This is a genomic window from Mariniflexile aquimaris (assembly GCF_042676825.1).
GTDB classification, from domain to species: domain Bacteria; phylum Bacteroidota; class Bacteroidia; order Flavobacteriales; family Flavobacteriaceae; genus Mariniflexile; species Mariniflexile aquimaris.
Map to the genome: position 1 here is coordinate 1037403 of NZ_JBHTIB010000002.1, position 57671 is coordinate 1095073.

Below are 57671 nucleotides of genomic sequence, written 5' to 3' on the forward strand. Positions count from 1 at the left end.
ACAACGGCGCCAACTCCCGAGGTAAATCCAATAATGATACTAAGTATATATACAAACTGTCTGTGAGAAATATGTTTTGCTCTCCAGATAAGTAGTTGTTTTAAAATGGTTTGTTTTGGCATGATTAAAGCGATTAAAAAATCCTGCATGTAGCAGGATTTTTTTATTTATGGTTTTAAATTAAGTTTTAAGCTTAACTCTGTTAATTGCGCATCGTCTATGGTAGCCGGTGCATCTATCATGATGTCTCTTCCTGAATTGTTTTTTGGGAAGGCGATAAAATCGCGAATGGTTTCTTGTCCGCCTAAAATGGCCACCAATCTATCCAATCCAAAAGCCAACCCACCATGTGGTGGCGCGCCATATTGAAAGGCATCCATTAAAAATCCGAATTGCGCTTTCGCTTCTTCAGGTGTAAAACCTAAATAATCGAACATTAAGGATTGTGTTGCTTTATCGTGAATTCTTATAGAACCGCCGCCAATTTCGTTACCGTTTAAAACCAAATCGTAGGCGTTCGCTTTTACGTCGCCAGGATTTGTTTTTAGCAATTCAAGCTGACCTGGTTTTGGTGAAGTAAACGGATGGTGCATCGCATGGTAACGTTGCGTGTCTTCGTCCCATTCTAATAAGGGGAAATCTAAAACCCAAAGCGGTGCAAATTCTTTAGGATTTCTAAGTCCTAAGCGTTCTGCTAATTCCATACGTAAGGCACTTAATTGCGTACGCACTTTGTTTGTATTACCCGAAAGCACACAAATTAAATCGCCTGCTTTGGCACCAGTTGCTTCAGCCCATTTGGCTAAATCGGTTTCGTCGTAAAATTTATCGACGGACGATTTATACGTACCATCGTCGTTACAACGTACATACACCATTCCTAAAGCACCAATTTGTGGGCGTTTAACCCAATCAATTAATTGGTCTATTTCTTTACGAGTATAGGCGTTTCCTCCAGGAACAGCAATACCAACCACTAATTCGGCGCTATTAAAGACGCCAAAATCTTTGTGTTGTGCTACGGCGTTAAGTTCGCCAAATTCCATCCCAAAACGAATATCGGGTTTGTCGTTACCATATAATCGCATGGCATCGTCGTACAGCATTCTTGGGAATTTTTTAACTTCAACACCGTTAATTTCTTTTAATAAATGACGTGTTAAGCCTTCAAACGCATTTAAAATATCTTCTTGCTCAATAAAGGCCATTTCACAATCTATTTGTGTGAATTCTGGTTGTCTGTCGGCACGCAAATCTTCATCTCTAAAGCATTTCACAATTTGGAAATACTTATCCATGCCACCAACCATCAACAATTGCTTAAAGGTTTGTGGCGATTGTGGTAAGGCGTAAAACTGACCCGCATTCATACGAGAAGGCACTACGAAATCGCGCGCACCTTCTGGCGTCGATTTGATTAAGTACGGTGTTTCAACCTCAATAAAGCCTTCGTTAGAAAGATAATTTCTAACAGCTTGCGCTACTTTATGTCTAAAAATTAAACTGTTTTTTACGGGGTTGCGACGAATATCTAAGTAGCGATATTTCATACGTAACTCTTCACCGCCATCGGTTTTATCTTCAATGGTAAACGGTGGTAGTATGGCTTCGTTTAAAACAGTAAGTTCAGAAACTAAAATTTCAATATCGCCCGTAGGCATATTAGGATTTTTTGAAGCACGTTCAATAACGGTTCCTTTTACCTGAATAACGAATTCGCGTCCTAAATTTTGTGCCTGTTCCAGCATCGCTTTAGAGGTACGCTCTGCATCAAACACCAATTGCGTAATACCGTAACGGTCGCGTAAATCTACCCAAACAATAAAACCTTTATCTCTAGATTTTTGAACCCAACCGGCAAGTGTTACTTCTTTATTTATATGCGATGCGTTTAATTCACCACAATTATGACTTCTGTACATAGTTTAAAATTGAAGTGCAAATTTACATAACTTAAGTGATTATTAAATAAAAAACGCCTCAACATTTGTTGAGGCGTTTTTAAAATATTTAAATCATTTATAAATTAAATGGTTTCTTCGTTAATTAGTTCGGTTGAAGTTGTTTTGATTCGTATCCACATTTTTAATTGCATGCTTAAAAAGAATAAAACGGGCACCACAATAAGGGTTAGAAAGGTTGCAACGAATAAACCGTAAATAACGGTCCATGCTAATGGTCCCCAGAACACCACATTGTCTCCTCCAAAATAAATATGTGGATTAAATTCACTAAATAAGGTGAAGAAATTAATATTTAAACCTATAGCCAATGGTATTAATCCTAAAATGGTTGTAATGGCAGTAAGTAATACGGGGCGTAAACGGGCTTTTCCTGCCGTAACAATACTTTTATATAAGTCGTGTTTATTTAAATACTCTTCTTCATCTAAACCTAACTTGTATTTTTTTCTATCAATTAGTAATTGCGCATAATCTAACAATACCACGCCATTATTTACAACAATACCTGCCAGCGAAATAATACCCATCATGGTCATCATTATCACGAAGGCGCTTCCGGTTATAACAATACCACTAAACACACCAATTAAGCTTAAGAAAATGGCAAGCATAATAATAGTTGGCTTAGAAAATGAATTGAATTGGAAAATAAGAATTAAGAAAATTAAGAATAATCCCGTAAAAAACGCGCCCACTAAAAACGCCATTTGTTTGTTTTGTTCTTCAATCTGACCAGTATAATCTATTTTAATACTTTTAGGAAGTTCATTAAAATCTTTCATCGCATGACGTACTTGACCAACCACGGCACCCGCATCGGTATACCCTGGTGAAAGAGCAGAATACACCGTAACAACACGTTTTGTATCTCGGTGTTTTATAGAACTGAAACCAGAGTTGTTGTTTTGCTTAGCAACGGCCGAAACTGGTATTTCTTTAATTTGACCAGAAGCCATATCTCTAAAAGTGATTTTCTGATTAAATAGTGCACTGGCATTATACCTGTTTTCTTCATTGAAACGCACATAAATATCGAAATCATCGCCACCTTCTTTATAAATACCGGCTTTTGCACCAAAAATAGAGTTTCTTAATTGCTGCCCCACTTGAGATGCGCTAACACCCAATTCGCCCGCTTTCTCTCTATCTACCACTACCTGCATTGCTGGTTTATTTTTATTTACATCAATTTTTAACTCGTCGATGCCAGCAATACTTCTCGAATTAATAAAGTCCCGCATTTTTTCGGCGGTATTTATAAGTTCGGAATAATCATTTCCTTCTAATTCAATGTTAATAGGCGCACCTGCTGGCGGTCCGTTGGCATCTTTTTCAACCGAAATTAATACGCCAGGATAAATGCCTACTAAGGCTTCCTGAACTTTTTGACGTAATAATTCGCTGTCTTCACCTTCTCTAAATTTATACTCTCGCATAGAGGCGGTAATTTTTCCCTTATGAGGCATTTCGGCCGCCGATCCACCATCGGTTTGAGGATTTCCAGCACCTTCGCCCACCTGCGACACCGCACTTTCTACCATGAAATTGTAATCGCCTTTTTTATACATGTTTTCGTTTAAAACATGGTATACTTTCTTTTCAATTTCTTTGGTGATGGCGTTTGTTTTATTAATATCGGTACCTTCAGGATATTCAATATAAACTATAATTTGGTTTGGCTTATTATCTGGGAAAAATTCAACTTTTGTTCGTTGAGAACTTAGCGAAATCCCGAAACCAATAAACGAAATAACAAGTAACACGAAGGTGCCTATGCTAATAAAATAAGGGCGTTTTCCTCTTAATGCGGCTTTTAATGATTTCTCGTATAAATTTTCAAGGATTACTAAGGTGTTATTTTGAAAATAAATCGACCATTTTCTTATATATAATCGGTATAACCAAAGCATAATGGCGGTAAATATCATTACAGAACCTAAAGCACGATAATCGCCGCCAAATATTAAAATGAAAAGTCCAATTATAGTTAAAATTGACGTGATGTAGATTATTTGTTTTTGAGACATTTCTTTGTCTTCAACAGTCATAAACTGAGACACTAACACCGAGTTAAAAAAGATAGCTACAAATAACGAAGACCCTAATACCACCGATAAGGTAATTGGCAAGTAAATCATGAATTCTCCCATAACTCCTGGCCATAATCCTAAGGGAATAAACGCCGCAACCGTGGTTGCTGTTGAGATAATAATTGGGTAAGCAATTTCACTAATTCCTTTTTTAGCGGCCTTTTTTCTACTCATGCCTTCTTCGTCCATGAGTCGGTATACATTTTCAACCACCACGATACCATTATCTACCAGCATTCCCAGACCCATAATAAGTCCGAATAAAATCATGGTGTTCATGGTGTAGCCTAAGAGGTCTAAAATCATTAAGGACATGAACATAGACATCGGGATGGCAAACCCCACAAATAGCGCGTTTTTAAATCCTAAGAAGAATAATAAAACGGTAACAACCAGAAAAATACCAAATATAATGTTGTTTACTAAATCGTCTACCTGACCAATAGTTTTAGAAGATTGGTCGTTAGTGATGCTCACGTTTAAGTTGCTCGGGAATATGTTTGTTTTTGCTTCCTTAACTATGGCATTAATTTTATCAGCAGCTTCCACCATGTTTTTTCCGGCGCGTTTTTTTACGTCTAGCATCACAACAGGATCTCCAAACTCGCGGGCATAAGTAGTTTTATCTTTTTCTTTAAAAGAGATTTCTGCAATGTCTTTTAAATATATAGGATTATTATGCTCTACTTTAACAACAAAGTTTTTTAAATCGTCCGGCGAGTCTATTTCACCAAGAATTCTTATGGTTCGTCTTTGGCCACTTGTAATATAGTTTCCTGCAGACATGGTCATGTTGCCACTATTAATGGCGCCAATAACATCGTCGAAACTAACTTGCGATGCCATCATTTTATAGATATCTACGGCGACTTCAACTTCTTTTTCTTGAGCACCACGAATGTCTACTTTTTTAATTTCGATGAGTTTTTCAATTTCATCTTGAAGGTATTCGCCAAATTCTTTTAGCTTTTCAACCGGATAATCGCCAGAAATGTTAATGTTTAGAATAGGCATTTCTTCAGACATGCTCAGTTCAAAAACATTAGGCTCTACTTTGGCGCCATTAAATGTTGGCCAATCTTCGCCAGCAGTTTCAGAATCAATTTCGTCTTTAACTTTTTGTTTTGCTTGGTCTACCGTAATATGTTCGTCAAACTCAACAATAACCATCGAGTAATCTTCTTGCGACGTTGAGGTAATTTCAACCACATTACTCACTGTTTTTAGCTTGTCTTCTAACGGATCGGTAATAAGTTTTTCAATATCTTCGGCAGTATTTCCAAAAAATGGCGTGCTTACATATATTTTAGTTTCTTTTATTTCGGGGAAACTCTCTCTGGGCATATCAAAATAGGCTGTAATACCTAAAAAGAATATCATCGCCATCATCATATAGATGGTGGTTTTATTATGGATAGCCCAGGCCGATAACTTAAATTCTTTATCTACTTGTTTTGGTTGTTTCGTCATTGTTAAAAGTCGTTAGTCTATAGTCTATAGACGTTAGTTTTTAGAGTTTGTTTTGAGATATTTTTGAAGACTTGTTATCATTTTTGATAATTCTTCAAGTTTTTCTCTTAATTCTATTTCTTGTTCAATTTTTATGTAACCTTGTCTTTTTGCAATTGTTATACATACAACACATTCTTTTACAGAGCCAATAGCTATTTGTAAAAATCTATTAAATTGTGAGTTTGAATCGCCAGAACCTTCGGCAATATTTAATGCAACGGATAATGAGGCTCTAGTAAATTGCGAGGCTAAGGCATAGCGTTCTATATCTGGAAAATTTTTAATAGTCTTATATGATAAATCAACAAAATCTAATGCTTTTTGATAAACTTGTAATTCTTCAAATTTAAATTTTATGTCTTTCATTTGATGTTAGTATTTGCTGGTAATTTTTAGTGCTTTGACTTTTGCGACAACTAACTACCGACTTAAGTCTACTGACTAAAGACTATTAATTACTTTAACCAATTGGCCATCTTTTACACTTCTTGCACCTTCTTGAATAACTTCTGCACCGTTTTTAAGACCATTTATAACTTCTATAACATCACCTTGTGCCTTACCGGTTTTTATAATGATACGTTTTGCAACTCCTTCGTTATCGGTGTTTTTATTATCGATGATGTAAATGTATTGTTCTCCTTCGGCATTTTCAGAAATGATACTTTGCGGAATGAGTAAGGCGTTCTCGCTAGAATAGTCGTTAATTTTTAATTTGGCTGTTAAATTAGGTTTGATGCTTTTATCTTTGTTTGGTACTGCAACTTCAATTTTAAAAGTTCTGTTAGCAGGATTTATAAAATTACCAGCTTGTCTGATTTTTGCATCCATAGATTTTCCTAAAATAGGGAACTCAATTTTTACATCTTTATTAACGGTTACGTTTGTAATAAAGCTTTCAGGAACATCGGTTTCAATATACATGTCTTCTAAATTAACAATACGCATTAATTGCGATTGCCCTGGAGCCACAACACTACCTTGATCTGTAATTACATCGTCTATAACTCCCGTAAAAGGCGCGCGAACAGATGTTTTACTTAACTGACTTTTTAATTGATTAACCGCGCGTTGTTGTGCTTCGTAGCTAGACTTTGCTTGCAGGTATTGAATTTCGCTACCAATTTTTTGTTGCCATAAACGTTCTTGACGCTCGAAGGTAGTTTTGGCTAAATCTGCTTGAATTTGCATTTGCGCTACTTGTTGGCTTAAACCACCATCATCAATGGTTGCAAGAAGTTGTCCTTTGGTAACATTCTGACCTTCTTTTACATAAACGCGAGTTAAGGTGCCTCCCATTTCTGGATAGATTACTAAGTTTTGTTTGGTTTTAACATTCCCTTGAAGCTCTAAAAAATGATCGAATTTTTCAGATTCAATTAATAAAGAGGTTACCAATGGTAATTTTTTAACGGTATCTAATTCAGAGATTCTATCATTAATGAGTTTTAATTGTGCTGCAAATTCTAGCTGTTTGGCATCAATTTCTTCTCGTTTTTCTATGAGTGCTTCTAAATTATTTGAAGCTACTAAATCTTCAACCGATTTGCTTTTTTTATCGCCACCGCATGCGGTTAATAGCAATGTAGCCGTTAAAAGTGTGTATATATATTTCATTTTTTTTTATGAGTTTATGGGTTGATGTGTTTATGAGTTTAATTTAATTTATTGTTTTGTTTGATATTTATGTAAGCCATCAAGCATTGCTGTTAGTTCTGTTGTATGCTGTTTTTTTGAAAACTTCATCTTATTTTTTTTAAACAATAAATTAATCAACTTTATTCAGTATGGTTTCTAGTTCTGCTTTTTTGTTTATAACATCGAGCATGGCTTGTAAAAATTCTTGTTGCGCTGTATATAATTGTGTTTGTGCTTGTCTTAAATCGAAACTTGATGCAATCCCTTCAAAAAATTTGGTTTGATTTTTTTGTTCGATGCGTTCCGCTAAGTTTAGATTTTGTTTTTTATTATCGTAATCTTCAATTGCAAATTGATAATCGCTTTTCGCCGCCGCTGTTTGAAGTTGTAATTTTTGCTCGGTTTCAATTAAATCGTCTTTAGCCTTTTCTAGATTTATTTTGGCACGCTGTGTGGCGGCACTTCTTCCTAAAGAGCTAAAAATAGGAATGTTTAAATTAACACCTAGCAAGGACGAACCAAACCATTTTTGTTCGTTGGTGGTGAATTTAAATTCGTCACCAAAAGCCGAATAGCCGCCATTAATAAAGGAGTTTAAGGTTGGAAGCGCTTTACTTTTTTCTAGTTTAAGCAGTAGTTCTTTGGCGCGTTTATCGTTTTCTGCAATTTGATAATCTATGGAGTTGTTTAAGTCTAAATCGGAATCAATAAGTTCTAACGACATGTTTTTAAGACTTAAACTTTCAAGCGTGTCCGTTAAAACAGTAGAGTTATAAACATCTAGACCAAGTGTGATGTTTAACATTTGATAGGCTAATGTTTTTAAACGTTGCATGTTTTTTAAGGAACTATTTACGCCATGTAAAGTAATTTGTAATTGTTCTACACTTTCTTCTTCCTCTAAGCCGTTGTCGTAAATTTTTATTAAATCGTTAAGGTTTTTTTCGAGGATAGTCTTGTTTTTTTCAATAATAGCAACACTCTCTTCTGCTAATAGTACATTGCCATACGCATTGATAACGGCTTTTCTAACTTCTAGATCGGTTTTAGTTTTGGCATTTTTCGAAATTTCTAAAAATACTTTAGCCGATTGTAAGCCAACTAAATAGGAGCCATCAAAAATTTTCTGAGTTAAAGTAGCTGTGGCGGTAACACTTTGTTTGGTACTAAAAATAACTTCGGCAAACTCTCCAGAATTGCCACCAAAAAACTCGGCAGGAATTAAAGACACCTGTTGTTTTAACCAGTTTTGATAGCCAATTTCTGCAGATATTTGAGGTAACCCCGTTGAGGTCGTTTCCCATTTTTGTTGTTTTGCAGCTTCAATATCTAAGGCGGCATTTTTAGCGGTACGGTTGTTTTGTAACGCATAATCTATAGCTTCTTGCAGCGTAAAACCTTGTGTATTTTCTTGAGAAAATGCGGTTATCGATACAAGTACACTAAAAATTAAAATTAGGTTGTATTTCATTTTATGATTGATTTAATTTTATAAATTTTTTTAATTCTTGTAAACCTTTGTCGGTTACAATGGCTCTTAAATGGTATTCTAAAAAACTTTCCATAAGGTATTCCATGTCATAAATATCGTTTGGGAAAAAGTTGTCGTCTTTTATACCAGACATACCAACAAAATACATTCTAGAAATGTAATCGACATTAATGGTTGATCGGTATAATTCTGTTTCAATGCCTTTTTGTAAACTAATTTTTACCGATTCATGCATTTTTTCAAATTGTTTTAAATGCAATCGTTGGTAAATTTGTGGATAGTATTTTTTAAGTTGAAAGTTGGGCGATGTTTTTTCGTTTTTTAAATATTGACTCACAAATATTTTAATATCGTATAATTCTTGAATGGGGTTTAATGAGGTATTGCAAATACCATCAATGCCATCGCATACGGTTTCAAAAACTTCAAAGGTTACTGCTTCAACAAGTTTTGTTTTGTTTGCAAAATGTACATATATAGTTTTTTTAGATATACCAAGTTCATTAGCAATATCGTCCATGGTAACACTTTTAAAACCAAGTGTGAGGTACATTTCTGTTGATTTTTGTATAATTTTATCTCTCATAATTACAGACAAATGTACAACAGGAAACTTTAATAGTCCAAATTGATTACTTAATATAGAATCATGATTATATTAAATGTCAATGACATAGAGGTTTTAAATGTGTGTATAAAATAAAAGTCCCGAGTTTATCGGGACTTTTATTAAAGTTATAATGAATGTTTGGGGTTAAAACCATCTTCACTTAATTCTAAAGGCGTATAATCGGCAAACATTTCATGTTCATAATCCGTTTTATCTTCTTTAGAGAATTTAGCTATTATTTTTTCCATTATTTCATAAATCACAGGAACAATAATTAATGTAAGAAATAAGGAGCTAATTAAACCTCCAATAATTACCCAAGCTAATCCATTTTTCCATCCAGAGCCTGCTCCAGATGCTAATGCAATAGGGAACATACCAAATACCATGGCAATTGTGGTCATTAAAATAGGGCGTAACCTAGCATGATTTGCTTGAATTAAAGCGGTTCTAATGGTTTCGCCGGCTTTACGGCGTTGGTTCGTGTAATCTACAAGCATGATAGCATTTTTACAAACCAAACCAATAAGCATGATGATACCCAAAATTGTAAAGATATTTAATGAATTATTAGTTAATGCCAATGCTAACATGGCGCCAATAAACGAAAGTGGAATGGCAAATAATACTACGAACGGGTGTACAAAACTATCATAAAGGGCTACCATTACCAGATAAACCAAAATGATAGCAGCTAATAATGCAATTCCTAAAGTACCAAAACCTTCCGATTGGTTTTCTTGGTCACCTCCCCAAATGTAACTTACACCTGTAGGTTTTTCTAATTTATCTAGTTTCTCTTGCCATTGGTTAACAATGGTTCCTGAAGGAACACCCACGTTTTGACCTTGTACCGTTACCGAAGCCGTTTTATCTCTACGCTCTAACATACTTGGTCCAGACCCTTCTGTAATAGATGCAAATTGAGATAGTTTTATTTGTTCTCCAGCATTATTAATAAACACCAAGTTGCTTATATCTGAAATATTTTTTCTATCAAAAGCATTGTATTTTATATTGATATCGTATTCGTATTCTCCTGCTCTAAACTTACCATCGGTATTTCCACTATATGCAGTTTGCATAGTCATACCTACAGTTTGTAAATTTAACCCAAGTGCAGCCATTTTATCACGGTCTACTTGTACATTTATTTCAGGGTTTCCATCTTCTACGGTTAGTTTAATTTCGGTGGTGCCAGGAATTTTTCTTAATTCGGCTTCCGCTAATTTTGCAAATTTCATAGCACTTTCTACATCTGGTCCCGTTACAATTAAACCTAATGTAGCATTTTCTGCAGTCCCCATAATACTTACAGGTACCGTTTTTACTTTGGCGCCCACTAATATTTGTTCTAATTGACGTTTAATTTTTGCTGCATATACAGAAGCATCATCGGTTCGCTCTGCTTGATCAATCATTTTAACATTAATCTCAGATTTGTATGCTGTAGCTTGCGTGGCACCCATACCTTCTGAGGTTTGTCCTACTGTTGAAAATTGACTATATACGTATTTTTGTTTACTTAAATAGTCTTCTGCTTTTTGTGTCATGAAGTTGGCTTGTTCCAAAGAAGCATCTTTTGGCATTTCAATTTGAACCAAGAACTCACCACTGTCGGATCCTGCAAAAAATTCACCACCTATAAAACCACCTCCAACGAGTCCCATGGTAGAAGAAAGGAATAATACAACGACTACCACTATGGTTTTAATGTAATGGTCTAAACACCATTTTAGAATTTCGGTAACCCAATTTGTAAAACGGGTTAATAATTTTTCAAAGGCAAGAATAACTCTTCCAAAAAGGTTTTTACCTTCAATATGTTCTAGTTTACCAAAACGGGAAGACAACCAAGGTATGATAGTAAATGATGCTAAAAGCGATAATAAAGTTGAAATTACAACCGTCATACAAAACTGTGTAATAATGTTCGATACCAATCCGCTACTCATAGCAATTGGTAAAAATACCACTACAATTACTAAGGTAATAGAGGTTACGGTACCGCCAATTTCGGCAGTTCCATCATAAGAAGCACGAATACGGCTTTTGCCCATTTCCATGTGTCTATAAATATTTTCTAGTACCACAATGGCATCATCTACTAGAATACCAACTACTAACGATAGACCAAGTAAACTCATTAAGTTTAATGTGTAACCTAAATAATAAATACCAATAAATGTAGCAATTAATGAGGCAGGAATTGATACCATTACAATTAAGGAGTTTCTAATACTGTGCAAGAAGAATAGCATAACCACAGCAACCAGAATAACGGCAATTAATAAGTCATGCAATACTGAATCTGCAGCTTCTAATGTAAAAACGGTACTATCTTTTGCTGTTGTAAGTTGTAAATCGTTTACTTTATAATCGTTTTCTAATTTCTTAATAGTTTCAGCAACTAACTCGCTTACTGAAACCGCATTAGCATCCGATTGTTTTATAATTTGTAAAATAATGGCACTTTTTTGATCGACACGTGCAATTTTTTCGGCATTTTTTTGTGTGTCTTGTACATCGGCAACATCTTTTAATCGAATTTGAATACCGTTTTGCGAAGACACGACCAAATTTCTTAATTCTTCAACATTTTTGTATTTTCCTGCTAAACGAATTAATATCTTTTGTTCGCGCGTTTGAATGTTTCCTGTAGGGAAATCTAAATTTGATGCCAAAATAGTTTGTTGTACTTGCGGAATTGATAATCCGTACCCTTGTAATTTTGTAGCATCTAAGTTTACTTGAATTTCCCGTTCTTGTCCACCAATAATATTTACTTGTGCTACACCTTGCACACGAGATAAAACAGGCACAATTTTTTTATCAATTAAGTCGAAAAAAGCAGCTTCATCCATTTTACCATTCGCACCTAATGTAATTATAGGCATGTCGCTTAATGAAAATTTGTTTAATGACGGCGTTTTAGCATCATCGGGTAAATCACTTAAAACCGCATTTATTTTTCGCTGAGCATCGTTCATCGAAACATCTACATTGGCGTTAGAAGTGAGTGTTATAGATACTACTGAAAGACTTTCGTAAGATTTAGAGTCTATTTTTTTAATATTTTCTAAAGAAGCAACGGCATCTTCAACTTTCTTTGTAACTGTGTTTTCAATTTCACTTGGTGAAGCTCCAGGGTAAACTGTTGATACCGTGATAACATTCATTTCAAACTTTGGTATCAATTCGTAACCCAATTGGCTATAACTGAAGAGTCCTCCCAGTATTAGGATTGTAAATAATACAATTACTAATGAAGGGCGTTTTATTGATATTTCTGCTAATTTCATATGTTTTTATGTTGATTATTAGAGGTGTGTAATTACTTAATAACCTCTACAGATGTGCCGTCTTGAAGGTTGATTTGACCTGTTGTTACAACAGTATCTCCATCAGACAATCCACTTACTATTTCTACTAAATCGCCCAAAATTCTTCCAGCAGTAATCTTTTTTAATTTTGCAATTTTATTTTCAACAACAAAAACTTGATTGCTGTTTACGCTTCCTACGAATGCAGTTCTGGGAATAACCATTAAATTTTGTTTTTGTTGATTTGATTGAAAAGTAGCTGTGCCATACATGCCTGCTTTTAAATCGTTATCAGTATTATTTGATATTTCAATTTCAACAGGGAAATTTAAAGTAGCATCTGCTTTAGCAGCAATAAAGGTGATTTTTCCAGAAAATATTTTATCTGGATAAACACTAGAAGATACCGAAATGGTGTTGCCTACTTGTAGATTGGCAACTTGCGATTCATTCACTGTTACAATTAGTTTTAAGGTATTGGTGTTTACAATTTCAAATAAATTTGTTGCTGGCATAGAGGTTAACATTGAGCCTACTTCTATAAATTTTTTGTTAATAATGCCGCTAATAGGAGCTTTAATTCTTGTATCACCAACATTAATTTGAGCTTGTTTGTAATTAGCTTCTGCATTAGCCAACATTACCTTTGATTGGTCTAACTGTTGTTTGGTTACACCGCCAGTTTTGTAAGCATTTTCAAATCGACTGTAATCTGCTTTAGCATTTTGGTAAGCGGCATTGGCGGCTTGTGCATTGGCATTTATGGCATCACCTCGCATAATTGCTAAAGTTTGCCCTACACTTACTCGGTCGCCCTCTTTTACAAGGATACTCGTTACTCTTCCTGTTTTTTCAGCAGTTAAAGTAATTTCTTGTTTAGCCTGAAAGTTACCATTCGCTACAAAATCTAAAGAGATTTCTTCTGTTTTAACAGTTTCTACTTTTACAGTAACGCTTGCATTTTTTTTGGCAACGATAGCAATTTTTTCTTCATTTTCAGCCTTATTTTTAAGTAAAACAAATGCTATTAAAGCTAAAGACACTATAAGTATAATTCCGTATTTTATATAATTTTTCATGTTAGTTGATTAAAGTTTTTAATTCTCCTTTTGATTTTATTAATTGAATTTCTGCTAATTTGTAATCTAAAATGGCAGCTGTGTAATTATTTTGTGCTTCGGTTGAAGCATTTTCGGCATCTAGTAAATCGGTTAACGAAGCCAATCCTTGTAAATAATTATTATTGGTATTACTTAATATTTCCTCGGCTAATCGCATGTTTTCTTTTTGATTTTCGATGGTTATAAGGCTGTTTTTAATTTGAGTTGAGGCATTCTTATAATCTAAATCAAGCGCTAATTGCGTATCTTTTATATCTTCTTGGAGTGATTTTAGTTGAATATCGGCTTGTCTTACTTTGGCTTTTGTGCCAAACCCACTAAAAATAGGAATGCTTAAATTTAATCCTATTGATGAGTAATCAGACCAATATACATCATCCTCAGATTTTGCTCCCCAAGGAAGTTCTGGTCCTTGCCCAATGTAGCTATAACTTGCACTTAGTGATAGTGTTGGAAAATAACTAGCCATCACAGATTTTTTTTGTAGCACCAACAATTCTTCTTGTTTTTTAAGCATTAAATACTCATTTCGGTTTGTAATGTCTGGAGATGCTGTTAAGGCTGCAAGTGAAACTTCAAAATCGGTTTCTGGTATACTTATCTCGGTTTCTATGGGCATACCTATGTAAAATTTTAAAGCATTTTCTTGTAACTTCACAGCATTAATAAGCTGCTGTTTTTGTGTGCTAATGTTAGATAGGTTAACAGTCATTCTATCTAAATCAATTTTTTTAGCCAAACCATTATCATATTGTCCTTTTACAATATCACGTATTTTGGTTGTAGTAGCTAAATTGTTTTCTACCAAAGTTAATTTTTGGCGTAGCACATATACTTGATAATAATTTTTAGCTACACGTTCTATAACTTGTTCTTCTGTTAATTGGTTATTTATTTGATAAAATTCGCGTGTTGTTTTCGCTGCCTTTAAACCCATAAAAACCGATTGATCAAATAATTTTTGATTTAACGAAACTCCAGCGCCCGACGTCCATTTTTGTCCAAAAGCAGCCTCAATTATAGTGCCTGGAGCTCCAAAATAATCGCCATCAATTACGGTTGTTTGTAAAATTGGGTTGTAATATAAACTGCCACTTGCTGTTATTTGTGGTAATGCTGCCGATCGAACTTCTTGAATTTGGTATTCGCTGTTTTCAATGCTAAGTTTCGATTTTTTTGCGTCTGCCTTATTGTCTAACGCATAGGTTAAAGCGTCTTTTAATGTAAGGGTTCTTATTTCTTGCGCTTGTAAGGAGAGGGCTAGAAATAGTGTGGGGATTAGATATAGAATTTTCATTTATTGGTTTTGCTTATTATTTATTATTTGTTGTTCGAGTTCTTCAATTCCTTTTTTTGTAGCTATGGCTCTTATATGGTATTCTAAAAAATTTTCCATTAGGTATCTTATGTTGTATAAATCTGGAGGAAAAAATGCGTCTTCTTTTATACCTGTCATGCCATTAAAATACATTCTTGAAATAAAATCGATGTTAATGTCAGGTCTATATAATTCAGTTTCTATTCCCTTTTGAAGGCTTTTTTTAACCGAATCATGCATTTTTTTAAATTGTTTTATATGCAAGCGTTGATATATCTGTGGATAATATTTTTTAAGTTGATATTGAGGTGACGTTTTTTCATCTTTAAGATATTGTATAACAAATATTTTAATATCGTACAATTCTTGTATAGGGTTTTTTGAGGTGTTACAAATACCATCTATACCTTCGCATACTGTTTCAAAAAGCTCATAGGTAACCGCCTCAACGAGTTTTGTTTTATTAGAAAAATGTACATAAATGGTTTTTTTCGAAATACCCAAAGCATTCGCAATATCATCCATAGTAACACTTTTAAAACCGAGTGTTAAATACAATTCAGTTGCTTTTTGAATAATTTTTTCTCTCATTTAGTTCCTTGTTTTTGAGTAAAACTCTAAATTGGCAGCTAATTTTAGTTCTTGTCCAACACCAATACCACCAGATTCGTTAAAAGCCAAAGGGGTTAAACCAAAATCTTTTCTGTTAACCGTTCCAGATACTTCAAACAAGGCTTTTGAAATACCATTATTTGATTCCAGATGCATCAGTTCAGCGTCAAATTCAATAATTTTAGTTACATTATTTATGGTTAAATAGCCCTTTAAAAAATTTGTAGAAGAATTAATTTTTTCAAAAGAAATGGATTTAAAACAAATTGAAGGGTATTTTGTAGTATCGAAGAAGTCGATTAGCTTTAAATTAACATCAAATTGTTCTAGTTTGCCTTCATTAGAATGTACATCTATTAAAAATTCTATTGAAGCATCTTCCAGTTCGTCGTCTTTTACTTTAATAGTACCGTTAAATTTGTTAATTGAGTTTGCTAAATAAGCAACTATAGAATGTTTTGATCTTATTAAAACATCCGATTGTGTGGAATCTACCGTCCAATTTGTTGCCGTCATAATCAAATTTCTTTTTAAATTTTCGGCAAATATATACAGGAAACTTTAAAAACCAAAAAAGCTTCCAAAGTTTTATTGTTATTTTACAATAATTTAATATTCAAACTTTTTAATACCGGTAATTAGGTTATTTTTGTTTCATGCTTGCAATCGAAAAATACCAACAAGAATTTGTAGCCTATCTACAAGACTACGCAACGGTAAAAGAGCCAAAAGGGCTTTATCAACCCATTCAATACATTTTAAATCTGGGAGGGAAACGGTTACGACCGGTTTTAACCTTATTGACAGCCGAAATATTTAATGGCCATTATAAAGAGGCTTTAAACGCTGCCTTAAGTGTTGAGGTTTTTCATAATTTTTCGTTAGTTCATGACGATATTATGGATGATGCGCCACTGCGTAGAGGGCATCAAACCGTTCATGAAAAATGGAATGTGAATACGGGAATTCTTTCTGGAGATGCCATGCTTATTATGGCGTATCAATTGTTTGAGAATTACCATGCCGATACGTTTCAGGCCTTGGCAAAATTGTTCAGCAAAACAGCTTTAGAAGTGTGCGAAGGGCAGCAATACGATGTCGATTTCGAAACACGAAGCGATGTTGCCATTAACGAGTATTTAAAAATGATTGAATACAAAACGGCGGTTTTGGTTGGTGCAGCCATGAAAATGGGAGCTATTGTGGCAAATGCATCGGTAGAAGATCAAGATACCATTTATGAATTTGGAAAAAATTTAGGTATTGCGTTTCAGTTGCAAGACGATTATTTAGATGCTTTTGGAGACCCAAAAACGTTTGGAAAACAGGTGGGTGGCGATATTATTGAAAATAAAAAAACCTATTTATATATTAAAGCTTTAGAATTTTCGGAATCAGAAACTAAATTAAAATTGGCTAATTTGTTTAGTACTACTTTAGATTCTAATGAGGCTAAAATAGAAACAGTTAAAGCTATTTTTGTTGACAGTGGTGCTGCCGAAGCTTCTAAAAAGGCAATTCAAGATTACACGGATAAAGCATTTAATGTTTTAGAAACTTTAAATATATCGGCCGATAAAAAACTAGTTTTAAAAACATTTGGCACTAATTTAATGAACAGAACCGTTTGATGCAGTTACCTACTAGTTTTAATGATTTAATAGACGAGGCAAATCGCTTAGATTTATATAAAAAACTGATTCATCAATTAAACAAAGATTTATTGTTGGCAAACATTAATTTAGATTTTCATGAAGAGGTGTTGCCAAACAGTTTGAAGTTTTTACTACACGAAACGGTTTATAAATTAATACAAGAAAAATTCAACGATTATTTAAACTTACTGTATATTGTAGATGTTTCAGAAAAAGACGTGAAAGCCTTAAACGGCGATGATATCTTGAAGCTATCTGAAGAGGTTACTTTTCTGATTTTAAAGCGTGAATGGCAAAAGGTTTGGTTTAAAAATAAATACAAATAAATTAATTAGGATAAATTTGTCTTAATTAAAAATAAGTTTGTATATTTGCATTAAATAATAAGATAATATGTTTTCGAAAGCATGCGAGTACGGTATTAAAGCAGCAATTTTTATTGCCATAAACTCGTATGAAGGTAGGCGTGTTAGTCCGAAAGAAATAGCCGAAGAGATAAATTCGCCGCAAGCCTTTACTGCTAAAATATTGCAGGACTTGGTACGCAACAATATTGTGTTTTCTATTAAAGGCGCGCATGGAGGTTTTGAATTAGATAAAAGTCAAATTTCAAAAATTAAAATAGCGCAAATTGTAAAAGCTATTGATGGCGATAAAATTTATAATGGTTGCGGATTAGGTTTAGAAACTTGCGACGAAAACCATCCGTGTCCGGTACACGATAAATTTAAATCGGTTAGAGACGAATTAAAATACATGCTAGAAACTACGAGTCTTGAAGAATTGGCACTTAATATAAAGTCTGGCGCTTCATTTTTAAAAGTATAAAAAAAATTTGAATATAAATAGGATAAAATTATCCGAAATAATAAAAACTATGGAAGTATTACATAAAGATTCAGAAAAACAAATCGGGCAATTTGTTGCAGACGATTTTAGAACCGCAGCGGTATTTAGTAATTATGGTATCGATTTTTGCTGTAAAGGTGACAGAACCCTTGAAGAAGTTTGCGAAAAAAATGGGATTGATGCCCATGTGCTTATCGATGAGCTTCATGCGGTATTAAACTCCAAAACAAATCAGTCTATAGACTACAAATCATGGCCATTAGATTTGTTGGTAGATTATATCGAGAAAACGCATCACCGTTATGTTGCAGAAAAAATACCTGTATTGCTTCAGTTTTTAAATAAATTATGTTCTGTTCATGGTGAAAGACATCCGGAGTTAATTACCATTAACGAGTTGTTTAAGGCATCGGCAGGTGAACTTTCGGCTCACATGAAAAAGGAAGAACTTATTCTTTTTCCATTTGTAAAAAGATTAGTGAACGCAAAACTTGAAAATATCACCATCCAATCGCCACAATTTGGAACTGTTGAAAATCCAATCGCTATGATGATGCAAGAGCATGACAATGAAGGGGAGCGTTTTAGACAGATAGCCGAATTATCTAATAATTATACGCCTCCTGCAGATGGATGTAATACCTATCAAGTTACTTACGCCATGCTTCAAGAATTCGAGCAAGATTTACATTTACATATTCATTTAGAAAATAATATTTTATTTCCTGGCGCGGTAAAGTTAGAAAAGCAAAATGGTTAATAGCAAATAAACCCTAATTAGATTGATAGTGAATAAATTCCAGAAGATTACTTGCATATCTTCTGGAATTTTTAATTTAACAGATTAAATATTTAATAATGCCTAAAAAATTAGTTATTGTTTGCTTGCTTAACTTTTTTATTGCGGCCCTTTTAGGGTTGGCATTGCGTTATGCTATAATCTACCCTATTGGTTTTAATTATAGGTTTTTAACCCATGCACATTCGCATGTAGCCATGTTAGGCTGGGTGTATTTAATGTTGTACGTGCTTATTGTTAAGTATGTTGTGCCCGAAAAAAAGCCTGTTTTTAATAGGTTGTTTTGGCTCACCGAATTTGCTGTAATAGGTATGCTGTTTAGTTTTCCGTTTCAAGGTTATGCGGCCGTTTCTATTTCGTTTTCAACCTTGCATATTTTTTGCAGCTACTATTTTGTTTACCTGATTTGGAAATATCATAAAACAGACTCTAAAGTAACGGCGTATATGCTTAAAGCTTCTTTAGTGTTTATGCTGGTATCTACCGTAGGCGTGTGGTGTTTGGGTCCGGCAGTAAAAATGGCGGGACAAGCGTCGGCATTTTATCAAACAGCGATTCAGTTCTTTTTGCATTTTCAGTTTAACGGGTGGTTTTTAATTGCCGTTATTGGGGTGTTATTTCATCTATTAAAAATTCCAGATTCTAAACAGTTTCTGTTGTTTTTTAAGTTTTTAATCGCTTCTACGGTGTTAACTTTTGCATTACCTGTTAGTTGGTTTGCTCCGCATGTGTCATTGCTTTGGATAAATGGTTTCGGACTTGTATTGCAGTTTGTAAGTTTATATTATTTTATAGAAATTGTAAAACAACCCTTTAGGCATTTCGTAACAACCGAAGCTAAAATTACCCGATTCATGTTTCGGTTTGCTTTATGGTTTTATGTGATAAAGATTGGCTTGCAAGCGATTTCGTTAGTGCCCGAAGTCGCCAACTCCCTTTACGAACACCGGAATTTTATTATCGGATTTATTCATTTAACCATGCTCGGAACCGTTTCGGGGTTTTTATTTGCTTTTATTTTTCAAAGTAGCGTCGTTAAAAACCACGGTACTATGGCTTTTGGTGCGTATACCTTTGTTTTGGGTTTTATATTAACAGAGCTTATTTTATTAATTCAAGGCTGTCTGTTTTACTTTAATCACGGACTTTTTCCAAATTATCATCTCCTGTTATTTTTCAGTAGTATACTGCTGCCTTTAGGTATTGGGAGCATTATTTATTCAATTTTAAAAACTTTTAATCATGTCACAGAAACCAATTAAACGCCATATCGCGTTACAACCATTAAGTAGAGAACATCATCATGGGTTATTGTTATCTTGGAAAATAAGAACAGGCTTTAGCAAAAATATTGAAACAGAACGAATTAAAGCTTATGCCGATTGGTTTTTTAAAACCCATTTAATACCGCATTTTGACATGGAAGAAACCCATATTTTTACTATTTTGGAAGCTGAACATGAACTTGTAACACGGGCATTAGCAGATCACCAACAACTAAAACAATTATTTGCAGAAAAAGGAGATTTAAAAAACACCTTGAGTAAAATTGAAGAAGCCTTAGATAGTCACATAAGGTTTGAAGAACGTATCTTGTTTCCTGAAATTCAAAAAGTAGCGACGGAAGCGCAATTTAAGGAGATAGAAAAAATTCATCATCAAGATGACTTTATCGATAATCTTGATGATGAATTCTGGAAGTAATATTAACAAGAAGCAAAGTAAGCGTATGGCAAGCTTCCATTGTTCCTGTCAATGATATTTTTACAAAGCTATTTGCGAAGTACGATTACTAGAAATTAGTTGAAAAACTTTTAGGTTTTTCTTCTAACATCCAGCCAATTTCTTCATCGCCTAGGCATACATCTTTCCAATCTTCATCGGTGATGAGTTCCATAGAATTAGGAAATAATTTGGTATCTTCAATAGTTAACAATCGTTCGATACTATTGGTTAAACAAAGAATGTTATCTTTAATTTTATCAATGTTTCTTTCTGAATTATACGTGCTTAATAATTTAATTTGCTCGCGTAATTTATTGTGTAAAGCCCAAATCTTTTCGATAGGACCTTCCCAACCGCGTTTTTCTAAGTAAGGAAATAATTGGTTTTCAATGCGCACAAAACGTTTTTCAATGGCTTTTAATTGATTGAAGATTTTAAAATATTTTTGAAAATCTTCAGCAGGATTGGCGTCGTTTAATTCGAATAATAATTCTTGTATTAGAGCACTTTCCTGATAATAAACTTTTATAGGATGCCCTTCTGGTAATTTTTTGGCAACAGGTGAAAATGAGTTCATTCGTAAAAACTATGTTTAAAAAATTGTTTTTTATAAGTTGTATCAAATATTATTCTATCGCATGTTGCGACGGCACAAAATTAATTGTTGTATTTTGTTAGTTACATGACTTTTATCATAAACTAGCAACCTAAATACATTTATTATGGCAGGCGTTATATAATGAAAAACCCATCGTCAAATTTGATTATATAATTTGATGATGGGTTCGGAAAGTATGTGTTAGTCGCTGTTAGGTTAATCCCAATCTAACAAGCGTTTTTCGCCTTCAAGCTTTTGTATATCGGTGATATCCTGAGACATTTCAATAACGCCTTTGTATGTTTTGTTGTTATCGCGAATGGCAAAATACCGAATATGAATAATTCTTCCTTTAAAGTTGAACCAAAATTCGGCGACATCTTTGGTGCCAGCTCTAAATTCGTCCACAATGCGTAACACCATATCAACACTTTTTGGTGGGTGGCAAAATCGTACTTCCCGACCAATAATGCCTTTGCTTCTTGCGAAAACACGGTCGTCTCCACGGTTGTAAAAAATAACTTTATCGTTTTCATCCACATAGGTAATATCGATAGGAAGAAAACGCAGGAGTAGGTTTACCTGTTCTGGAGTCATGTAACCTTCGTCGTAATGAAAGGTGTTTTCAAGCGAAAATGATAATTCTCTGGCCGAAGTATCTTCACTAGGGTGGATGTAAGTTTCCTCTTTAGTTATTGCAGGATACGGTTTTGGCTTTTCTAATAGCATCCAGCCAATTTCTTCATCGCCAGTGTAAAAATCTTTCCATTCGGCATCGGTAATTAAGTCCATGGCATTTGGAAATAATCGCATGTCTTCAATAGTCAATAAGCGTTCAATGCCCTGAGTTAAATACGGAATATTATCTTGAATTTTAGCAATGTTTTTTTCGGCATTATAGCCGTTTAATAATTTTATTTGTTCCCGTAAATTATCATGAAACGACCACATACCTTGGCTAGGGCCTTCCCACCCGTGTTTTTCTAGGTAAGGGAATAATTGATTTTCCTTACGAACAAAGCGTTTTTCGATGGTTGTTAATTGGTTGAAAATATTGTAATATTTTTGAAAATCTTCTGCAGGATTAGCGCCGTTTAGTTCTAATAATAAATCTTGAATTAAAGCACTTTCCTCATAATATACTTTTACAGGATGCCCTTCTGGTAATGTTTCGACAATAGGAGAAAATGAGTTCATTTTTAAAGTGTTGTTTTGTGTTAAATATTAAATAGGATAAAATTGTCTTTTTTAATGAAAGCAAAAATATGAGTTGTATACAATTAAGAATATGACATTTATCATAAACTAAAAACCTTATTAAAATTTAGCAGGTGGCGGATAGTTAATGAAAAAACCCATCTCCAAAAGTGTTGTTAAAGCTTTTGATAATGGGTTTAAAATATGGAGGAAATTAGTATTCTGTTTACGGAAAGCTATAAGACAGATTTATATAAAAATTACGTCCTGGTCGTGAAATATTGTTCCAATTGGCATAAGTTGAATAATTGGTGTCGAGTACATTTTCAACACCATATTTTGCAATGAGTTTATGTGCTTTCAAATAAAATATGGTTCCAAGATTCAGGTTTAAAACGGCGTATTGAGGGGTTTCATATTCGCCATAAAAGCTTCCGTAGTTGCTTTGGTTTGCATTACCTTCCAATTGAATGGCCGCATTAAAACGGTTTTTTTTATAGTATTCTAACTATTTTAATTTTTAAAAATCCTTCTTTTTTGACTTAAATACAATTCTTAGCACAGGCAAGACTACCCACATAATTAACATTAAAAATGATATGATGAGTCCGGTATTTGTTCCAAAAAACTGTTTAAAAATAGCGCCCGTATAGCCTAATAAAGCCGAAATATCTAATTTTAAAAGAATGAGTGTTCTTGATAAATCGATTGGATTTAACATGGTTCCTATTAACGATACTTTGTCTAATGGATAATCTTCAAAAAGTATGAGCGACATTAAAAAAATACCATCGTAAATAATACCCAGAAACAACCACATTAAGATAGCATAACCAAATCCTTTAATTCTATTTTCGTTTGATAAGGCAATGTTAAATGCCAAAGCCGTAAAAATGAGGGTTAAAAATGTTCCGGTAATTAATAACAGCGAAAAATCCCAAATGGCATTGCTTTTAAATAAACCGTAAAAAACAAATGGTAAACCTAGACCTAAAATTAAACTCATAGATAAAGACATGGCAACACCTAAATACTGTCCTAAAAATATGGACGAGCGTTTTATGGGTTGTGCTAATAAAAGTTCTGTGAATTCTTTAGAATTGTAATAATACATTACCCCAAAAATGGTGCCTATTAGCGGGACTAGAATAATGATGACGTTCATTAAAGTAATAACAGCTTTCGATAAATCGTTGTTTAAAAAAAGCAATATGATTCCCAGCATTAAATAAAATGCGAAATACACGTAGCTCCAGCGGCTTCGCATTAAATCGTAAAAACTATATTTTAATATTTTAAGCATGATTTTCGGTTAAAATGGATGCAATAGCGTGTTCGAAATCGGGTTGATTGGTTTTTGTCTTGAGTTCTGAAACGCTGCCTTTAAAATAAATTTTTCCTTCTAAAAGAAACACAATTTCATCGGAGACTTCTTCAACAAAACTCATAATATGCGAGGTTATTAAAATGGTTTTTCCTTTGGCTTTTTCGGCTTGAATTAAATCTTTTAATCGAATAAGCGAAATAGGATCTAAGCCCGAAGTTGGTTCATCTAAAATAATTAACGGGCTGTTAAACATAAAAGCCAAAACCAAATTTACTTTTTGTTTGGTACCTCCAGAAAGCGTTCCTAATTTTTTGTCTAAAAAGGGCGTTAGTTTAAACAGGTCGATTAACCGTTCATCTTCTGTGGTTTTTCCGCGTAAGTCTTTAATCATTTTAATTAATTCCTTCACCTTTAAATTGCTCGGAAAATTAGCGATTTGCGGTAAGTAATCAATTTTAGACCGGTAGTTAGAATTGTTTTTTATATTCTGATTTTGAATGGTAATGCTGCCTTTGTTCGGAATCACCATGCCTAAAATGGATTTTATCAACGTGGTCTTTCCAGAGCCATTTGGCCCAAGTACAGCAAAAATACCGCCTTCTTTAATAGATAAATCTAATCCACTTAAAACTTGATTTTTTCCGAATGCTTTATGTAAATTTTGAATGCTTACCATGTTAATTTTTTTATTGAAGGATTGTTATCTAATAAATTATCGGGCGTAAAAACGGGTGATACTTTTTCAGAAAAATCGATGATATCCATAAACAAACTACGCAGTAAGATAATGGTTTCTGGCGTTCGGTTTACGATATACGAAAACAGTTTTACGGGTCTGTAAGGCACATCGCCGATGCCATCTTTGTTTAAATCGTAACCCGTGTAATTGCTCCAGTAATTTCTATCAAAAACATTATCGTTTACATTGCTATTGTATGAAATATCGAAGGAATTGTACAAAAAGTTATTTTTTAAAAAACTGTTTGTATAGCAAGCACCGCGCACTTTTATTGCCCAACCATTATTGATAAAGTTGTTGTTTTTATATACGATGCGATTCGAGCCTTCTATGTTAATTCCTATGGTATTTTCTTCAAACGTGTTTCCGATAATTTCGGCGTCATTTATTTCCTTTAAAAGCATGCCGTACGATGCTGTTCCCCAGTTTTCTCTAAAAGTGTTGTTGTACATTTTAATTTTTTTTGAAAACATTACAGCAACACCAGCGCCATTGCTTTCAAAGATATTGTCTTGATAAATGTCGTCGTTCGAAAACATAAAATGCAAACCATACCGAAGGTTTTGAGCACTCACGTTATTTTTTATCAAGCAGTCGTCAGAAAATTCTAAATAAATACCATCGCGCACATGCTGCACAAAATTGTGTTCTATTACAATATGGTTGCTATACCATAATTGAATACCATTACCGGAATTGTATTCTTCAATGGCATCGCCAACTATTTTGTTATGATAAATTTTACCATAACTGGATTTTTCAATATAGATACCAAAGAATAACTTTTCTAACACCAGGTTTTTAACAACAAAATGTTTGCTTTTTTTTATGCGAATAGCGGCATAATCTGCTGTGTAGCTCGTGCCAACATTGATGATAAAAAGTCCGTCGACGGTAACATGGTCTGAAATTACGGTAATAATTTCGCCCTTTTTTTCACCATCAATAATCGGATAATTTTCACCAATGATGGTTAAAGGTTTATCGACTATTATAGCATGTTCTTTATAGGTGCCTTTTTTTACAATAATGGTATCGTAAGCTTTGGCTTGAGCTATGGCTTTTTTTAAAGTTGAAATAGCACAAGTATTGCATACTTCAATTTTTTGAGCATAACTAGGGTAAGCCATTAAAATGACCAGTAAAAACGTTGCTATTTTAGTCATGAAACTAGTTATTTAAATGCGCTAGTAGTTGGTTCCAATTAAATAATCTGCCACCTTGTTCAGATTGAAACTTTTGAGCTTCGGCCTCGGTTTTAAATGCGGATAAAAACGCTCCCATTGGGCTCGGAATATTTTCACTTATTAAAAAAGTGGCTTTTGTTGCATCAATTAAAGCTTCGGGTTCGGTATAGTTATTTGATAGATATAGTTTAATGTCATTAACATCAAATTCATTCATAAAATGAATCATGCATTCTGTGGCATCAAATTTATATACTTTGCCTTTTTTGGTAACAATTTCGGCAGCATGAACTTTATCGACAATAGTCATTTTACAAAAATGACACCCATCGCTACCATAATTTATAGCTTGCGGCCCAACATTACAGCTAGTAAATATTAGTAGGAGCGCCACAATTGATAGTTGTTTTAATCTTTGCATACTTTTAGTGTTTAGTTTTAGATTTTGTTGAATTATTTCGCTGTTTTTAAGCTAACTTTTCTGCCTACCCAAAATGCTACAAGCGTTAAAGACATTCCTATAAACATGAGATATCCTCCAATATGCGGCAAGGACGTAACATCAAAGTTAAGTAATTTTTGGTGACCAAATAAGGGCGGTTTGTATGTCATTGGTGTGCCATCAGGATTGTATAATTTTAAAATGGCATGCGGATCTAAATTGCTGCCGTAGTCTGTAAGCCAATTATTGAAATCGTACATGCCCAATACACCCAAAACAGTCATAAGTACAAACCATCCTAAAAAGAATTTATAGCTTAGTTTACCAGCAAATCCAAGAATACCAATTAGGACGCCTAACAAAACCATTCCGATAATTACCTTAGGGAAAACCGCAAATTCCCACATGTCTTCGGCTTTCGGAATTGTTTTCATTCCTATATAATGATTTAAACCATCAATGTTTTGAAGATCGAATTCTTCAACGCCTTGTATGCCATTCAGATGAATATTCATCCCTAATGGTTCCGGATATTGCGGAGCACCAAGCATAATGTTCCATAATGGGTATTTAAAAAGACCTAATAATAAAAGCGATCCTATTACCATAATAATACCAGCTTTTTTCATAATATTTTATTTTGACTTAACCGTGCAGTTAATAGCATTTAAAAAAGAAAGGCGAGAGCGATAAACTCAACTCTCGCCTTCTTCGGGAAATAAACACTAAATAAAATCTCCCAAGTTTAATTATTTATTTTTTAGTCTCCTAAAGACCATGATAATGGAATGCTAGACGATGCAGGAGAAACCCTTACATACCCTTGCATTTCCTGATGTAGTGCAGAACAGAAATCTGTACAGTAGAATGGCCATACACCAACTTGTTTAGGCTCCCACACAAAAGTTTCTGTTTGTCCTGGCATAATAAGTAACTCAGAGGTGTTTGCGCCAATCATTGAAATTCCATGAGGTACATCATAATCTTGTTCTAAATTCGTAACATGGAAATAGACTTTATCGCCAACTTTGATACCTTCAATATTATCTGGTGAAAAGTGGCTACGTATCATAGTCATTTGAATATGAACTTCTTTTCCATTTCGTACTACTTTAGTGTCGGCATCGCTTTTCGCTGCATAAGGGTGTTTGTTATCGGCTAGCTTAAATATTTTTTTAGATTTAGGTTTAATTAAATCGGCAGGACAACCAGCAGCGTAGTGAGGTTCGCCAATAGTTGGGAAATCTAAAAGTAATTCCATCTTGTCGCCTGTAATATCATACAGTTGTGCGGATTGTGTAACCTCAGGACCTGTTGGTAAATAACGGTCTTTGGTAATTTTATTCATAGCCACAACATACTTGCCAAATGGTTTAGCTGAGTTTCCTCCAGGAATCATTAAATGGCCAACAGAGTAATAAGTTGGTTTTCTATCGATAACTTCCCAAGTACCTAATTTCCATTTTACAACTTCCGAAGAAATAAAGAAGGTTGTATAAGCATTTCCTTTTCCGTCAAATTCAGTATGTAATGGTCCTAGTCCTGGTTGCACTACAGAGCCCGCCAAAACATCTTCAAATTTTAAAATAGGAATGCCATAAGCTTCGCCATCAAATTTTTTGTCGGCAATAGCTTTTTGCATTTTTGTAAACGAATGCACGGTTAGGTTAGCAGAAAGTTTTCCGTTACCAACAATGTATTCTCCACTTGGATCTACATCACAACCATGAGGTGATTTTGGTGTTGGTAAAAAGTAAACAGCACCAGGAACATCTAACGGATTAACAGTTAAAACTTCTTTTATCATGGTAGAAGTCGCACTATGTGTTTCGTCGTTATAAACGTTATGCGCGTAATTTGTTGGCATTTTTGTACCACCACCTTTATTTACATATTCTTCAATTTTTTTCCAGTTAATGGCAGCAATAAAATCTTTGTCGTTTTGTGAAGCGTTAACTTCTAAAAGCGAATTAGCTTCTTCGGTATTATAGGTAGTAAAGAAGAACCATCCGTGAGATTTTCCACGACCAGGATGCGATAAATCGTAATTAAATCCAGGCATTAATAACTGGAATTTAACTGCCATTCTTCCGTCCTTAGGGTCAACAGAAATAAAAGATAAAGCGCCTTTAAAGTTGCCTTTATACTCTTTAATAGGCATATCTTTTTGAGGAACAGGAACAGAAAAACGTGTTCCAGCTACCACATATTCTGTGTTTTCTGTTACGAAAGACGAACTGTGGTTTCCAGCACTGTTCGGGATTTCGATAATCTCGGTGGTTTCAAATGTTGTTAAATCTATTTTGGCTATACGTGGTGTGTTGTTACCATTTATAAATACCCAACGACCATCTAATTCGCCAGCAGTTTGAGATATATCTGGATGGTGTGAATCATCCCATGGAATGAAACCGTAAGATGTATTTAGCATAGGTTTGGTTTCTTCGTTATATCCCCAAGCTTTTTCTGGATCTTGCGAGAACACAGGTATTACTTTAAAAAGTCTTCCAGATGGCAAACCATATACGGCTAACTGTCCGCTAAATCCTCCAGAAATGAAAGCGTAAAACTCATCGTGCTCGCCAGGAGCAACGTATACTTTTTCGGCGGCATTGGTACTTAATGCGCTTTTTGATTTCGAATCGCCATTATTGCAACTTGTAAAAGCAAGTGCAAGGGATAAAAACCCAATGGTTAATTTAAAAATGTTTTTCATATATGTTTAGTTTGTTGTTTTTAATTTTCAGGTAATATTACCTTATCTACTACGTGTACAATGCCGTTGCCTGCAGAAATACTGGCAATTATTTTCGCGCCTCCAATAAATACATCGTCGCCAACAACTTCCACTTTTACTTTTTGGTTATTGGCTTGCCCTAAGTTTTTGAATTTTTTAAGGAAATCTTTTGAGTAGTTGCCAGGCGTAACATGGTTTAATAAGATATTAGCCAAAGTCGCTTTATTCTCTGGTTTTAATAAATTTTCAACCGTTCCTGCTGGTAAAGCAGCAAAAGCATCGTTGGTGGGCGCAAAAACCATTAACGGACCAGCATTTACCAAGGCGTTTTCCAAATTGGCAGCTTGTACTGCAGCGACAAGAGTGGTATGGTCTTTAGAGCCAATGGCTATTTGTAATACGTTGGGTGTTGAAGCATCGTCTTCAATAAAAGCTTGCCCTTCTTTTTTATCGGATGTCGCTTCAACAGGGTTCGAAGAATCTGCTGGTTGCTGTTCTTTATTGTTTTTACAATTAAAGAACAATACAACCAGTAGCATAGATAGTAAATAGTTTAAGTTGGTTTTCATCTATTTATATTTAGTTGGTTGATGTTGTTGATTGTTAAAGGATTTGGTTAGGATCCTATTTTAATGTTCTAAAATATTCCAATACAGCTCTAGCTTCAGCTTCAGTAAGATTTTGATTCGCCATTGGAGCACCGTTAAATTCGGTTAATAACTCTTTGGCTAGTGGGTTTTTTTGAGTCATTTCTTCTGGATTTAAAATCATATTCATAATCCATTCAGGTGTTCTACGCTCTAAAATTCCCAATGGAGCAGGACCGATAAATTTTTTGTCTGGTCTGTGGCATGCGGTACACATTTTTTTATAAACTTCTTCACCCTGAGCTGCCATAGCTTGATCTATCTCAGGGGCTAATGTTAATGATTTTATTGGGCCAATGCCTTTGTCACTCAAATCTGTTTTTTTTGATGCAGGAACTGCTTCAGCTTGTGATGCAGCTTGTTCGGTAGGCGCTGCTTTTTCATAAGAAAAATTTTCTTTTTTCTTTTCTTCTTTACCACCACAACTAATAAGTAGTGAAATTAAAAGTACAGTTAAAATTTTAAGTGCTTGTTTCATAAGTGTGTAGTTAATTTATTTAAACAAAAATAGGATGTTAGAATACTTTATAATATGACAAAAATCATATTTAGGATAAATTTATCTTTTTTAAAATCGGAATATATGTACTATATTCGTGTATGCTTTCAAATTCCTCAAAATATGCAATAAAAGCCGTATTATTTCTGGCGCTACATTCTAGTAAAGATAAGAAAATTTTAGCGAAAGATATTTCTAAACCTATAAATGTTCCGCCCGCTTATATTGCTAAATTATTGCAACCATTAGTTAAAGAAAATATTGTATCGTCTATAAAAGGACCACGAGGTGGATTTTATTTAGAAGAAGACAATTTAAATAAGTCTATAATGAGTATTATTATGGTGATAGACGGTGAAGATAAATGGAATGCCTGTATGCTTAGTTTAGAAAGATGCAATGCCGAAAAACCTTGTCCGTTACATGCCGCATTGAGTGCTTCCAGAAATGATATTTTTTGGAACTTAAATAATAAAACGATAAAAGAGGCTATTTCCAGTTTGCAGACAGGTGATTCTTTCTTGCCTGTTTAATATTAAAAATAGAATCTTAAAAAAGGTGCCCAGGCATTGGCGTAAACGCTTTTGTCTTCATCGTATAATAAATCATATCGAATTCCAAAAGTTACATTGCCGCTTCTGTACCCAGCGCCTATAAAAAGCGCGGGAGACCAATATACGTCGTCTGCTAAGTTGTAAAAAGATTCATATTTTCTATTCACGTGAAGTTCTTCAAATTCGGCAGAAAGTTGAATGGCATCGGCAGGATTAAAGAGCGTTATAATACTTCCGCCTAAAATCGTCGATTTATAAAAGTCTTTTTGCGTGTTGTATGTGCCATTGAGTCCTACACCTAATGCTACCTGATTATTAATTTCATAAATCGCACTTGGGGCTAAGGTGCCACTAAAAAAACCATCTCCAAAACTTAGGCCAATACCACCACCAAACCGTACATGATCCCAAAAATCGCTGTTCGATTGTTGTGCGTTTAGCAGGTTGCTACATGGATAAAAAATGATAAAAAAAAGAGCGATCTTTTTAATGATTATAGAAAATGTGTGCATAAATTTAGAAATTGTTAAAAATTTAACATAAAATGTTAATATATTAATGAAATGATTATTAGTAACTTATAAATATAATAAAAGAATCATCTAATTTTGCTAAAAGTTGTACTTTTGCTCGAAATTTGACTTAACTAGAGACCATAAAAATCAATAATGGATAAATTTTCCTTTTTAAATGCGGCGCATACATCATATTTCGCCGATTTATATGATCAATATTTAAAAAATCCTGATTCGGTAGAACCAAGCTGGAGAGCCTTTTTTCAAGGTTACGATTTTGGTAGCGAAAATTACGGATTACAAGAAGATACTGTAGAACACGTTTCAACTCAAGTGCCTGAATCTCTTTTAAAGGAATTTCAGGTTGTAAAATTGATTGATGGCTACAGAATGCGTGGACATTTGTTTACCAAAACAAATCCGGTGCGCACGCGTAGAACTTACGAACCGACTTTAGATTTAGAAAATTTCGGTCTTTCCGCAAACGATTTAGATACTGTTTTTAATGCTGGAGAGATATTGGGTATTGGCGTTCAAACTTTGCGCCAAATTCTGATTCATTTAAATAAAATTTACTGTAGTTCTATTGGTATAGAATACATGTATTTGCGTAACCCAGAGGTTATCGGATGGTGGCAAAGTCAGTTAAATGTTAACGACAATCAACCAAATTTCGACCAAGAATCGAAAAAATATATTCTTTCAAAATTAAATCAAGCCGTTACTTTCGAGAACTTTTTGCAAACCAAATATGTGGGTCAGAAACGTTTTTCGTTAGAAGGAGGCGAATCTTTAATACCAGCTTTAAGTAATACCTTATTTATTTCTAGCGAAAAATACGGGGTTAAAGAGTGTGTGCTAGGTATGGCGCATCGTGGTCGTTTAAGCACCTTGGTTAATATTTTTAGAAAACCTGTTCACGAACTTTTTAGTGAGTTTGATGGTAAAGATTTTGAAGATTTAGATATTGATGGTGATGTAAAATACCATTTAGGTTTAACCTTGAATAAAACCTACCCTAATGGTAAAACCATAAAAATGAACTTAGTGCCTAATCCGTCGCATTTAGAAACGGTGGCTTCGGTTGCAGAAGGCATCACACGTGCTAAAATAGACACCGATTACGATGGTGACGATTCTAAAATTTTACCAATCATCGTACACGGCGATGCCGCTATTGCTGGTCAAGGTATAGTTTACGAGGTAGCACAAATGAGTTTGCTAAACGGGTATAAAACCGGTGGGACTTTACATATCGTGGTAAACAATCAAATAGGATTTACCACGAATTATTTAGATGCGCGTTCCAGTACTTATTGTACCGATGTTGCTAAAGTAACCTTGTCGCCCGTATTACACGTAAATGCAGACGATGCCGAAGCTGTGGTGCATGCCGTAGAATTAGCATTAGCATACAGAATGCGCTATAAAAAAGATGTTTATATTGATTTATTAGGCTATAGAAAATATGGACATAATGAAGGTGATGAACCTCGTTTTACGCAACCAAAATTATACAAGGCAATTGCAAATCACGACAATCCTTTTAAAATATATTCAGATAAATTAATTGCTGAAAAAACCATAACTCAAGAGTATTCTGATGCGATTGTTGAAGAATTTAAAGAGGTTTTAGAGCATGGTTATGAGCAATCTAAAAAAGAAGACTCTTCAAAAGTAAGAGAATTTATGTTAGAACGCTGGAGAGGATTCCATCGCAGAGGTCTTGATGCCATGTTAAAAAATGTGGATACCTCTTATTCAAAACGTAAATTAGAAGAAATAGCCAAAGTAATTTCAACTGTTCCAGATGGCGTAAAATTTGTGCGTAAGGCTGTAAAAATATTAGAAGGCAGAGCATCTATGGTTTTCGAAACCGATACATTAGATTGGGGTATGGCCGAAACTTTAGCATATGGATCTTTGTTAGAAGAAGGCTTTAATGTTCGTATTTCGGGGCAAGATGTAGAGCGTGGAACGTTTAGCCACCGTCATGCTATTTTACGTGATGAAATTTCTGAAGTGCGTATTAATTTACTAAATACAAATCCTTCCAATAAAGGTAAAATGGATATTTATAATTCCTTTTTATCGGAATATGGTGTTTTAGGTTTTGACTATGGTTATGCCATGGCAAACCCAAATACTTTAACAATTTGGGAAGCTCAATTTGGCGACTTTAGTAATGGTGCGCAAATAATATTTGATCAATATTTATCGGCGGCCGAAGACAAATGGAAATCTCAAAACGGGATTGTGGTATTGCTGCCTCACGGATATGAGGGTCAAGGATCTGAACACTCCTCGGCAAGAATGGAACGTTATTTACAATTATGTTCTGAAGACAATATGATTGTTGCCGATTGTACCACTCCAGCTAACTTTTTCCACTTATTGCGTCGTCAAATGAAACGCGATTTTAGAAAACCGTTAATTGTATTTACTCCAAAAAGTTTGTTGCGCCATCCAAAAGCGGTGTCAACTTTAAACGACCTGGCTACCGGACAATTTCAAGAAGTAATAGACGATACTATAAATCCAGAACACGTTAAAAAAGTAGTGTTTTGTACAGGTAAATTTTATTACGATTTACTTGCTCAGCGAGAAAAACTTGAGAATAATAGCGTAGCATTGGTAAGAATCGAGCAACTATTCCCGCTGCATGAAGAAAGAATAAAAGAAATCATCGCTAGATATCCTCATGCCGAAAAGTATATTTGGGCACAAGAAGAACCTAGGAATATGGGCGCATGGAGTTACATGCTACAACGATTTGAAAGTGTTAAATTAGAAGGCATAACAAGACCGTATAGTGCGGTACCAGCGCCAGGATCTAGTACGAGAGACAAGAAAAGACAGCAAAAAGTTGTCGATACTGTTTTTCAGGCGTAATAAATAGTTATAAAAAGGAAATAAGAAATTCTTCAAAAATTTAAATAATGATTTTAGAAATGAAAGTGCCTTCACCGGGCGAATCAATAAAAGAAGTAGAAATAGCAACATGGTTGGTTCAAGATGGAGATTATGTTGAGAAAGATCAGGCTATTGCCGAAGTAGATAGCGACAAGGCAACCTTAGAACTTCCTGCCGAGGCAAGCGGAATTATTACGCTTAAAGCGGAAGAAGGCGATGCCGTTGCTGTTGGTTCTGTAGTATGTTTGATTGATACAAGTGCAGAAAAACCTGCAGGAACTGAAGCTCCGAAGCAAGAAAAGAAAGCTGAAGCACCTAAAGCTGAGGCACCAAAGGCCGCTGCTGTAGAAACTAAAACCTATGCCACAGGTACAGCAAGTCCTGCCGCTAAAAAGATTTTAGCCGAAAAAGGTATGGACGCCTCTACCATTTCTGGAACGGGCAAAGATGGACGTGTAACTAAAGACGATGCTGTGAAAGCGGTGCCTTCTATGGGAACGCCAACAGGAGGAACACGCGGTTCTTCTAGAAGCAAAATGTCTATGTTAAGACGTAAAGTGGCAGAGCGTTTGGTTGAAGCCAAAAATACAACCGCGATGTTAACCACTTTTAACGAAGTAGATATGTCCCCGATTTTTGCACTTAGAGACGAATATAAAGAGACTTTTAAATCTAGACATAACGTAGGTTTAGGCTTTATGAGCTTCTTTACACTTGCTGTTGTGAGAGCATTAAAAATGTATCCAGCAGTTAACTCGATGATTGATGGAAACGAAATGGTGACTTACGAATTCTACGATATCAGTATCGCAGTTTCTGGTCCGAAAGGATTGATGGTGCCTGTAATAAGAAATGCTGAAAACTTGAGTTTTAGAGGTGTTGAAAATGAAGTGAAACGATTAGCTATTCGCGCCAGAGACGGACAAATTACGGTAGATGAAATGACGGGAGGTACCTTTACAATTACCAATGGTGGTGTTTTTGGTAGTATGTTGTCCACTCCAATTATCAATCCGCCACAAAGTGGTATTCTAGGAATGCACAATATTGTAGAACGTCCTGTTGCGGTTAATGGTAAAGTTGAAATTCGTCCTATTATGTACGTAGCACTATCATACGACCATAGAATTATTGATGGAAAAGAAAGTGTTGGGTTTTTAGTAGCTGTTAAAGAAGCTTTAGAAAATCCGGTAGAATTGCTAATGAATAACGATATTAAAAAAGCGTTAGAGCTTTAAATACTATAATTTTTACGAGAATAAAAAAAAGTGCCAATAAATTTGGCACTTTTTTTTGTAACTAACTCAAACAAAATATAATATTTATTGCAATCACGATGATAACTAATAAAACCATTCCGGCAACAAAGTATTTATCAAGATAATTAGATTCCTTTTCCATGCGGTTTTAATTATTTAATTGAACATGTACAACAAAAAACTCTGCGCTATAATAACGCAGAGTTTGTAAAAACTGCTCGTTTAAGAGTTGATTAATAGCACTGTAAAAGTAAGAAAATTATAGGGTGTAAAAAATACGCACTTCTACGTATTTTAATAATTTTTTACGAAGTTTATTAAAAAGCCGGAGGCTTTAAACATTACATTTAAAGCCTCCTTTAATTCTCCCTAAGAACTAATTAATAGCACTGTAAAGATACGTTACATGAGCGTTAAAAAAAATACGCAGTTCTACGTATTTTTAAAGATGCTGCTTATTTAAGCTAGCCCAAATTGAAAGTGATGTTGGTTTATTGTCTAAATTTAATTTAGAAACTATGTTGCTTCTATGTTTGTCTACGGTACGAACCGAAATGGAAAGTTCTTCGGCAATTTCTTGGCTTGTTTTGTTTTCAGAAATTAGCTTTACTATTTTTGATTCAGATTTTGTAAGAAGCTCTAAATCAGCAGGTTTGTTGTTAGAATTGTGATTTAAATAAGAGGCTATTTCTTCGCTAAAATAAGGTTTGTTATTTAAAGCGTTTTTTATGCAAATTTCAATTTCTTCAACCGCAAATTCCTTTAATATATAACCATAAACATTGCATGCTTTGGCTTGCTCGTATAACTCTTCTTCCTTATCAAACGTTATAAGAATAATTTTGGTAGGTAAATTGTTTTTTTTGCAAGCTTCAGCAATTTCTAAGCCTGTTTTATGAGGCATTCTAATGTCTAGAATGGCAATGTCTGGTTTTAATTTTACAATAAGATTATAAGCCGTATTCCCATCTTGCGCACTCCCCACAATTTGAAACCCTTTCGAGCTTAAAAAATCGGTTAATCCACGTAACATTAAAGGATGATCGTCTGCTATGACAATAGAAGTATGCATGTGTTCGAGGGAGATTTCTGCTATTAATTAAAGGATAAATATAGTAATTATTTCGACTTTAAGTACAGGTATTTCTTATCGTAATCAATAATTGCCTTCGATTTTTTTAAAATGTCGGCACCAATGATGCCATCAACAGGCTTTGAATTATGATTAATTAAGGCGGTATTTACATGAGTAAGATTAAACAACACTAAAACGACTTTATTGTTTTTCCACATGCCAATTTTTATTTTATTCTTTTTTGATGTTTTTGTATCCATGTCAATAGCCCCAGCGCCAGCGGCTTTAATTAATGAATCTTCAACGTTTAAATTAAAAGTTTCAATCGCATCAAATCCCACGCACGAATTTGAGGCACCCGTATCTAAAATAAAGCGGCCTTTAACACCGTTTAAAGTTGCTTTTATTTCAAAGTGATTCGTCTTTGTTAGGTACAGTTTTACTTTTATATAATCTTTTTTAAGAAGAAATTCTTCGAGTGTTTCCGTCATGATTTTTTAAATTTCAAGAATAAAAGTAATACAATAAGTAGCATTAATATGCCAAAAATTACATAAAATACGGTATAATCGGGGTTTGGTGTTTCAAATGTTCCATAATAAACAAAGGCACTCCAATAGTAAGGCGACTTTTTAATATTGCCAATAGCATCATCTTCTAAATACGCTAATTTGGAATGATGATTGGCTATAGCGGCAGATCCTTGTTCGCTATAATGTTCGTAAAACGATTGCATTATTTGCGAGGTCGATAAATCGTTAATCTGCCATAGCGAAAACAATATATTTTCCGCCCCAGCGTATTGAAATCCTCTCGCCATACTCATGGCGCCTTCGCCTTTGTATAATTTACCAACACCGGTTTCGCAGGCACTTAATACTACTAAATCGGGGTTTAAGTCTAAACTGTATAATTCGTTTAAAATTAAGGTGTCATCGTAAAATGATATGTTCGCGGGGTTTACAAAATCGCCACTACTGGCATGGGTAGACAAGTGTAAAACACCATATTTCGAGGCGTTTTTAAGAAAATTATTTTTTGAAGCATCCGCATTAAAGAGAATTTTTGATTTTGTTTCTCGTTGAATCGCTTCGGCTTCCTTAATGGAATGGGTGAGTTGCTGATTGGTATTTTTAAACGCAGGAAAAAAACCAAGTAAAGACTTATTTTTTGATTTTGTGGATTCCGATTGATAAAAACTTGCACTCGAATTATATATTAAATTGTGTTTCTTAACTACAAAAGGCATGTTGGCGAATGTTGTTGAGGTTGTTTTATTGGTGAGTAATGCTTCAAACGGTAAAAAGTTGAGCAACCCGTCGGGTATAATTACAACATTTTTATAATTTGAAAGTTTGTTGATTTTTAATAATTCAAAAAGACGAAAGGCCTGATTGGTATAGTTGTTTACGTTGCTATTGATTACGGAAGCATCATCAAATAAATGAATAAAATTGGTGATGCTTTTTTTAACGGTGTTTGATGCTTGAATGCTTGTAACCTCAATGTCTTTTTCGGAAATAGTAAATTGGTAGATATGATTTTTTCCGAAAAAATATTCGACTAAAACGGCATGATCTTTTGCTAATTTATTTTGAAGCGCTTCTAAAGAAAAGGATTGGTTGCTGTCTGGGTATTTTTTGGAAATAGCTGTTTTTAGCGATTTTAATTGAAGACTGATAGCGCTTAGTTTTTCACTTAAACTGTTTACTGTTGATGCTTGATTCGTGCTGAGTTGTTCTTTTATCAATAAGCCCGTATAATATTCTTGAGTTTTTAAAAGTTGGAATTCTTTAATTAATAAGCTGTCGTTTGGATATTGTTTTAAACGCTTCTTTTTAAAATTCATAGCTCTTAAAACCGATGCTTTACGGTTTTCTGAGTATTGAAAGGCTTCCACTAATAGCGCTTTGTTTTTGCTTTGTTTGTAGCTGTTTAGCAGCAAGTCTATGCACGATTCACTTCGGTTACGGTTATTGGTTTCGTTAAAAATGCGGGCTTCTTGCGAGGTCCAGTTTTCTTGTAATAAGTCGGATACATAGAAGCTTAAATTATAATATTTTAAGGCAGTTTCTGTATTAGTTTGAATAACCGCAAATAAGTCAAAAATATCTATAAAGGTGTTTTCTGCATACAATTCCGTTTTGTTTGGAAGTGTATTTCCTTTAAACTTTGGCAATAGGATTTTTAACGCCTGATCTAAACTTTGGATGGCCTTGTTAGGTTGATTAAGTAAGTGGTATAATTGGGCTTCTTCAACATAAAATTTAGCCAATTCTCGTTGAGATAAATTGGCTTCAGAAATACATTCTTTTGCTTTTTTAAACGCGTTTAATGCTTCTGAATAGTCTCCTTTTTGAAGCATGTTAACATATTGATTTTTGTAAACTTCGAATTTTGAAGCGCTGAAACTACCGTTAAAACGTGAAGCTTCTTCAAATTTATTAAGTGCGACCAAACTGGTAGCTTTTATACTTTGAAGCAGCATTTTTTGATGACTGCTTATTTGCGGAAGTTTAAAGGCATCATCAATAATTTTTAATACCGTTTCGTGTTTATTAATGGTTTGATAGAGTTTTGCCAAATTAATGGCGCCACTAATTTTGTGTTTATAATGCTTGCTTTTTTCGGCTAAAAAAATGTATTGATTGATGGTGCTAACGGCATTGGTATAATCGCCCGTTTTGGTGTATAAATTGCCCAAAGGTTTTAGGCAACTTTCAATAATATCAAAATCTGAAAGTTTAGAAAGCTGGTTCTCGTTAAACCGTTTTAAAGCATCTTCATAAGTAACAATTGCGTCTTTTAATTTAGAATTTTCATCCAAATAATAGGCTTTGTGGCATTGTAAAAACACAAGCGCCAATTGTTCGTCTTTAGATTTTACATGGTTTTTAAACGACGCTTCCTGCTGACTTAAAAGCTTTAAGGAAGTGTCATTTTTATTGCTAATAAACGTTTCTGCAGCCGAATAAATGGCTTCTTCTAAATTTTGAGAAAAAGACATTCCGCAGATAAAATATATTAGAATAATGATGGTTCTTATCATAAATTTAGTAATCCTGCAAGGTTTTAGAAACCTTGTAACTGTGTTTTGTTAAACCTACAAGGTTTCTAAAACCTTGCAGGTTGCGTTGTCTAAGGAGCTTTTGGCTTAAAATTTCCAAATGGCGTAAAATTGCCAATAGTTAAAATTGTTTTCAAAATTCATAATATAACGTGCCCCTAAACTCGGGCCTATTCTGGCAAAACCTGCGGTGGCTTCAAATAATAAACCAGTACGGATATTCGTAAAAGAATTGGTTGTATTGTTGATAGATTCTTTAGAATTGATCACTGGACCATCTGTGGTGTCGCCTTCAAATTGCTCTATTAAAACCGACTGTTCTTGTTTTTCACTTAATGAAATGCTGTTTTGCAAGCCCGCTCCTAGTCCGATATAATTATTTACATTATAACGCATTAAGATAGGAACATCCCAATCGATGTTTTCAAAAGAATTTTGGGTCGTGGTACGTTGCAAGGTTCTTAAGCCTTGAGCATCTTGAATAAATTCGGTAGTTGTATTGGTGTCAGAATCATAATTATGGAAATTATTCATCAACTCCACTTGCCAATACCAACGATACGATTTATACGGGGATAGGGTAGCGCCAAAAAAGTAACTTTCAGAATTATTTAAATCTGAGAAAGAATTCACTCCCACTTTGGCGCCAATAGAAATTCCTGGAAGAAAACGGGTAGTGGCATAATTGGTAATTATGGGTTCGTTTTTATCGAAAATAATAGCGGTTTTGCTTTTGGTTTTTTTCTTATGAAAATCTTTCGCGAATTTGATGCTGTATTTTACAAAACCTTTAGTAGAATCGTATTCTTTCACATTTTTTTGTTCGCTTCCCGGAAGATAAACATTTTTAAATGTGAAGATGGCCTGAGTTTTGGTAAATGTGGTGTCTAAACAACTATAAATAACATCGCGTTTCGGACAGATGTCGCATTTGGGATACATGTCTACCACGTTTAAAGTGGATTTATCCAACATCTCGGGGATATCGGTTTCTAAGCGGATAGTTCGCGCAGGTCCTTCGCCATTGTTTTGAAACTTGATTTTATATTTTAAGGTTTTAAAACGCACGAATCTGTAATTTAAAAACGTACCGTTAGATGACATTTTATTGGGGTCGTGCGAGGTAACAATCTCCATTTCCATGTCTTTTACTTTATGATTGTCGTAATTAGCATCGGGCACATAAATACCTCTTACAGTGATTATGGCGCTGGTGTCTTTAAGCATTTCGGGTGTGGTTTTTAGGCTGAAAAAGACATTGCGTTCTTCTTTAGGTTTCATATCGCTAAACTCTAAAAGACTCCAGTTTTTATAAAATGATTTTGAGTTTGCGATGGTTAATGGCAAATTTGTTTTTTCGGTAGAATCCTGTAAAACGCTTCGCGCTTTTATATACGCGTTATTTGATGATGCTAAATAGGCGCCATCGTCATCTATATTGCGGGTAAAGGCAAAACCTTCCGCATTTATATTTTTCTCGTTGTGATAGGTTCTGGTTTCTGTAAGTTCGAAATTATTGGCCTTGTATTGTTGCTCATTATAAAACAGATATAGTTTACCATTGGTAGTATATTCTTTTGGGTTTTTATAGCTAACAATAAGCACCATTTCTTCGTCTGGAACGGGTTCGCGATTGCGTTTTAACAGGAAATCTTCGTCCATACGCGCCATGTCGTTTGGTTGGGTTGTTATGTCGCTGATGGCTATTTTTTTAGGGCGTGTTGTTGGTGGTTTTCCGGTGTCGTAATTGTTGGTTGCCCACAATTTTACTTCGTAGGTGCCTGTTTTTTTATAGGTGTGTTTGGGTTGTTCTTCGGTGCTGTAATGGCCATCGCCAAATTCCCAGTAATGGGTGTAAAAGGCTTTGGGAGCGCCAGCTATTTGATTTAATGCAGGAGTTTCTGGGGTAAAAATAACAGCGTTACCATTGGTGGTATTTTTAATAGTGGCAACTCGTGTAACCGTATCGGTTGCTATTATTTTTTGACAATAACCGTAAAAACTAATTATAAAGAAACATAGAAATGGCAGCTGTTTTTTCATGATAAGAAGGTTATTTTGGTTTTAAATATACGAAATGTAGTATTTAAGTTATTATTTTTAATTTGAACATGTTTTAAGGTTAAAGCAAGTTAGATAAGATAATAGAAATATTGGCACATATAATTAGTAATATGATACAAACGATAATGAATATAAAAACAAATTTTTTCATGAGATGTTCTGTATACTATTATATCAATAAAGTTGGTGTTTTGTTACCCCTGCGTTAGGGATAGGAGTGGAAAGCCCACAGTGACCCCGATGTTTCGGGGGAACGAGGACTTGTAACGCATAGCCCGACCCTTGGGTAACGCCCAAATAATTATAAAAAAAATCCCAGAAACAAAGGTCTCTGGGATAAAAAAAGCAGGTTAAAGTTTGTGGCAAACCATGTTTTTAAAGTAGGTTACATGTTTATGGTAAATTATTTATGATGGTGGTAAGTTGTGCTTCGGTAGCTACAGATGTTTCACTTTCTGTGAAGGTGATTACGCCGTTAGCAACGATAGTTACAGCTTTTATAGCGTATTTCCAGTTTCCGCCATCTTCGGTTGCGAAAATTACATGACATTCTAAACCTATGGGGATTTGTCCGTAATGCTCACTGAATAGGCCTGTTTGGGCATCGTAAGTGTCTAAGTTGGCTAAACCAGCTTCTTCGCCATCGTAAGATAAATATACCGAGCTGTTTGTGTTATCGTATCCTGTTGGAACCGCTACTAAAATGGTTGTTTTAGGACGTGGGTCGCTGTAAAAACGATCGACGTTAGACCATCCAAATGATTGGAAAAAACCATAGTATTGGTTGCCTTCGCCAAATACACCGCCTTGTCCGTTAGCACCATCGCGTTTTTCTTCTGCCCAAGCAAGGTTGCCTTCAGCATCAATAATACCATTCCATAAAATCATGGCATTATCAACTCCGCCAGTTAAATCTGCTGGAATTTGCATTTGGAATCCGCAATTGGTTTCTAAAGCAACGCCATTTTGTGTGGCTTGTACAAAAAACTCGCCACCAGAAATTAATAGGGCTTTATCGCCATTTGGCATGAAACCCATGGTAGGTTTGTTGGTGGTAAGCATGCTGCCTCTATCAAAAAGTTCTACAAATTGTAATTCTACGGCACCTGTTACGGCAACGCCATTTTTAGTTAAACAGCCTCCGTTAATGTAAATTTCAACACCTTTAGCAGATGTAAAGTTTATGGCACCATCTTCGGCGTTAAACTGAAAGGTTTGTGTTAATCCTTCTAAAGCTTGTTCTTGAATAGCATCAAATTCTGCAGCCGTTGCTGGAATTACTAAATCGTCGTTGTCATTATTTGTACAGCTTGTAAATACTAAAGCCGTTACTAAAAGTGTTCCTAAAATGTGTTTTAAATTTTTCATGATTATTGGATTTTTAAATTGTTGTTCATTGTTATATAAACAGGGCAACTTTTTTGTTACCCTGTTTTGGTAATTATTTTTGAATGTTTTTATTGTTGAGGTTGACTGATAATTAGTTTCGATACAATAGCATCGCCAGAAGCAACCAGTTGAATCATTTTGTTAGCATAATCTTCAGAAGAGGCATAACCTTTTGCAGATCCTGTTGCGGTTTCAACTTCCCAGAAATAGTTTCTTTGTGTGTTAACTTCCGATTTTAAAACTAGGTAACTTTGAATTTCAGTTCCTAAAATCATTTCGCCTGAGCTAGATAATGCTATCATTTCTTTGGCACTTTCAAAAGTTAAAGACGTTCCTGAGTATATGCCTTTGTTCGTTTCTACTTTCCAATCAAATACTTGAGCAATGTGGTCTCTTGTAAGTGTTGTTACTTCGGTTAAAGTGTTAAGGGATTTTTTGTTGTTTGTAGCGTTTAAGTTTAATATTGAAAATGCTACGGTTGCGATAATTAAAATTGATTTTTTACTCACGGCATTAAAATTGTTTAAGTGTTCGTGAAATTTCTTTGTAATTTTCATGATTTCTAATTTTTATGGATTAATTAAAATTTGTTGTTTCGCATTTCTGCTGTTACACCCTTATATCAAAACCATTTAAAAATTGTTACCCTTTTATTTTAAAGTTTTTTTAAATTAGCAGTAAATACAAGGGGTAATGAGCGAAAAAAAAATACACGAAGACCAGAAGTATATCGATGGATTGCTAAAAAACAACTCCTTTATTATACAGGCTATCTACGACAAGTTCGTTCCTAAAGTCATTAACTATATAAAACAGAATAGTGGAAGTATCGATCAGGCCCAAGATGTAGTTCAAGACACTTTAATTACCTTATATAATCAAGCAAGCCAAAAGAAATTACAACTTACTTGTCCGTTCGACGCGTACTTTTTTTTATTGTGTAAACGGAAATGGTTAAATGAACTAAAAAAATTGTCTTTAAAAGAGGTAACAATTAATGAGGAAGTTTTATATAAAGATGACGACGCTCAAGAACTGGCGTTTGAAACATCTTTATTTGGCGAAAAACAAGCCTTATTTACCGAAATGTTTCAAAAACTGGGAACTGCTTGTAAAGAATTGTTAACCGCTACTTTTAAAATTAAATCGATGGAAGAAGTCGCAACAAGTTTAGGTGTAACCTATGCCTACGCTCGAAAAAAGAAATCTTTATGCATAGGCAAATTAACAGAGCTGGTTCAAGAATCGCCAAAATTTAACCAACTTAATAATTAATTGTCATGGACGATCAAGATTACATACTATTCGAAAATTACTTGTTAGGAGAACTTTCAAAAGAAGAAACCATTGCTTTTGAAACGCGTATAGAAACCGATCCAAAGTTTAAAGAAAGCTTCAACACTTATAAAGAACTGACTTCTTTTTTAGAAAATAAATTTGAGAATGAAGCAGCTTCAACAGCATTTCAAACGAACTTGAAAAATATTTCTAAAACCTATTTCGATAAACAAGAATCTCCCGTAAAATCAATTAAATTTAAACCGTGGTTATCTGCCGCCGCTGCCAGTGTGGTATTATTAATAAGTATAGTGTTGTTTAATAATTTATCTACACCTGTTTATAGCGATTATGCCAATTACGATAGCATTAGTTTAACAGTTAGAGGCGAACAAGATGCCTTGTTGCATACGGCCGAAAACGCCTTTAACGCTAAAGATTTCGCTAAAGCGGAAGAAGCTTTTAAAAGTTTAATGGTGTTAGATAAAGATAATGTAGAATTGCAATTTTATAGAGGCGTAGCCAATGTGGAATTGAACAAATTTGAAACCGCCGAAAAATTATTGCTAAGTTTAAGTAAAGGACAGTCCGTTTATAAAAATAAAGCGAAATGGTATTTAGCCTTAAGTAATTTAAAGCAAGAAGAATACGATGAATGCATAGAAATTTTAAAAACAATACCTGAAGATGCAGAGGAATATAAACAAGCACAAAAGCTTATAAAGAAATTAGATTGATTTTGTCCAGTTGAGCCCAGTCGAGACCCATAATTACTTTAATAATAGTATATAAATTAAAAAGTTATCAAGACCTCGCAGGTTTTTAACACCTTTGAGGTCTTTTTTCATGGGTGAAAATCTTTGAAATCGGTGTCAAAATTTAAATACTTCATTATTTTTACCAGATGATAATTACCGATACACACACTCATTTATATAGTGAAGAATTTAACGACGATAGAGACGCCATGATAAAGCGCGCTATTGCACAAAATGTTTCACGATTTTTTATTCCAGCCATCGATTCAACCTATACTGAATCCATGCTTCAACTAGAAAAAGAGTTTCCTGATCATATTTTTTTAATGATGGGTTTGCATCCAACACATGTAAAAGATAATTATAAGGAAGAATTAAAACATGTAGAGGAAATGCTTGCCAAAAGAAAGTTTTATGCGGTAGGCGAAATTGGTATCGATTTGTATTGGGATAAATCCACTCTTGGTATTCAGCAAGAAGCCTTCAGACATCAAATTAAATTGGCCAAAAAATATAAGTTGCCCATTGTAATTCATAGCAGAGATTCATTCAACGAAATATTTGAAGTGTTAGAAACTGAAAAAAGTGATGATTTATTCGGAATTTTTCATTGTTTCACGGGCACCTTGGAACAAGCACACCAAGCTATTGGTTATAATATGAAGTTGGGAATTGGTGGCGTTGTAACATTTAAAAACGGAAAAATCGATCAGTTTTTAAATCAAATAGATTTAAATCACCTTGTTTTAGAAACCGATTCGCCATATTTAGCACCTGCTCCTTATAGAGGAAAACGAAATGAAAGTGTCTATATATTAAAGGTGTTAGAGAAATTATCAGCTATATATGGCGTATCTTTAGAAGAAATTGCAAACATTACAACTAAAAACTCTAAAGATGTTTTTGGAATATAGTGTAATAAATTGGGGAACTTAAAAAATGAATTCAAAACCAAACATATTATTAATATATACTGGTGGCACCATCGGTATGATAAAGGATTTTAAAACAGGAGTCCTTCGAGCCTTCGATTTTAAGAACCTTTTAGATAAGATTCCAGAACTGCAGTTATTAGATTGTAAGATTGAAACCATCTCTTTTAAAGAACCTATCGATTCAAGTAATATGAATCCGGAATATTGGGTTCAAATTGCCGAAATAATCGAATCAAACTATAAAGCATTCGACGGATTTGTTGTTTTACATGGAAGCGACACGATGAGTTATACAGCGTCGGCATTAAGTTTTATGCTTGAAAACTTAGAAAAGCCTGTTGTTTTTACAGGTTCACAATTACCAATAGGCGATTTACGTACCGATGCTAAAGAAAATCTAATTACGGCAGTTCAAATGGCGTCATTACATGAATATGGTAAGCCATTGGTTCAGGAAGTTTGTTTGTATTTTGAATATAAATTGTATCGTGCCAACAGAACCACAAAAATAAATGCAGAAAATTTTAAAGCGTTTGCGTCCTTAAATTACCCGGAACTGGCAGAATCGGGTGTTCATTTAAAAATTAATTATGACTATTTATGGAAGCCAGACCTAACAAAACCATTTAAAGTTCATAAGCATTTAGACACGAATATTGCGCTCATCAAACTATTTCCTGGTATTTCGTCCACATTTTTAAAGGCTATTTTAAGTACTTCAAGCCTAAAAGCGGTGATTTTGGAGACTTATGGTGCAGGAAATTGCACTAATGCGCCTTGGTTTATTAATCTTTTACAAGAAACTATTGATAGAGGTATTCGTATTATTAATGTCACACAATGCTCGGGAGGAAGTGTTATGATGGGACATTATGAAACCAGTAACCAGCTGAAAACCATGGGGGTTATTTCAGGAAAAGATATCACAACAGAGGCGGCAATAAGTAAATTAATGTATTTATTGGGGCAAAATGTGCCGTTCGAAGTATTCAAAGACAAATATGAATTCGCAATTCGAGGTGAAATGTCATAAAATTAACCTTTAAAATTTTAGCATTCGAAGATTTTTTCGTTATTTGAGCCCCCATAAAATAGTGCAATTAAAAATAAAGAGAGGTGGCCGAGTGGTCGAAGGCGCACGCCTGGAAAGTGTGTATACCTCAAAAGGGTATCGAGGGTTCGAATCCCTTCCTCTCTGCTGTAATTTTTATTTTTATGTTGTATTTTTTTTATATCTTTAACACTTTAATTAACTAATAAAATTAAGATTTAGAACATGAAAAGATTATTTTCTATCCTTGCCATTACAGGAATGATGGTATTTGGAACTGTTAATGCAAATGCAAACACAAACACTGTTACGACAACAACAGTAGCAAGTATGACACAAGATGATACTGCTGCACCAGCAGAAGAACTTGGGTTTCATCAAGAATTAAAAAAGAGGTTTATTGAGGGAGGTCCTGGATTTATGGGGATCGTATTATTATGTTTAATTCTTGGTTTAGCAATTGCTATTGAAAGAATTATCTTTTTAAACCTTTCTACAACAAACACAAAAAAATTAACTAAAGAAGTAGAAGATGCACTTTCTTCAGGTGGTGTTGATGCTGCTAAAGAAGTTTGTAGAAACACAAAAGGGCCTGTTGCTTCAATTTACTATCAAGGTTTAGATAGAACAGATGAAGGTTTAGACGCTGTTGAAAAAGCTGTTGTAGCTTACGGTGGTGTTCAAATGGGACAATTAGAGAAAAACGTTTCTTGGATTTCATTATTTATCGCTTTAGCACCGATGTTAGGGTTCATGGGAACTGTAATCGGGATGATTCAAGCATTCGATAAAATTGAAGCTGCTGGAGATATGCAACCATCACTTGTTGCTGGAGGTATTAAAGTGGCACTTTTAACAACCGTATTTGGTCTTGTTGTGGCAATGATCCTTCAAGTATTTTACAACTATATTATTGCTAAGATTGATAGTATCGTTAATGATATGGAAGATGCTTCTATCACGTTAATGGATCTTTTAATCAGAAACAAAAAGTAATAATTAAAAAAATAAATCATGAATTTACATAAAATACTAAAGTATGTAGCTTATGCTCTTGGTATTATTGGAACGATTTTCGCGTTGCTGATAATAACAGGGTCAGAAGGTATGATTGACAATATTTTATATGTTACTTATGTTGTGCTTTTTATAGTAATTGCACTTATAGTTATATACGTTGTTAAAGGCTTATTTGCTGGTAACATTAAAAAAACCTTAACCACTGTTGGATTATTCTTAGCGGTAATTCTAGTTTCTTATTTAATGTCGTCTGGAACCGATTTAAATCTAGATAAATTAAATGAAAAAGGATTAGGCATTACTGAAGCGATATCTAAAAATGTTGGAGCGGGATTATATGCGTTTTATTTTCTTATTGTAACTGCAATAGTTGCAACCTTTTTATCAAGCGCAAAAAAACTATTAAATAAATAATTATGGCAAAAAGAGCAGCACCAGAAGTAAATGCAGGCTCCATGGCCGACATTGCTTTCTTACTCTTAATATTCTTCTTGGTTACGACTACGATAGAAACAGATTCGGGAATTAACCGTAAACTACCTCCTATTGAAGAGTCTCAGCAAGACGTTATCATCAAGCAAAAAAATATTTTTACTGTGTTATTAAATGGTAAAGATCAGTTACTTGTTGAAGATGAATTAATGGAATTAAAAGATTTAAGAAAGGCAGCCATACAGTTTTTAGATAATGGTGGAGATGGTACTTGTACATATTGTAAAGGAAAAAGAGATCCGAGTTCTTCCGACAATCCAGACAAGGCTGTTATATCATTGAAAAACGAACGTGAAACATCTTATAACATGTATATAGCTGTACAAAATGAATTGGTGGCAGCTTACAACGTATTAAGAGATATTAGAGCACAAGGTCTGTACGGAAAATCGTTCTCAGAAATGGAAGCGAATCTTAACGATGTAAATTGGCCAGGAAATAAAGAAAAGTTAAAGGAGCAACTTGAAAAAATAAAAATAGAGTATCCTCAAAAACTTTCAGAAGTACAATAATTAAAATTTAACACATTAATATGGCTAAATTTAATAAGAAACCAGGAGGCGAGATGCCAGCTATATCTACAGCGTCGTTACCAGATATCGTTTTTATGTTATTATTCTTTTTTATGGTTGCGACTGTAATGAGACAAAACACTTTAATGATTGAAAATAATTTGCCGTTTGCAGATCAAGTTGAGAAGCTTGATAAAAAAGATTTGGTAATGTATATTTATGCAGGAAAACCAAGTGCAAATTACAGAAAGTATGGTACTGAAGCTAGAATTCAGTTAAATGATAAATTTGCTGATGTTAAGGATATTGCGGCATTTATAGCTGCAGAGCGCGCATCGAAAAGAGAAGAATTAATACCATTTTTAACAACTGCTTTAAAAGTAGATAAAAATGCTAATATGGGATTAATAGGAGATATTAAACAAGAATTACGAAAGCAAAATGCTTTAAAGATCAATTACACTGTTAAAAAAGGTAGTGTATTTGGAAGAGATTAGTTTTATTATTCTTAATTTTATAAAAAGGGCGTTTTGTTTTTCAAAACGCCCTTTTTAATTCTTAATTACATGTAATTTTTATTTATCATTGTAAGCTGTTTATCGCGCATAACAATTAGACTACTTAAAAATGAAATTATATTTAAAAATAGTTATTGTTTTACTGAGTGTTCAATGGGCTTTTTCGCAAGAAGAGAGTGCTAAAATAGTCGACTCTTTATACAAAGAAGATCAATTTTATATAGGAGTAACCTATAATTTATTAGGGAACAAACCAAGCGATTTATCGCAAAGTGGTTTTTCTTCAGGAATTCATTTTGGGTTTATTAAAGATATGCCTATAAATGAAAAAAGAAATGTGGCCATAGGAATCGGGTTGGGATATTCTATGAATTCATATAATCAAAATATGCAGGTTCAGGAGCTAGGCGATGGTAGTTATAGTTATGCCATTTTGGATGGCGATACTTACTCAAAAAACAGATTTGCTAGTCATTTATTAGAATTGCCAATCGAATTTAGATGGAGAACATCTACGCCAACCGAATTTAAGTTTTGGCGCATTTATACGGGTTTTAAAATAGGGTATAACATACTTAATGCTTCAAAGTTTAACGGGGATTCTGGAGCCTATAAATTAACAAATATTGATGATTTTAATAAGGTTGAATATGGACTGACCTTAAGTGCTGGTTACAATACCTGGAATATCTATTTTTATTATGGTTTAAATCCTATATTTTCTGATAATGCTGTATTAGATGGCGAGGTTATTAACATGAATGCTATAAAAGTAGGATTGATGTTTTATATTCTATAACCAATACCGAACGAGCAGTAATTGCGGAATCAATCCTATTAACACACCAAAAATGAGTTCTTTATAGCTATGTGCTTTCATGTGTAGTCTTGACGTTGCAATCGCTCCCGTTAAAATACTCATTAGCGCTAATGTTCCCATAATATTAATGCTAAAATGAATACTTAGGTTAATAAAAAACATAAAAACTCCCGAAACAGAAATCATATGAATGCTTGCCTTAAAATTAAATATGGCAAGTATTAAACAGGTCATGCTTGAAATAAGAATGCCAACAAAAAAATAATAGAGTTCAATGAGTTGCGACGGTGATAAAATACGTTGTAGTACAATTAAAATAACTACGCAGTTTAAAATTAATGGATATATGCGCTCTTGCGTGTTTTCTAAATAAATTGAGTTGGCCTTACCCAGAGTTTTGAGTAAAAAGAAAAGTAAAACAGGCAAAATTATGGTTAGAATAAATATTGAAATTATTTTGGCCTGAATAATATCGTAGGGGATAAATCTCGGTGACTTTGAAAAATAAAATAACACCCCTAGTAAAGGCATGATTAATGGATGAAAAATAAACGAGATACTCTTTAAAATGCGATCCATTATATTTTTTTGCGTAATCGAGCCACTGGAATATCTAACTGCTCTCGGTATTTAGCAACGGTGCGTCGGGCAATAGGATATCCTTTTTCTTTTAAAATTTTAGCTAATGTTTCATCGGTTAGAGGTTTTCTTTTTTCTTCTTCCTCTATGACGGTTTCCAGAATTTTTTTAATTTCTCGGGTAGAAACATCTTCACCTTGATCGTTTTTCATCGACTCTGAAAAGAAATCTTTAATTAATTTTGTTCCGTAAGGCGTATCAACATATTTGCTGTTAGCAACTCTAGATACTGTTGAAACATCCATAGAAATTTCATCGGCAATATCTTTGAGAATCATGGGTTTTAAGTTGCGTTCATCACCAGTTAAAAAATAGTCTTCCTGGTATTTCATAATAGCACTCATAGTGATAAACAGAGTTTGTTGACGCTGTTTTATGGCTTCTATAAACCATTTTGCGGCATCTAATTTCTGTTTTATAAAAATAACGGCATCTTTTTGCGACTTCGATTTGTCTTTCGATTCCTTATAGCCTTTAAGCATGTTATTGTATTCGCGCGATACATGTAACTCGGGAGCGTTACGTCCGTTTAGTGTTAGTTCGAGTTCACCATCTACAATTTTAATGGCGAAATCTGGCACAACATGTTCTACAATTCTATTGTTTCCAGAATAGGAACCACCTGGTTTCGGATTTAAATGTTCAATTTCGCGAATGGCATCTTTTAACTGAATTTCTGAGATATCAAACTTTTGAAGTAGTTTATCGTAATGCTTTTTAGTGAATTGTTCAAAAGCATTATCAATAATATCGATAGCTAATTCTACGTCTGGTGTTTTTTCTTTTCTGTGTAATTGAATGCTTAAACACTCTTGTAAATCTCTCGCTCCAACCCCTGCTGGATCTAATTGATGTACTATTTTTAGAACTTTTGCAATTTTTTCTTCGGTGGTATAGACGCTTTGTGTAAATGCGAGATCGTCCATAATATCTGCTAGCGTTCTTCTTATATAGCCACTTTCATCGACGCTACCTACCAGGAATTCAGCAATTTCGTATTCTTCTTCGTCTAACCTATAGGTGTTTAATTGGTTGATTAAATGTTGTGTGAACGATGTTCCGGCAGCATAAGGCATCGTTTTTTCTTCATCGTCGCTACTATAGTTATTGGCTTGTGTACGATAATCTGGAATTTCGTCGTCACTTAAATATTCATCTACATTAATCTCGTCGTTACCTATCGTCTCGCTATCTTCATATTGGTCGTCTGTATTATCAAAATCAGAATCGAAGTCATTTTCCATGGCTTCATTTCCAGATTCGAGTGCTGGATTTTCTTCTAATTCTTGTTTTAAACGCTGTTCAAAAGCTTGCGTTGGCAACTGAATCAATTTCATTAATTGAATTTGCTGCGGCGACAGTTTTTGCGATAATTTAAATTGTAAATGTTGTTTTAACATAAATTGATTAATAGTAAAGAATGAGTTTACTAATTTGTTACCAAGATACTAATGTTTTTTAAAATTCTGCGTTTTGTGGTGTTCTTGGAAACGGAATAACATCTCTAATATTACTCATTCCGGTGGCAAACATAACCAAACGCTCGAATCCTAGGCCAAATCCTGCATGTACGGCGGTGCCAAATTTACGTAAGTCTAGATACCACCAAAGCTCTTCTTCAGGAATGTTAATGGCTGCCATTTTTTTCTTTAATACCTCTAAACGTTCTTCACGTTGGGCTCCACCAACTATTTCGCCAATACCTGGAAATAGGATATCCATAGCGCGAACCGTTTTACCGTCGTCGTTTAAGCGCATATAAAACGCCTTAATGTTTGCAGGATAATCAAATAAAATAACCGGGCATTTAAAATGCTTTTCTACTAAGAAACGTTCGTGTTCACTTTGTAAATCGGTTCCCCATTCGTTTATAATATATTTAAATTTCTTTTTCTTGTTAGGTGTACAATCGCGCAATATTTCTATGGCTTCGGTGTAACTAACACGTTTAAAATTATTATCGGTTACAAAGTTTAATTTTTCAATTAAACTCATGTCGCTTCGTTCGTTTTGAGGCTTCGTTTTATCTTCATCTTGTAATCTGGCGTCTAAAAACTCTAAATCTTCGCGATTATTTTTAAGAATATATTTTAAAACATATTTCATAAAATCTTCGGCTAAATCCATGTTTCCTGCTAGATCCATAAAGGCAACTTCTGGTTCAATCATCCAGAATTCTGCTAAGTGACGCGATGTATTCGAATTTTCTGCCCTAAATGTTGGTCCGAAAGTATAGACTTTACCTAAAGACATGGCATAGGTTTCGGCTTCTAACTGACCAGACACGGTTAAATTGGTTTCTTTTCCGAAGAAATCTTTAGAATAATCTACTTCGCCTTCTTTGTTTAAGGGTGGGTTTTTAGCATCTAAGCTAGTTACTCTAAACATTTCGCCAGCACCTTCCGCATCGCTACCCGTAATAATTGGGGTGTGGACGTAATAAAAACCGTTATCATTAAAATATTTATGAATAGCAAAAGATAGCGCAGAACGTAAGCGCATTACGGCGCTAAAAGTATTGGTGCGCGTTCTTAAATGGGCATTTTCGCGTAAAAATTCAAACGAATGTTTTTTAGGCTGAATAGGATACGTTTCTGGGTCTGAATCGCCTAAAACTTTTAATTGTTGAACTTGAATTTCAACTTTCTGACCTTTACCCTGACTTTCTACAAGTAATCCTTTAACATGAATGGCAGCGCCTGTTGTGATGCGTTTTAGTAGCGCTTCTTCAAAATTTTCAAAGTCTACTACACATTGTATATTATTTAATGTTGAGCCATCATTTAAAGCGATAAATCTATTTGCTCTAAAGGTTCTAACCCATCCTTTTATTTCTACTTCGGGCATCACAATGTCTTGTGATAATAAATCTGAAACAGTACGTGTCTTCATTTAAATCAATTTTTAAAATGTAAAGATAAAGGTTTCAGTGCTGAAAAATCAAAAACCAAATTCTAAAAATTGATATAATCTGGAATTAATTATAAGATTAATTCGTCTGATTCATCATCTTCCGGAATAATATTGATAGCAGGCTCCTTTAAGACTTCTTTATTAGCAATACTTCGTTCTAAAGATAATAGTAACGAAGGCAACAATAAAAGGTTTGATAGCATAGCGAATAAGAGCGTAATTGATACTAAGGCGCCCAAGGCCACGGTGCCTCCAAAACTAGAAATTGTAAATACAGAAAAGCCGAAAAATAACACGATGGAGGTATAAAACATACTAACGCCGGTTTCGCGTAACGCCCCATAAACAGAGACTTTAATTTTCCAGTTATTTGCGAGCAGTTCTTGCCTGTATTTGGCCAAAAAGTGAATGGTGTCATCAACCGAAATACCAAACGCAATACTAAACACCAATATGGTTGAAGGTTTAATAGGAACCCCTAAATAGCCCATTAATCCTGCTGTGACCAATAGCGGAATTAAGTTTGGTATCAACGAAATAATTATCATTCTTCCAGACCTAAACATATAAGCCATAAATAGTGCAATTAGAAAAATAGCCAGCGATAAGGAAATAACAAGGTTTTTAACCAAATAGGTGGTTCCTTTTTGAAACACAATCGCTTTTCCGGTCATCGTTACGGTATAGCGGTCTTTCGGGAATAATTTATCAACTTTTTCAAGAATATTTTCTTCTATGCGTTCCATTCGATCGGTTCCAATGTCTTTCATAAAAGTGGTAATACGCGCATATTGCCCAGTACTATCCACAAAATTTTTAAGCAAATCTACATTTGAAGTAGAATTTTTTGCGTACGATAAAATAAAGCTGTTTTCCTGAGAAGTGGGTAACTGATAAAAATTGGTATTTCCGTTATAGTAGGCCTGTTTGGAGTATTTAACTAAATCGACTACAGAAATAGGTTTAGATAATTCGGGAGTTTCATTAATTAACTGCTGCAACTCGTCCATACGCTTTAAAGTAGAAAGTTTCATCACGCCTTGTTTACGGTGCGTGTCAATCATAAACTCTAAAGGCATAATGCCATTAAATTCTTGTTCAAAGAAACGTATGTCTTCAAAAAACTCTGTTTTCTTCGGCATGTCTTCTATTAAACTACCCGAAATTTTTATTTGATAAATACCGATGATGCTGGCAATTAATAACACCAAAGCCGTCGTATAAATGGCAATACGTTCGTGTTTTACCATGCGCTCTATCCATGTTACAAAGCCACCAATCCAACGCTTATTTAAATGCTCTAAATGTCTGTCTTTCGGATAAGGCATAAAGCTGTAAATAATTGGAATAATAAGTAAACAAAGAATAAATATGGCCAAAATGCTTAACGACGCCACAATACCGAACTCTTTTAAAAGCGTGCTTTCGGTTAAAATAAAGGTTGCAAAACCAGATGCTGTCGTAACATTGGTCATTAAAGTGGCATTCCCAATTTTGGTAATAACACGTTGTAACGATTTTACTTTATTACCATGTAATTTTACTTCGCGCTGGTATTTATTTATTAAAAAGATACAGTTAGGTATACCTATTACAATGATTAACGGCGGAATAAGGGCCGTTAAAACGGTTATTTCGTAGTTTAAAGCACCAAGAATACCCAGCGTCCACATTACTCCAATACAAACTACTACAAGCGAAATAAGTGTAGCTCTGAAAGACCTGAAAAAGAAAAAGAAAATTAAAGAGGTTACTAATAACGCAGCGAGTACAAACCAGACAATTTCATCTACAATTAATTTGGCGTTTAGCGTTCTTATATAGGGCATACCAGATATATGAACATCTAAATTGTTGACCTCTTCAAAGTTTTGAATGGTTGGTATTAGATTGTCAATTACAAAATCTTTCCTTACAGAAGTGTTAACAATGTCTTTTTTAAGATAAATAATTGTTCGAATTGTTTTAGTTTCTTTATTGAACAAGAAATTATCATAAAATGGGTATTTATTAAAAAGTTCATCTTCAAGAATATCTATTTGTTTTAAAGATGAAATAGAATCTTTAATAAAAGGTTCTAGTGTAAATTTTTGGTTAGCGTTGTCTTTAACCAATTTCTGAAGATCTTTAACCGAAATAACGGTTTCTACTTCTTTATATGTTTTAAATTTGTCTGAAAGTTTATTCCAGGCATTTAGTTTTTTTACGGTTAATAAACTGCTGTCTTTAACACCAATTACAATTAAATTGCCTTCTTCGCCAAACTTCTTTAAAAAGTTGTTGTATTCAATATTTACTTCGTGGTCGTCGGGTAAAAGATTAGCTTCGGTATGCGTAAAGCGCATGTTTCCCCATTGCGTACTAAATAAAAATGTGATAAGGACAATGGTTATAAGGATACCTATTTTATTTCGCAAAATTAACCTTGCGATAACGTCCCAAAAATCTTTTGTAAAAAGTTTTAACATGGCTTAAATAAAAGTTGGGCAAAGGTAGAAAAAACAAGGGTATTACCTCATAAAGTCAAGTTAAATGTAAATTTAAAGGCAACATTATCACCAAATTCGGGTAAATGATAGGCGCCATAGCGGTATGTAAAGCTTAATCCGAAGCCAAAGACCAATTTATTTATTTCGAACCCAGATTCGGTATACCCTTTTTCTAAAGATCCAAAAGTAACATTTTGGTGTTTTTCGGTATGGTTAACATCGCCTAAAGCGTAACGCGTAATTAAAACAAGTTGCGGTTTAAAGCGCTCGGTGAAATGAAATGGTTTTATAAAATGTTTTAACTGAAAGGTTGTGAATTTATCGGAGAAAAACTCGTTAAAAAACATGGTTTCAAAGCTGTTAATACCAGCCACCGAAAACCGTTGCATAATGGTTTCTTTAGTTATGTTATTCGGGTAGGCGTGGTATAAATGCGTTAATGGGATATCGCCACTAGCAACGCCACCAACCAAAGTTATTTCGGAAATGTTTTTATTTTTATGTGAAATTTGATGAATGGTTCGGAAGTCTATTTTTGAAAAGCTTAAATCACTTTTAAAAACATCGGTAAAGCTTTTGGTATACTGAAGCGTAATAATTGGAAATTCACTTTTGTTTGATTCTGAATCCATTAGAGGATTATATTGCACAGCAAATTTAGCGGTGCTTAAATCGAATGCATTAAGTATGCCTTCATCTGAAACATAGCTGTAGTTATAGGTGGGCTGAATAGCGCTTACTGCAAACTCAGATTGTGTAGATACACTTTCTGATATCCTGTGTTCTACTGCTATGGATTTTGAAATTATTTTATGAAATAAATCAATGTTCAACAAGCGTGGTTCAAAAAATTGAAAAAACCGTTTGTCTGTTAAAAATTTGGTGCTTCCTGTTTCTTGTAGATCGTCTGTATACGACACGCTCACCCAGGTATTGCTTTTTTCGGCCACCAGATAGCTTCCGCCTACGCTATATTTATACCGACGATCTCTAAAACCATAAACGCCATAACTGTTAATTCGAAATTTTTTAGAAAAGGCATCGTTGTAATCCCGCCAATACCAGTTCTTATTCCTTCGTATTGGTTGTATTTTATTAAATACCTTAAATCGAAATTAAAGTACTTGGTTGTTAAAAACCCGTTACCAAGTTGTTTAACAAATTCTTTTGTTTTTATGGAATCTTGTACGGGATCTGAAGAAACCTCAATAGAAGATTGAGCCTTTACAATAGTGGCATGAAGAATAATTAAAAAAATAATATAACGTTTATACATGCACACAATACAAAGTAACTTTATTAAAAAAAAGCGACCTTTAGTCGCTTTAA

General features: G+C 34.2%; 54 protein-coding genes and 1 tRNA gene (1 of these 55 only partly in view). 19 read left to right on the forward strand and 36 right to left on the reverse strand.

The annotated features are described in order from the left end of the window. The 12 genes from ACFQ0I_RS04655 to ACFQ0I_RS04710 form a co-directional block, all read right to left on the reverse strand. Positions 1 to 122: the 5' end (the start) of a chloride channel protein gene (locus ACFQ0I_RS04655; RefSeq protein ID WP_379939958.1), read on the reverse strand. It extends 1672 nt beyond the left edge of the window; the window shows 122 of its 1794 coding nt (coding positions 1-122); the start codon lies at positions 120 to 122; the stop codon falls past the left edge of the window. 45 nt (positions 123 to 167) lie between these two features. Further along, the gene (gene aspS, locus ACFQ0I_RS04660; RefSeq protein WP_379939814.1) at positions 168 to 1922 is read right to left on the reverse strand and encodes an aspartate--tRNA ligase; all 1755 of its coding nucleotides are present in this window, start codon (positions 1920 to 1922) and stop codon (positions 168 to 170) included. A 104-nt stretch (positions 1923 to 2026) separates the two neighbouring features. Further along, positions 2027 to 5524, reverse strand: a complete 3498-nt coding sequence (locus tag ACFQ0I_RS04665) for an efflux RND transporter permease subunit (RefSeq protein WP_379939816.1) — start codon at positions 5522 to 5524, stop codon at positions 2027 to 2029. 33 nt (positions 5525 to 5557) lie between these two features. Further along, entirely contained in the window at positions 5558 to 5932 is a 375-nt protein-coding gene (locus ACFQ0I_RS04670; RefSeq protein WP_379939818.1) for a four helix bundle protein, read from the reverse strand. Between the two features lie 75 nt (positions 5933 to 6007). After that, on the reverse strand, positions 6008 to 7183 hold the full coding sequence (locus ACFQ0I_RS04675) for an efflux RND transporter periplasmic adaptor subunit (RefSeq protein ID WP_379939820.1): 1176 nt from the start codon (positions 7181 to 7183) through the stop codon (positions 6008 to 6010). A 151-nt stretch (positions 7184 to 7334) separates the two neighbouring features. Continuing rightward, the gene (locus tag ACFQ0I_RS04680; protein ID WP_379939822.1) at positions 7335 to 8675 is read right to left on the reverse strand and encodes a TolC family protein; all 1341 of its coding nucleotides are present in this window, start codon (positions 8673 to 8675) and stop codon (positions 7335 to 7337) included. Between the two features lies 1 nt (position 8676). After that, positions 8677 to 9282: a TetR/AcrR family transcriptional regulator gene (locus ACFQ0I_RS04685; protein WP_379939824.1), complete on the reverse strand. Its 606-nt coding sequence runs from the start codon at positions 9280 to 9282 to the stop codon at positions 8677 to 8679. A 149-nt stretch (positions 9283 to 9431) separates the two neighbouring features. Beyond that, the gene (locus tag ACFQ0I_RS04690) at positions 9432 to 12608 is read right to left on the reverse strand and encodes an efflux RND transporter permease subunit (RefSeq protein WP_379939826.1); all 3177 of its coding nucleotides are present in this window, start codon (positions 12606 to 12608) and stop codon (positions 9432 to 9434) included. Between the two features lie 32 nt (positions 12609 to 12640). Further along, positions 12641 to 13708: an efflux RND transporter periplasmic adaptor subunit gene (locus tag ACFQ0I_RS04695; protein WP_379939828.1), complete on the reverse strand. Its 1068-nt coding sequence runs from the start codon at positions 13706 to 13708 to the stop codon at positions 12641 to 12643. A gap of 1 nt (position 13709) precedes the next feature. Further along, the gene (locus tag ACFQ0I_RS04700; RefSeq protein WP_379939830.1) at positions 13710 to 15047 is read right to left on the reverse strand and encodes a TolC family protein; all 1338 of its coding nucleotides are present in this window, start codon (positions 15045 to 15047) and stop codon (positions 13710 to 13712) included. Continuing rightward, complete coding sequence (locus ACFQ0I_RS04705; RefSeq protein ID WP_379939832.1) at positions 15048 to 15659, reverse strand: TetR/AcrR family transcriptional regulator; 612 nt, start codon at positions 15657 to 15659, stop codon at positions 15048 to 15050. Beyond that, positions 15660 to 16196, reverse strand: coding sequence for a YceI family protein (locus tag ACFQ0I_RS04710; RefSeq protein ID WP_379939834.1), 537 nt, complete (start codon positions 16194 to 16196; stop codon positions 15660 to 15662). It abuts the gene before it with no gap. A 140-nt stretch (positions 16197 to 16336) separates the two neighbouring features. Here ACFQ0I_RS04710 and ACFQ0I_RS04715 point away from each other — a divergent pair, with 140 nt between their 5' ends. From ACFQ0I_RS04715 to ACFQ0I_RS04740, 6 genes are all read left to right on the forward strand, one after another. Then, positions 16337 to 17311 carry a polyprenyl synthetase family protein gene (locus tag ACFQ0I_RS04715; RefSeq protein WP_379939836.1) on the forward strand — a complete coding sequence of 325 codons (975 nt, stop codon included), beginning with the start codon at positions 16337 to 16339 and terminating at the stop codon, positions 17309 to 17311. Then, a complete protein-coding gene (locus tag ACFQ0I_RS04720) occupies positions 17311 to 17661 on the forward strand; it encodes a hypothetical protein (RefSeq protein WP_379939838.1) in 351 nt (116 codons plus the stop codon). Before ACFQ0I_RS04715 ends, ACFQ0I_RS04720 begins: the two co-directional genes overlap by 1 nt. Before the next feature lie 67 nt (positions 17662 to 17728). Continuing rightward, positions 17729 to 18163, forward strand: coding sequence for an RrF2 family transcriptional regulator (locus ACFQ0I_RS04725; RefSeq protein ID WP_379939840.1), 435 nt, complete (start codon positions 17729 to 17731; stop codon positions 18161 to 18163). 49 nt (positions 18164 to 18212) lie between these two features. Continuing rightward, complete coding sequence (gene ric / locus ACFQ0I_RS04730) at positions 18213 to 18944, forward strand: iron-sulfur cluster repair di-iron protein (protein WP_379939842.1); 732 nt, start codon at positions 18213 to 18215, stop codon at positions 18942 to 18944. A gap of 98 nt (positions 18945 to 19042) precedes the next feature. Beyond that, entirely contained in the window at positions 19043 to 20245 is a 1203-nt protein-coding gene (locus ACFQ0I_RS04735; RefSeq protein WP_379939844.1) for a hypothetical protein, read from the forward strand. Further along, on the forward strand, positions 20226 to 20687 hold the full coding sequence (locus tag ACFQ0I_RS04740) for a hemerythrin domain-containing protein (protein ID WP_379939846.1): 462 nt from the start codon (positions 20226 to 20228) through the stop codon (positions 20685 to 20687). Before ACFQ0I_RS04735 ends, ACFQ0I_RS04740 begins: the two co-directional genes overlap by 20 nt. 88 nt (positions 20688 to 20775) lie before the next feature. Here the strand turns inward: ACFQ0I_RS04740 and ACFQ0I_RS04745 are convergent, their stop codons facing one another. The 11 genes from ACFQ0I_RS04745 to ACFQ0I_RS04795 all read right to left on the reverse strand — a co-directional run bounded on the left by ACFQ0I_RS04745 (position 20776) and on the right by ACFQ0I_RS04795 (position 30060). After that, complete coding sequence (locus tag ACFQ0I_RS04745; RefSeq protein ID WP_379939848.1) at positions 20776 to 21285, reverse strand: hemerythrin domain-containing protein; 510 nt, start codon at positions 21283 to 21285, stop codon at positions 20776 to 20778. A gap of 237 nt (positions 21286 to 21522) precedes the next feature. Continuing rightward, the gene (locus tag ACFQ0I_RS04750; RefSeq protein ID WP_379939960.1) at positions 21523 to 22485 is read right to left on the reverse strand and encodes a DUF438 domain-containing protein; all 963 of its coding nucleotides are present in this window, start codon (positions 22483 to 22485) and stop codon (positions 21523 to 21525) included. Positions 22486 to 22729: 244 nt separating this feature from the next. Then, complete coding sequence (locus ACFQ0I_RS04755; protein WP_379939850.1) at positions 22730 to 22969, reverse strand: hypothetical protein; 240 nt, start codon at positions 22967 to 22969, stop codon at positions 22730 to 22732. A gap of 54 nt (positions 22970 to 23023) precedes the next feature. After that, positions 23024 to 23806 (reverse strand): ABC transporter permease, encoded by a 783-nt coding sequence (locus ACFQ0I_RS04760; RefSeq protein WP_379939852.1) that lies wholly within the window; start codon positions 23804 to 23806, stop codon positions 23024 to 23026. Further along, entirely contained in the window at positions 23799 to 24506 is a 708-nt protein-coding gene (locus ACFQ0I_RS04765) for an ABC transporter ATP-binding protein (RefSeq protein ID WP_379939854.1), read from the reverse strand. Before ACFQ0I_RS04765 ends, ACFQ0I_RS04760 begins: the two co-directional genes overlap by 8 nt. Next, a complete protein-coding gene (locus ACFQ0I_RS04770) occupies positions 24500 to 25735 on the reverse strand; it encodes a nitrous oxide reductase family maturation protein NosD (RefSeq protein ID WP_379939856.1) in 1236 nt (411 codons plus the stop codon). The genes ACFQ0I_RS04765 and ACFQ0I_RS04770 overlap by 7 nt, the downstream gene beginning before the upstream one ends. Before the next feature lie 4 nt (positions 25736 to 25739). Further along, a complete protein-coding gene (locus tag ACFQ0I_RS04775) occupies positions 25740 to 26177 on the reverse strand; it encodes a nitrous oxide reductase accessory protein NosL (RefSeq protein ID WP_379939858.1) in 438 nt (145 codons plus the stop codon). A 32-nt stretch (positions 26178 to 26209) separates the two neighbouring features. Then, positions 26210 to 26827 carry a hypothetical protein gene (locus ACFQ0I_RS04780; RefSeq protein WP_379939860.1) on the reverse strand — a complete coding sequence of 206 codons (618 nt, stop codon included), beginning with the start codon at positions 26825 to 26827 and terminating at the stop codon, positions 26210 to 26212. A gap of 131 nt (positions 26828 to 26958) precedes the next feature. Beyond that, positions 26959 to 28914 (reverse strand): Sec-dependent nitrous-oxide reductase, encoded by a 1956-nt coding sequence (gene nosZ, locus ACFQ0I_RS04785; protein WP_379939862.1) that lies wholly within the window; start codon positions 28912 to 28914, stop codon positions 26959 to 26961. 20 nt (positions 28915 to 28934) lie between these two features. Beyond that, positions 28935 to 29504 carry a fasciclin domain-containing protein gene (locus tag ACFQ0I_RS04790; RefSeq protein WP_379939864.1) on the reverse strand — a complete coding sequence of 190 codons (570 nt, stop codon included), beginning with the start codon at positions 29502 to 29504 and terminating at the stop codon, positions 28935 to 28937. 55 nt (positions 29505 to 29559) lie between these two features. Beyond that, complete coding sequence (locus ACFQ0I_RS04795) at positions 29560 to 30060, reverse strand: c-type cytochrome (protein ID WP_379939866.1); 501 nt, start codon at positions 30058 to 30060, stop codon at positions 29560 to 29562. 122 nt (positions 30061 to 30182) lie between these two features. On the opposite strand from ACFQ0I_RS04795, the gene ACFQ0I_RS04800 reads away from it, so the two are divergent. Next, positions 30183 to 30614 (forward strand): RrF2 family transcriptional regulator, encoded by a 432-nt coding sequence (locus ACFQ0I_RS04800; protein ID WP_379939868.1) that lies wholly within the window; start codon positions 30183 to 30185, stop codon positions 30612 to 30614. A gap of 2 nt (positions 30615 to 30616) precedes the next feature. Here ACFQ0I_RS04800 and ACFQ0I_RS04805 read toward each other — a convergent pair whose 3' ends face one another. Continuing rightward, positions 30617 to 31147 (reverse strand): alpha-ketoglutarate decarboxylase, encoded by a 531-nt coding sequence (locus ACFQ0I_RS04805; RefSeq protein WP_379939869.1) that lies wholly within the window; start codon positions 31145 to 31147, stop codon positions 30617 to 30619. 156 nt (positions 31148 to 31303) lie between these two features. Here ACFQ0I_RS04805 and ACFQ0I_RS04810 point away from each other — a divergent pair, with 156 nt between their 5' ends. Continuing rightward, positions 31304 to 34042 carry a 2-oxoglutarate dehydrogenase E1 component gene (locus ACFQ0I_RS04810; protein ID WP_379939872.1) on the forward strand — a complete coding sequence of 913 codons (2739 nt, stop codon included), beginning with the start codon at positions 31304 to 31306 and terminating at the stop codon, positions 34040 to 34042. A 47-nt stretch (positions 34043 to 34089) separates the two neighbouring features. Next, a complete protein-coding gene (gene odhB / locus ACFQ0I_RS04815; protein WP_379939874.1) occupies positions 34090 to 35301 on the forward strand; it encodes a 2-oxoglutarate dehydrogenase complex dihydrolipoyllysine-residue succinyltransferase in 1212 nt (403 codons plus the stop codon). Between the two features lie 463 nt (positions 35302 to 35764). Here the strand turns inward: odhB and ACFQ0I_RS04820 are convergent, their stop codons facing one another. The 6 genes from ACFQ0I_RS04820 to ACFQ0I_RS04845 all read right to left on the reverse strand — a co-directional run bounded on the left by ACFQ0I_RS04820 (position 35765) and on the right by ACFQ0I_RS04845 (position 43474). After that, a complete protein-coding gene (locus tag ACFQ0I_RS04820; protein WP_379939875.1) occupies positions 35765 to 36394 on the reverse strand; it encodes a response regulator in 630 nt (209 codons plus the stop codon). Between the two features lie 47 nt (positions 36395 to 36441). Then, positions 36442 to 36888 (reverse strand): retropepsin-like aspartic protease family protein, encoded by a 447-nt coding sequence (locus tag ACFQ0I_RS04825; protein ID WP_379939876.1) that lies wholly within the window; start codon positions 36886 to 36888, stop codon positions 36442 to 36444. Next, positions 36885 to 39446: a CHAT domain-containing protein gene (locus tag ACFQ0I_RS04830; protein ID WP_379939878.1), complete on the reverse strand. Its 2562-nt coding sequence runs from the start codon at positions 39444 to 39446 to the stop codon at positions 36885 to 36887. Before ACFQ0I_RS04830 ends, ACFQ0I_RS04825 begins: the two co-directional genes overlap by 4 nt. A gap of 105 nt (positions 39447 to 39551) precedes the next feature. Beyond that, positions 39552 to 41507 (reverse strand): PKD domain-containing protein, encoded by a 1956-nt coding sequence (locus ACFQ0I_RS04835; protein ID WP_379939880.1) that lies wholly within the window; start codon positions 41505 to 41507, stop codon positions 39552 to 39554. 414 nt (positions 41508 to 41921) lie between these two features. Then, complete coding sequence (locus ACFQ0I_RS04840) at positions 41922 to 42896, reverse strand: hypothetical protein (protein ID WP_379939882.1); 975 nt, start codon at positions 42894 to 42896, stop codon at positions 41922 to 41924. An 89-nt stretch (positions 42897 to 42985) separates the two neighbouring features. Continuing rightward, positions 42986 to 43474, reverse strand: coding sequence for a hypothetical protein (locus ACFQ0I_RS04845; protein ID WP_379939884.1), 489 nt, complete (start codon positions 43472 to 43474; stop codon positions 42986 to 42988). 136 nt (positions 43475 to 43610) lie between these two features. Here ACFQ0I_RS04845 and ACFQ0I_RS04850 point away from each other — a divergent pair, with 136 nt between their 5' ends. The 10 genes from ACFQ0I_RS04850 to ACFQ0I_RS04895 all read left to right on the forward strand — a co-directional run bounded on the left by ACFQ0I_RS04850 (position 43611) and on the right by ACFQ0I_RS04895 (position 50280). Then, entirely contained in the window at positions 43611 to 44192 is a 582-nt protein-coding gene (locus tag ACFQ0I_RS04850) for an RNA polymerase sigma factor (RefSeq protein ID WP_379939886.1), read from the forward strand. A 5-nt stretch (positions 44193 to 44197) separates the two neighbouring features. Beyond that, positions 44198 to 44932 carry a tetratricopeptide repeat protein gene (locus ACFQ0I_RS04855; RefSeq protein WP_379939888.1) on the forward strand — a complete coding sequence of 245 codons (735 nt, stop codon included), beginning with the start codon at positions 44198 to 44200 and terminating at the stop codon, positions 44930 to 44932. Between the two features lie 167 nt (positions 44933 to 45099). Then, entirely contained in the window at positions 45100 to 45867 is a 768-nt protein-coding gene (locus ACFQ0I_RS04860) for a TatD family hydrolase (RefSeq protein ID WP_379939890.1), read from the forward strand. A 25-nt stretch (positions 45868 to 45892) separates the two neighbouring features. Further along, on the forward strand, positions 45893 to 46921 hold the full coding sequence (locus ACFQ0I_RS04865; protein ID WP_379939892.1) for an asparaginase: 1029 nt from the start codon (positions 45893 to 45895) through the stop codon (positions 46919 to 46921). A 77-nt stretch (positions 46922 to 46998) separates the two neighbouring features. Continuing rightward, positions 46999 to 47086 (forward strand) — tRNA-Ser (locus ACFQ0I_RS04870). 78 nt (positions 47087 to 47164) lie between these two features. Then, the gene (locus tag ACFQ0I_RS04875) at positions 47165 to 47935 is read left to right on the forward strand and encodes a MotA/TolQ/ExbB proton channel family protein (protein ID WP_379939894.1); all 771 of its coding nucleotides are present in this window, start codon (positions 47165 to 47167) and stop codon (positions 47933 to 47935) included. 18 nt (positions 47936 to 47953) lie between these two features. Then, the gene (locus tag ACFQ0I_RS04880; RefSeq protein ID WP_379939896.1) at positions 47954 to 48373 is read left to right on the forward strand and encodes a hypothetical protein; all 420 of its coding nucleotides are present in this window, start codon (positions 47954 to 47956) and stop codon (positions 48371 to 48373) included. 2 nt (positions 48374 to 48375) lie between these two features. Then, positions 48376 to 48963, forward strand: coding sequence for an ExbD/TolR family protein (locus tag ACFQ0I_RS04885; RefSeq protein ID WP_379939898.1), 588 nt, complete (start codon positions 48376 to 48378; stop codon positions 48961 to 48963). Positions 48964 to 48983: 20 nt separating this feature from the next. Next, complete coding sequence (locus ACFQ0I_RS04890) at positions 48984 to 49460, forward strand: ExbD/TolR family protein (RefSeq protein ID WP_379939900.1); 477 nt, start codon at positions 48984 to 48986, stop codon at positions 49458 to 49460. Positions 49461 to 49590: 130 nt separating this feature from the next. Continuing rightward, entirely contained in the window at positions 49591 to 50280 is a 690-nt protein-coding gene (locus ACFQ0I_RS04895; RefSeq protein ID WP_379939902.1) for a porin family protein, read from the forward strand. On the opposite strand, the gene ACFQ0I_RS04900 is transcribed toward ACFQ0I_RS04895, so the two are convergent. From ACFQ0I_RS04900 to ACFQ0I_RS04925, 6 genes are all read right to left on the reverse strand, one after another. Continuing rightward, positions 50275 to 50880 (reverse strand): hypothetical protein, encoded by a 606-nt coding sequence (locus ACFQ0I_RS04900; protein ID WP_379939904.1) that lies wholly within the window; start codon positions 50878 to 50880, stop codon positions 50275 to 50277. The two genes, ACFQ0I_RS04895 and ACFQ0I_RS04900, sit on opposite strands and share 6 nt — an antisense overlap. After that, a complete protein-coding gene (rpoN, locus tag ACFQ0I_RS04905; RefSeq protein WP_379939906.1) occupies positions 50880 to 52340 on the reverse strand; it encodes an RNA polymerase factor sigma-54 in 1461 nt (486 codons plus the stop codon). Before rpoN ends, ACFQ0I_RS04900 begins: the two co-directional genes overlap by 1 nt. 58 nt (positions 52341 to 52398) lie before the next feature. Further along, entirely contained in the window at positions 52399 to 53832 is a 1434-nt protein-coding gene (gene asnS, locus ACFQ0I_RS04910) for an asparagine--tRNA ligase (protein WP_379939908.1), read from the reverse strand. An 89-nt stretch (positions 53833 to 53921) separates the two neighbouring features. Further along, positions 53922 to 56321: an efflux RND transporter permease subunit gene (locus tag ACFQ0I_RS04915; protein WP_379939910.1), complete on the reverse strand. Its 2400-nt coding sequence runs from the start codon at positions 56319 to 56321 to the stop codon at positions 53922 to 53924. A 47-nt stretch (positions 56322 to 56368) separates the two neighbouring features. Further along, entirely contained in the window at positions 56369 to 57292 is a 924-nt protein-coding gene (locus ACFQ0I_RS04920) for a hypothetical protein (RefSeq protein WP_379939912.1), read from the reverse strand. Positions 57293 to 57306: 14 nt separating this feature from the next. Further along, complete coding sequence (locus tag ACFQ0I_RS04925; RefSeq protein ID WP_379939914.1) at positions 57307 to 57618, reverse strand: hypothetical protein; 312 nt, start codon at positions 57616 to 57618, stop codon at positions 57307 to 57309. Between the last annotated feature and the right edge of the window lie 53 nt (positions 57619 to 57671).

What these genes read in the sequence shown, in the direction of transcription:
- ACFQ0I_RS04770 (WP_379939856.1), bottom strand. Translation starts at nt 25,735, where the DNA reads ATGACTAAAATAGCAACGTTTTTACTGGTCATTTTAATGGCTTACCCT.
- ACFQ0I_RS04880 (WP_379939896.1), top strand. Translation starts at nt 47,954, where the DNA reads ATGAATTTACATAAAATACTAAAGTATGTAGCTTATGCTCTTGGTATT.
- ACFQ0I_RS04795 (WP_379939866.1), bottom strand. Translation starts at nt 30,060, where the DNA reads ATGAAACAAGCACTTAAAATTTTAACTGTACTTTTAATTTCACTACTT.
- ACFQ0I_RS04810 (WP_379939872.1), top strand. Translation starts at nt 31,304, where the DNA reads ATGGATAAATTTTCCTTTTTAAATGCGGCGCATACATCATATTTCGCC.
- ACFQ0I_RS04875 (WP_379939894.1), top strand. Translation starts at nt 47,165, where the DNA reads ATGAAAAGATTATTTTCTATCCTTGCCATTACAGGAATGATGGTATTT.
- ACFQ0I_RS04895 (WP_379939902.1), top strand. Translation starts at nt 49,591, where the DNA reads ATGAAATTATATTTAAAAATAGTTATTGTTTTACTGAGTGTTCAATGG.
- ACFQ0I_RS04745 (WP_379939848.1), bottom strand. Translation starts at nt 21,285, where the DNA reads ATGAACTCATTTTCACCTGTTGCCAAAAAATTACCAGAAGGGCATCCT.
- ACFQ0I_RS04760 (WP_379939852.1), bottom strand. Translation starts at nt 23,806, where the DNA reads ATGCTTAAAATATTAAAATATAGTTTTTACGATTTAATGCGAAGCCGC.
- ACFQ0I_RS04860 (WP_379939890.1), top strand. Translation starts at nt 45,100, where the DNA reads ATGATAATTACCGATACACACACTCATTTATATAGTGAAGAATTTAAC.
- ACFQ0I_RS04865 (WP_379939892.1), top strand. Translation starts at nt 45,893, where the DNA reads ATGAATTCAAAACCAAACATATTATTAATATATACTGGTGGCACCATC.
- ACFQ0I_RS04775 (WP_379939858.1), bottom strand. Translation starts at nt 26,177, where the DNA reads ATGCAAAGATTAAAACAACTATCAATTGTGGCGCTCCTACTAATATTT.
- ACFQ0I_RS04855 (WP_379939888.1), top strand. Translation starts at nt 44,198, where the DNA reads ATGGACGATCAAGATTACATACTATTCGAAAATTACTTGTTAGGAGAA.
- aspS (WP_379939814.1), bottom strand. Translation starts at nt 1,922, where the DNA reads ATGTACAGAAGTCATAATTGTGGTGAATTAAACGCATCGCATATAAAT.
- ACFQ0I_RS04735 (WP_379939844.1), top strand. Translation starts at nt 19,043, where the DNA reads ATGCCTAAAAAATTAGTTATTGTTTGCTTGCTTAACTTTTTTATTGCG.
- ACFQ0I_RS04825 (WP_379939876.1), bottom strand. Translation starts at nt 36,888, where the DNA reads ATGACGGAAACACTCGAAGAATTTCTTCTTAAAAAAGATTATATAAAA.
- ACFQ0I_RS04850 (WP_379939886.1), top strand. Translation starts at nt 43,611, where the DNA reads ATGAGCGAAAAAAAAATACACGAAGACCAGAAGTATATCGATGGATTG.
- ric (WP_379939842.1), top strand. Translation starts at nt 18,213, where the DNA reads ATGGAAGTATTACATAAAGATTCAGAAAAACAAATCGGGCAATTTGTT.
- rpoN (WP_379939906.1), bottom strand. Translation starts at nt 52,340, where the DNA reads ATGTTAAAACAACATTTACAATTTAAATTATCGCAAAAACTGTCGCCG.
- ACFQ0I_RS04835 (WP_379939880.1), bottom strand. Translation starts at nt 41,507, where the DNA reads ATGAAAAAACAGCTGCCATTTCTATGTTTCTTTATAATTAGTTTTTAC.
- ACFQ0I_RS04670 (WP_379939818.1), bottom strand. Translation starts at nt 5,932, where the DNA reads ATGAAAGACATAAAATTTAAATTTGAAGAATTACAAGTTTATCAAAAA.
- ACFQ0I_RS04800 (WP_379939868.1), top strand. Translation starts at nt 30,183, where the DNA reads ATGCTTTCAAATTCCTCAAAATATGCAATAAAAGCCGTATTATTTCTG.
- ACFQ0I_RS04900 (WP_379939904.1), bottom strand. Translation starts at nt 50,880, where the DNA reads ATGGATCGCATTTTAAAGAGTATCTCGTTTATTTTTCATCCATTAATC.
- ACFQ0I_RS04665 (WP_379939816.1), bottom strand. Translation starts at nt 5,524, where the DNA reads ATGACGAAACAACCAAAACAAGTAGATAAAGAATTTAAGTTATCGGCC.
- ACFQ0I_RS04685 (WP_379939824.1), bottom strand. Translation starts at nt 9,282, where the DNA reads ATGAGAGATAAAATTATACAAAAATCAACAGAAATGTACCTCACACTT.
- ACFQ0I_RS04790 (WP_379939864.1), bottom strand. Translation starts at nt 29,504, where the DNA reads ATGAAAACCAACTTAAACTATTTACTATCTATGCTACTGGTTGTATTG.
- asnS (WP_379939908.1), bottom strand. Translation starts at nt 53,832, where the DNA reads ATGAAGACACGTACTGTTTCAGATTTATTATCACAAGACATTGTGATG.
- ACFQ0I_RS04840 (WP_379939882.1), bottom strand. Translation starts at nt 42,896, where the DNA reads ATGAAAAATTTAAAACACATTTTAGGAACACTTTTAGTAACGGCTTTA.
- ACFQ0I_RS04805 (WP_379939869.1), bottom strand. Translation starts at nt 31,147, where the DNA reads ATGCACACATTTTCTATAATCATTAAAAAGATCGCTCTTTTTTTTATC.
- ACFQ0I_RS04705 (WP_379939832.1), bottom strand. Translation starts at nt 15,659, where the DNA reads ATGAGAGAAAAAATTATTCAAAAAGCAACTGAATTGTATTTAACACTC.
- ACFQ0I_RS04765 (WP_379939854.1), bottom strand. Translation starts at nt 24,506, where the DNA reads ATGGTAAGCATTCAAAATTTACATAAAGCATTCGGAAAAAATCAAGTT.
- ACFQ0I_RS04725 (WP_379939840.1), top strand. Translation starts at nt 17,729, where the DNA reads ATGTTTTCGAAAGCATGCGAGTACGGTATTAAAGCAGCAATTTTTATT.
- ACFQ0I_RS04680 (WP_379939822.1), bottom strand. Translation starts at nt 8,675, where the DNA reads ATGAAATACAACCTAATTTTAATTTTTAGTGTACTTGTATCGATAACC.
- ACFQ0I_RS04820 (WP_379939875.1), bottom strand. Translation starts at nt 36,394, where the DNA reads ATGCATACTTCTATTGTCATAGCAGACGATCATCCTTTAATGTTACGT.
- nosZ (WP_379939862.1), bottom strand. Translation starts at nt 28,914, where the DNA reads ATGAAAAACATTTTTAAATTAACCATTGGGTTTTTATCCCTTGCACTT.
- ACFQ0I_RS04710 (WP_379939834.1), bottom strand. Translation starts at nt 16,196, where the DNA reads ATGACGGCAACAAATTGGACGGTAGATTCCACACAATCGGATGTTTTA.
- ACFQ0I_RS04915 (WP_379939910.1), bottom strand. Translation starts at nt 56,321, where the DNA reads ATGTTAAAACTTTTTACAAAAGATTTTTGGGACGTTATCGCAAGGTTA.
- ACFQ0I_RS04675 (WP_379939820.1), bottom strand. Translation starts at nt 7,183, where the DNA reads ATGAAATATATATACACACTTTTAACGGCTACATTGCTATTAACCGCA.
- ACFQ0I_RS04690 (WP_379939826.1), bottom strand. Translation starts at nt 12,608, where the DNA reads ATGAAATTAGCAGAAATATCAATAAAACGCCCTTCATTAGTAATTGTA.
- ACFQ0I_RS04925 (WP_379939914.1), bottom strand. Translation starts at nt 57,618, where the DNA reads ATGTATAAACGTTATATTATTTTTTTAATTATTCTTCATGCCACTATT.
- ACFQ0I_RS04720 (WP_379939838.1), top strand. Translation starts at nt 17,311, where the DNA reads ATGCAGTTACCTACTAGTTTTAATGATTTAATAGACGAGGCAAATCGC.
- ACFQ0I_RS04845 (WP_379939884.1), bottom strand. Translation starts at nt 43,474, where the DNA reads ATGAAAATTACAAAGAAATTTCACGAACACTTAAACAATTTTAATGCC.
- ACFQ0I_RS04830 (WP_379939878.1), bottom strand. Translation starts at nt 39,446, where the DNA reads ATGATAAGAACCATCATTATTCTAATATATTTTATCTGCGGAATGTCT.
- ACFQ0I_RS04740 (WP_379939846.1), top strand. Translation starts at nt 20,226, where the DNA reads ATGTCACAGAAACCAATTAAACGCCATATCGCGTTACAACCATTAAGT.
- ACFQ0I_RS04695 (WP_379939828.1), bottom strand. Translation starts at nt 13,708, where the DNA reads ATGAAAAATTATATAAAATACGGAATTATACTTATAGTGTCTTTAGCT.
- ACFQ0I_RS04885 (WP_379939898.1), top strand. Translation starts at nt 48,376, where the DNA reads ATGGCAAAAAGAGCAGCACCAGAAGTAAATGCAGGCTCCATGGCCGAC.
- ACFQ0I_RS04780 (WP_379939860.1), bottom strand. Translation starts at nt 26,827, where the DNA reads ATGAAAAAAGCTGGTATTATTATGGTAATAGGATCGCTTTTATTATTA.
- ACFQ0I_RS04700 (WP_379939830.1), bottom strand. Translation starts at nt 15,047, where the DNA reads ATGAAAATTCTATATCTAATCCCCACACTATTTCTAGCCCTCTCCTTA.
- odhB (WP_379939874.1), top strand. Translation starts at nt 34,090, where the DNA reads ATGATTTTAGAAATGAAAGTGCCTTCACCGGGCGAATCAATAAAAGAA.
- ACFQ0I_RS04715 (WP_379939836.1), top strand. Translation starts at nt 16,337, where the DNA reads ATGCTTGCAATCGAAAAATACCAACAAGAATTTGTAGCCTATCTACAA.
- ACFQ0I_RS04890 (WP_379939900.1), top strand. Translation starts at nt 48,984, where the DNA reads ATGGCTAAATTTAATAAGAAACCAGGAGGCGAGATGCCAGCTATATCT.